Source organism: Nonomuraea aridisoli (assembly GCF_003236395.1).
GTDB lineage: Bacteria > Actinomycetota > Actinomycetes > Streptosporangiales > Streptosporangiaceae > Nonomuraea > Nonomuraea aridisoli.
Genome location: NZ_POUD01000035.1, coordinates 1 through 47,163 on the forward strand (window position 1 = coordinate 1; position 47,163 = coordinate 47,163).

The 47,163-nt window shown below is 72.7% G+C and carries 42 protein-coding genes and 1 pseudogene; 19 read left to right on the plus strand and 24 right to left on the minus strand.

Annotated elements, in window-relative coordinates:
- Positions 1 to 716, minus strand: a 716-nt coding sequence (locus C1J01_RS11340; protein WP_146615559.1) for an MFS transporter, incomplete at its 3' end; no start/stop codon positions are given.
- Between the two features lie 59 nt (positions 717 to 775).
- Here C1J01_RS11340 and C1J01_RS11345 point away from each other — a divergent pair.
- The 9 genes from C1J01_RS11345 (at position 776) to C1J01_RS11385 (ending at position 10,698) form a co-directional block, all read left to right on the plus strand.
- Positions 776 to 1,765, plus strand: a complete 990-nt coding sequence (locus tag C1J01_RS11345; RefSeq protein WP_235854380.1) for an ArsR/SmtB family transcription factor — start codon at positions 776 to 778, stop codon at positions 1,763 to 1,765.
- 82 nt (positions 1,766 to 1,847) lie between these two features.
- Positions 1,848 to 2,813 (plus strand): sugar-binding transcriptional regulator, encoded by a 966-nt coding sequence (locus C1J01_RS11350; protein WP_111178892.1) that lies wholly within the window; start codon positions 1,848 to 1,850, stop codon positions 2,811 to 2,813.
- 131 nt (positions 2,814 to 2,944) lie between these two features.
- Positions 2,945 to 4,033: an ABC transporter substrate-binding protein gene (locus C1J01_RS11355; RefSeq protein ID WP_220039854.1), complete on the plus strand. Its 1,089-nt coding sequence runs from the start codon at positions 2,945 to 2,947 to the stop codon at positions 4,031 to 4,033.
- A gap of 7 nt (positions 4,034 to 4,040) precedes the next feature.
- Positions 4,041 to 4,835: an ATP-binding cassette domain-containing protein gene (locus C1J01_RS11360; RefSeq protein WP_111178893.1), complete on the plus strand. Its 795-nt coding sequence runs from the start codon at positions 4,041 to 4,043 to the stop codon at positions 4,833 to 4,835.
- Positions 4,832 to 6,118 carry a sugar ABC transporter permease gene (locus C1J01_RS11365; RefSeq protein WP_220039855.1) on the plus strand — a complete coding sequence of 429 codons (1,287 nt, stop codon included), beginning with the start codon at positions 4,832 to 4,834 and terminating at the stop codon, positions 6,116 to 6,118. The genes C1J01_RS11360 and C1J01_RS11365 overlap by 4 nt, the downstream gene beginning before the upstream one ends.
- Positions 6,118 to 7,599, plus strand: coding sequence for an FGGY-family carbohydrate kinase (locus C1J01_RS11370; RefSeq protein WP_111178894.1), 1,482 nt, complete (start codon positions 6,118 to 6,120; stop codon positions 7,597 to 7,599). The genes C1J01_RS11365 and C1J01_RS11370 overlap by 1 nt, the downstream gene beginning before the upstream one ends.
- Positions 7,596 to 9,083, plus strand: coding sequence for an FGGY-family carbohydrate kinase (locus C1J01_RS11375; RefSeq protein ID WP_111178895.1), 1,488 nt, complete (start codon positions 7,596 to 7,598; stop codon positions 9,081 to 9,083). Before C1J01_RS11370 ends, C1J01_RS11375 begins: the two co-directional genes overlap by 4 nt.
- Positions 9,080 to 9,694 carry a histidine phosphatase family protein gene (locus C1J01_RS11380; protein ID WP_111178896.1) on the plus strand — a complete coding sequence of 205 codons (615 nt, stop codon included), beginning with the start codon at positions 9,080 to 9,082 and terminating at the stop codon, positions 9,692 to 9,694. The genes C1J01_RS11375 and C1J01_RS11380 overlap by 4 nt, the downstream gene beginning before the upstream one ends.
- Positions 9,695 to 9,705: 11 nt before the next feature.
- The gene (locus C1J01_RS11385; RefSeq protein ID WP_438943112.1) at positions 9,706 to 10,698 is read left to right on the plus strand and encodes a 2-hydroxyacid dehydrogenase; all 993 of its coding nucleotides are present in this window, start codon (positions 9,706 to 9,708) and stop codon (positions 10,696 to 10,698) included.
- Here the strand turns inward: C1J01_RS11385 and C1J01_RS11390 are convergent.
- The 4 genes from C1J01_RS11390 to C1J01_RS11405 all read right to left on the minus strand — a co-directional run bounded on the left by C1J01_RS11390 (position 10,695) and on the right by C1J01_RS11405 (position 16,045).
- A complete protein-coding gene (locus C1J01_RS11390; RefSeq protein WP_146615560.1) occupies positions 10,695 to 11,468 on the minus strand; it encodes an AMP-binding protein in 774 nt (257 codons plus the stop codon). The genes C1J01_RS11385 and C1J01_RS11390 overlap by 4 nt on opposite strands.
- Positions 11,469 to 11,782: 314 nt before the next feature.
- Positions 11,783 to 14,137, minus strand: a complete 2,355-nt coding sequence (locus C1J01_RS11395) for an ATP-binding protein (RefSeq protein ID WP_146615561.1) — start codon at positions 14,135 to 14,137, stop codon at positions 11,783 to 11,785.
- 60 nt (positions 14,138 to 14,197) lie between these two features.
- Positions 14,198 to 15,649: a penicillin-binding transpeptidase domain-containing protein gene (locus tag C1J01_RS11400; RefSeq protein WP_111178899.1), complete on the minus strand. Its 1,452-nt coding sequence runs from the start codon at positions 15,647 to 15,649 to the stop codon at positions 14,198 to 14,200.
- 36 nt (positions 15,650 to 15,685) lie between these two features.
- The gene (locus tag C1J01_RS11405; protein WP_111178900.1) at positions 15,686 to 16,045 is read right to left on the minus strand and encodes a MerR family transcriptional regulator; all 360 of its coding nucleotides are present in this window, start codon (positions 16,043 to 16,045) and stop codon (positions 15,686 to 15,688) included.
- Between the two features lie 105 nt (positions 16,046 to 16,150).
- Between C1J01_RS11405 and C1J01_RS11410 the strand changes: the two genes are divergently transcribed.
- On the plus strand, positions 16,151 to 16,312 hold the full coding sequence (locus C1J01_RS11410) for an aldo/keto reductase (RefSeq protein WP_220039858.1): 162 nt from the start codon (positions 16,151 to 16,153) through the stop codon (positions 16,310 to 16,312).
- 6 nt (positions 16,313 to 16,318) lie between these two features.
- Here the strand turns inward: C1J01_RS11410 and C1J01_RS11415 are convergent, their stop codons facing one another.
- Positions 16,319 to 16,942, minus strand: coding sequence for a TetR/AcrR family transcriptional regulator (locus tag C1J01_RS11415; protein ID WP_111178901.1), 624 nt, complete (start codon positions 16,940 to 16,942; stop codon positions 16,319 to 16,321).
- Between the two features lie 34 nt (positions 16,943 to 16,976).
- On the minus strand, positions 16,977 to 17,873 hold the full coding sequence (locus tag C1J01_RS11420) for a VldE C-terminal domain-containing protein (protein ID WP_111178902.1): 897 nt from the start codon (positions 17,871 to 17,873) through the stop codon (positions 16,977 to 16,979).
- A gap of 195 nt (positions 17,874 to 18,068) precedes the next feature.
- Between C1J01_RS11420 and C1J01_RS11425 the strand changes: the two genes are divergently transcribed.
- A complete protein-coding gene (locus C1J01_RS11425) occupies positions 18,069 to 19,502 on the plus strand; it encodes an aldehyde dehydrogenase (protein ID WP_111178903.1) in 1,434 nt (477 codons plus the stop codon).
- A gap of 241 nt (positions 19,503 to 19,743) precedes the next feature.
- Here the strand turns inward: C1J01_RS11425 and C1J01_RS11430 are convergent, their stop codons facing one another.
- From C1J01_RS11430 to C1J01_RS11445, 4 genes are read right to left on the minus strand one after another with little or no spacing between them, the layout of a single operon-like run.
- On the minus strand, positions 19,744 to 20,496 hold the full coding sequence (locus tag C1J01_RS11430) for an alpha/beta hydrolase (RefSeq protein WP_235854382.1): 753 nt from the start codon (positions 20,494 to 20,496) through the stop codon (positions 19,744 to 19,746).
- Positions 20,497 to 20,528: 32 nt separating this feature from the next.
- Positions 20,529 to 20,903 (minus strand): AMP-binding protein, encoded by a 375-nt coding sequence (locus C1J01_RS11435; RefSeq protein ID WP_220039857.1) that lies wholly within the window; start codon positions 20,901 to 20,903, stop codon positions 20,529 to 20,531.
- Between the two features lie 57 nt (positions 20,904 to 20,960).
- Complete coding sequence (locus tag C1J01_RS11440) at positions 20,961 to 23,381, minus strand: LuxR C-terminal-related transcriptional regulator (protein WP_111178905.1); 2,421 nt, start codon at positions 23,379 to 23,381, stop codon at positions 20,961 to 20,963.
- A 52-nt stretch (positions 23,382 to 23,433) separates the two neighbouring features.
- The gene (locus tag C1J01_RS11445; protein WP_111178906.1) at positions 23,434 to 24,174 is read right to left on the minus strand and encodes an AMP-binding protein; all 741 of its coding nucleotides are present in this window, start codon (positions 24,172 to 24,174) and stop codon (positions 23,434 to 23,436) included.
- Positions 24,175 to 24,363: 189 nt separating this feature from the next.
- Between C1J01_RS11445 and typA the strand changes: the two genes are divergently transcribed.
- Complete coding sequence (typA, locus tag C1J01_RS11450) at positions 24,364 to 26,214, plus strand: translational GTPase TypA (protein ID WP_111178907.1); 1,851 nt, start codon at positions 24,364 to 24,366, stop codon at positions 26,212 to 26,214.
- Between the two features lie 60 nt (positions 26,215 to 26,274).
- On the opposite strand, the gene C1J01_RS11455 is transcribed toward typA, so the two are convergent.
- The 4 genes from C1J01_RS11455 to C1J01_RS11470 all read right to left on the minus strand — a co-directional run bounded on the left by C1J01_RS11455 (position 26,275) and on the right by C1J01_RS11470 (position 28,832).
- On the minus strand, positions 26,275 to 26,925 hold the full coding sequence (locus C1J01_RS11455) for a DUF2461 domain-containing protein (RefSeq protein ID WP_111178908.1): 651 nt from the start codon (positions 26,923 to 26,925) through the stop codon (positions 26,275 to 26,277).
- A 21-nt stretch (positions 26,926 to 26,946) separates the two neighbouring features.
- Positions 26,947 to 27,684, minus strand: a complete 738-nt coding sequence (locus C1J01_RS11460) for a polysaccharide deacetylase family protein (RefSeq protein WP_111178909.1) — start codon at positions 27,682 to 27,684, stop codon at positions 26,947 to 26,949.
- 33 nt (positions 27,685 to 27,717) lie between these two features.
- Positions 27,718 to 28,023, minus strand: a complete 306-nt coding sequence (locus C1J01_RS11465) for a hypothetical protein (protein WP_111178910.1) — start codon at positions 28,021 to 28,023, stop codon at positions 27,718 to 27,720.
- A 233-nt stretch (positions 28,024 to 28,256) separates the two neighbouring features.
- On the minus strand, positions 28,257 to 28,832 hold the full coding sequence (locus C1J01_RS11470; RefSeq protein WP_111178911.1) for a helix-turn-helix domain-containing protein: 576 nt from the start codon (positions 28,830 to 28,832) through the stop codon (positions 28,257 to 28,259).
- A 95-nt stretch (positions 28,833 to 28,927) separates the two neighbouring features.
- On the opposite strand from C1J01_RS11470, the gene C1J01_RS11475 reads away from it, so the two are divergent.
- Both C1J01_RS11475 and C1J01_RS11480 read left to right on the plus strand, forming a co-directional pair.
- Positions 28,928 to 29,755 (plus strand): EamA family transporter, encoded by an 828-nt coding sequence (locus C1J01_RS11475; protein ID WP_235854384.1) that lies wholly within the window; start codon positions 28,928 to 28,930, stop codon positions 29,753 to 29,755.
- Between the two features lie 24 nt (positions 29,756 to 29,779).
- Positions 29,780 to 30,718, plus strand: coding sequence for a sensor histidine kinase (locus C1J01_RS11480; RefSeq protein WP_146615562.1), 939 nt, complete (start codon positions 29,780 to 29,782; stop codon positions 30,716 to 30,718).
- A gap of 4 nt (positions 30,719 to 30,722) precedes the next feature.
- Here the strand turns inward: C1J01_RS11480 and C1J01_RS11485 are convergent, their stop codons facing one another.
- Positions 30,723 to 31,307 carry a sigma-70 family RNA polymerase sigma factor gene (locus C1J01_RS11485; protein ID WP_111178913.1) on the minus strand — a complete coding sequence of 195 codons (585 nt, stop codon included), beginning with the start codon at positions 31,305 to 31,307 and terminating at the stop codon, positions 30,723 to 30,725.
- A 478-nt stretch (positions 31,308 to 31,785) separates the two neighbouring features.
- Complete coding sequence (locus C1J01_RS11490) at positions 31,786 to 32,238, minus strand: MarR family winged helix-turn-helix transcriptional regulator (protein WP_111178914.1); 453 nt, start codon at positions 32,236 to 32,238, stop codon at positions 31,786 to 31,788.
- Positions 32,239 to 32,378: 140 nt separating this feature from the next.
- On the opposite strand from C1J01_RS11490, the gene C1J01_RS11495 reads away from it, so the two are divergent.
- Together C1J01_RS11495 and C1J01_RS11500 are read left to right on the plus strand one after the other, a co-directional pair.
- Entirely contained in the window at positions 32,379 to 33,575 is a 1,197-nt protein-coding gene (locus tag C1J01_RS11495) for an MFS transporter (RefSeq protein WP_111178930.1), read from the plus strand.
- Between the two features lie 29 nt (positions 33,576 to 33,604).
- A complete protein-coding gene (locus C1J01_RS11500) occupies positions 33,605 to 34,429 on the plus strand; it encodes an aldo/keto reductase (protein ID WP_111178915.1) in 825 nt (274 codons plus the stop codon).
- Between the two features lie 22 nt (positions 34,430 to 34,451).
- On the opposite strand, the gene C1J01_RS11505 is transcribed toward C1J01_RS11500, so the two are convergent.
- The gene (locus tag C1J01_RS11505) at positions 34,452 to 35,429 is read right to left on the minus strand and encodes an ABC transporter substrate-binding protein (RefSeq protein ID WP_111178916.1); all 978 of its coding nucleotides are present in this window, start codon (positions 35,427 to 35,429) and stop codon (positions 34,452 to 34,454) included.
- Between the two features lie 99 nt (positions 35,430 to 35,528).
- Between C1J01_RS11505 and C1J01_RS11510 the strand changes: the two genes are divergently transcribed.
- The 3 genes from C1J01_RS11510 to C1J01_RS11520 are packed head-to-tail and all read left to right on the plus strand — an operon-like array spanning position 35,529 to position 38,400.
- On the plus strand, positions 35,529 to 36,563 hold the full coding sequence (locus C1J01_RS11510) for a FecCD family ABC transporter permease (RefSeq protein ID WP_111178917.1): 1,035 nt from the start codon (positions 35,529 to 35,531) through the stop codon (positions 36,561 to 36,563).
- On the plus strand, positions 36,560 to 37,612 hold the full coding sequence (locus C1J01_RS11515) for a FecCD family ABC transporter permease (RefSeq protein WP_235854383.1): 1,053 nt from the start codon (positions 36,560 to 36,562) through the stop codon (positions 37,610 to 37,612). Before C1J01_RS11510 ends, C1J01_RS11515 begins: the two co-directional genes overlap by 4 nt.
- A complete protein-coding gene (locus C1J01_RS11520; RefSeq protein WP_181448698.1) occupies positions 37,609 to 38,400 on the plus strand; it encodes an ABC transporter ATP-binding protein in 792 nt (263 codons plus the stop codon). Before C1J01_RS11515 ends, C1J01_RS11520 begins: the two co-directional genes overlap by 4 nt.
- Before the next feature lie 3 nt (positions 38,401 to 38,403).
- Here C1J01_RS11520 and C1J01_RS11525 read toward each other — a convergent pair whose 3' ends face one another.
- From C1J01_RS11525 to C1J01_RS49750, 6 genes and pseudogenes are all read right to left on the minus strand, one after another.
- On the minus strand, positions 38,404 to 40,080 hold the full coding sequence (locus tag C1J01_RS11525) for a tetratricopeptide repeat protein (RefSeq protein WP_111178918.1): 1,677 nt from the start codon (positions 40,078 to 40,080) through the stop codon (positions 38,404 to 38,406).
- Between the two features lie 270 nt (positions 40,081 to 40,350).
- Positions 40,351 to 41,529 carry a signal recognition particle-docking protein FtsY gene (ftsY, locus tag C1J01_RS11530; protein WP_111178919.1) on the minus strand — a complete coding sequence of 393 codons (1,179 nt, stop codon included), beginning with the start codon at positions 41,527 to 41,529 and terminating at the stop codon, positions 40,351 to 40,353.
- 53 nt (positions 41,530 to 41,582) lie between these two features.
- On the minus strand, positions 41,583 to 45,356 hold the full coding sequence (locus C1J01_RS11535) for an SMC hinge domain-related protein (protein ID WP_111178920.1): 3,774 nt from the start codon (positions 45,354 to 45,356) through the stop codon (positions 41,583 to 41,585).
- A 166-nt stretch (positions 45,357 to 45,522) separates the two neighbouring features.
- On the minus strand, positions 45,523 to 45,717 hold the full coding sequence (locus C1J01_RS11540; protein ID WP_043618321.1) for a hypothetical protein: 195 nt from the start codon (positions 45,715 to 45,717) through the stop codon (positions 45,523 to 45,525).
- A 191-nt stretch (positions 45,718 to 45,908) separates the two neighbouring features.
- Positions 45,909 to 46,196, minus strand: a complete 288-nt coding sequence (locus C1J01_RS11545) for an acylphosphatase (RefSeq protein ID WP_111178921.1) — start codon at positions 46,194 to 46,196, stop codon at positions 45,909 to 45,911.
- Positions 46,197 to 46,332: 136 nt separating this feature from the next.
- Positions 46,333 to 47,163: pseudogene (locus C1J01_RS49750) on the minus strand (hypothetical protein); the annotation flags it as partial.

Sequence of the window (47,163 nt, forward strand, 5' to 3'; positions counted from 1 at the left end):
AGATGCGTATAAGAGACAGGGCACACGCACGGCAGCCAGCAGGCCAGCAGCAGCCCGCGCACCGGCCCGTCGCTCAGCAGCCGCCGGTTGACCCGCAGCGTCTGGCGTACCGCGCCGGGCCCGGCCGTGCCGCGGGCGGGGCGGTAGGGGAGCCCCCATCGCAGCACCACGGCGGCGGCGACGGCCGTCGCCGCCGTGGCGGCCAGCGCCGAGGACGCCCCGGTGAAGGCCAGGAACGCGCCCCCGGCCGCCATGCCCGCGATCTGCGCCGCGGCCGACACCATGGTGAGCACCGAGCGGCCCAGCACGAATGCGTCCCCGGGCAGCACCTCGGGCAACATGGCGTTGCGCGCGGCGAGGAACACCGGCGAGAACAGCCCCGTGGCCACCACGAGCGCCAGCATCGCCCACACCGGCAGCCCGGCGTAGGCGAACAGCAGGCACGTGACCGCCCTGACCAGCTCCCCGGCCGCCATCAGCCCCCGCGCCGGGATCCGGTCGGCCAGCGAGAGCAGGAACAACCCGCCCAGCACGTACGGGAGCCACCCGGCCATGTAGACGGCGGCCGAGAGCCCGGGCGACCCGGTCTGGGTGTACACCAGCACCGACAGGGCCAGCATCTTGATCTGGTCGCCGCCGATCATCAGCGCGAAGCTGCCGAACAGCACGCGGAACTCCTTGACGGCGAACACCTCGCCGAACGTCGCGCTCTTCATGGAGCCGATGCTCCGGCCGGCCCCTGCCCTGGGGCGATTTATTCGGATATAACCGAAAGGTGCAGGTGACCATCGAGGTCGTCCCCCAAGATCTGGTGGCCAGCAGGTTCGCGATCTCCCCGTTGATCGAGACCATGCACGCCCAGTGGGTGCTCGCGGGGCGCTACCGGGCGGGCGCGCACCGGGAATGGGCGGCGCGGTGGCGGGAGACGTACCGGGGGCTGGTGCGGCGCTATCCCGTGCTGCGGGCCGCGGCCGCGATCAGCGGCAACAAGGGGGCGGACAACGTCGACTTCATCGCCCCTCCCCCGACGGCGGTGGACGTGCCGTTCGAGGCGGAGCTGGCCGCCATGCGGGCGACGCCGCCGGAGCAGGCGCACGCGGAGATCACCCGGGTGCTGGCCGAGCGGCCGCCGGCGGCCGGCTGGGTGCGGGACCTGCTGCTGGGGCCGGACGTGGTGGAGCTGTTCGCGCAGGCGTACGCGGCGGTCTGGACGGAGATCATCGTGCACGACTGGCCGCGTTTCCGGGCGGTCCTGCAGCGGGACGTGGCGCAGCGGGCCGGGCGGCTGGCCGCCTACGGCTGGCAGGCCGCCCTGGAGGACCTCGGCCCCGGTGTCCACTGGCGGGCCGGCGGGCGGATCGAGATCGGGGCGGCCCCGGCCGGACGGGTCCACCGGCTGGGCGGGAAGGGGCTGCTCTTCCTGCCGTCGGCGTTCATGGGGGACATCGCCGCCTACCTGGACGACGCCTGGCCGTACGCGTTGATCTACCCGGCGCGCGGCATCGCGGCGCCGCCGCCCGCGCCGGAGGGCGGGCTCGCGGCGCTGATCGGGCGCAGCCGGGCGCGCCTGCTCGCCGAGCTGGCCGAGCCCGCCACCACCACCCAGCTCGCCGCCCTGCTCGGGCGGAGCCCGGGGACGACGAGCGAACATCTGACGGCTCTGCGCCGGACGGGCCTGATCAGCGGAACCCGCGTCGGCCGTGGCGTCCTCTACACCCGGACCCCTCTGGGTGACGCCTTGGTCAACGGCTACTCTTCCGCCTGAGGACACCGAGAACCGCGTCGGACCGCCGAACCCCGCATATCATCGATTGCGCATCGGTTCAGCACAAGTGTTCAGGAGTGCCATGAATGCCGCCGACGTCGCACCAGAGACGCAGGCCCGGTTCCCCCACGAGCTGATGTACACGGCGGCGCAGCAGTACTACCTGGAAGACGCCACGCAGGGCGACATCGCCAAGCGGCTGGGCGTCAGCAGGGCCACCGTCAGCCGCCTGCTCACCGAGGCCCGCAAGCAGGGCATCGTCGAGATCAAGGTGCACAAGCCGGCCTCGCTGGAGGAGGGCCCGCTGGCCGCCGACGTGGCGCAGGCGCTCGGTCTGCGCCGGGTCCACATCGTCCCCAAGGTGAGCGGTCCCGCCCTCGGCCCGTGGCTGGCCCCGGCCGTGGCCCGCGCGCTGGCCACCACCGGCCTGCGCTCGGGCGACGTCGTCCTCGTCTCCTCCGGCACCACGGTCTACGAGTGCGCCCGCGAGGGCCTCGGCCAGTACCCGGGCGTCACGATCGCGCCCGCCGTCGGCGGCCAGGAGGAGCCGCAGCCCTGGTTCCAGACCAACGAGACCACCCGCATCCTGGCCGAACGCGTCGGCGGCGTGCCCGCCTACCTGTACGCCCCGGCGCTGCCCGGCCCCGAGCTGTTCGCCTCGCTGCAGCACGAGCCGTCCGTACGCCGGGTGATGGACCTGTGGGCACAGGCCAAGGTGGCGATCGTCGGCGTCGGCTCGGCCCCGCTGATGCGGCAGATGGTCCCCTCGCTCATGCCCCGCGACGCCGAGAGCCTGCGCCGGGCCGTGGGCGACGTGTGCATGCGGGTCTACGACCGCGACGGCGCCCCGGTGACGTACCCGGGGAGCGAGCGGCTGGTCGCCACCGAGCTGGAGGAACTGCGGCGCATCCCGCACACGATCGCGGTCGCCGTCGGCGCGGAGAAGGTGCTCTCGATCGTCGCCGGCGCCAGAGGCGGCTACTTCAACCAGCTCGTCACCGACATCCCGACCGCGGAGGGCCTGCTCGCGGCCGCGCACCAAATCTGAACACTTTTGCTGGACAAAGTTTCTCACCCCACGCTACCGTGAGCCGCACCACAGGATGTGCCTGCTTGTGAGGTATGTCCGTGTCTCGGGGGCTGCGTCATGATCCCCAGTAGCGAGTGAGGAATGAACCCGTGAACAGAGCGAAGATGCGGACCACCGCGCTGGCCGCAGTGGCAGTGCTCGCAGGCTCGGCGCTGGCGGCGTGCGGCTCCGGCTCGACCGCGGGCGGCGGCACCGGCGGTGGCGGTGGCGACCTGGAGAACGCCAAGGTCGCCTTCCTCATGCCCGACCTCGCCTCCACCCGGTACGAGCTCCAGGACAGGCCCCTGTTCGAGGCCAGGATGAAGCAGCTCTGCCCGAGCTGCCAGGTCATCTACCAGAACGCCGACTCCGACGCCGCCAAACAGCAGCAGCAGGCCAACTCCGCGCTCGCCCAGGGCGTCAAGGCCATCGTCATCGACCCGGTCGACTCCGCCGCCGCGGCCACCATCGTCAAGACGGCCCAGTCGCAGCAGGTGCCGATCATCGCCTACGACCGGCCGATCCCGGCCACGCCCGCCGACTACTACATCTCGTTCGACAACGAGAAGATCGGCCAGATGATCGCGCAGTCCCTGGTCGACCACCTCAAGGCCGAGAACGCCGAGGGCGGCATCCTCCAGGTCAACGGCTCCCCCACGGACGCCGCGGCCGGGCTGATCAAGAAGGGCATCCACAGCGCGGTGGATCCGAGCGGCTTCGAGCTGCTGGCCGAGTACGACACCCCCGACTGGCAGCCGGAGAAGGCGCAGACCTGGGTCAGCGGCCAGATCACCCAGTTCAAGGACCGGATCGTCGGCGTGGTCGCCGCCAACGACGGCACGGGCGGCGGCACGATCGCCGCGTTCAAGGCCGCGGGCGTGGACGTGCCGCCGGTGACCGGCAACGACGCGGAGGTGGCCGCCGCGCAGCGCATCATCGCGGGCGACCAGTACAACACGATCTCCAAGCCGATCAAGATCGTCGCGGAGGCCGCGGCGAACGTGGCCTGGGACTTCATGCAGGGCAAGAAGCCCGCCGGCAAGGCCACGCTCTACGACACGCCGTCCGAGTTGTTCGTCCCCACGGTCGTGACCAAGGAGAACATCAAGGAGGTGCTCTTCGACAGCGGCATCATGAAGGCCGCCGACGTGTGCACCGGCGAGTACGCCACGGGCTGCGACGAGCTCGGCATCAAGTAGGAGCGAGATGACCGTCCTGTCCCTGCGCGGCATCAGCAAGACCTTCGGCGCGGTGGCCGCGCTCACCGACATCGAGCTCGACGTCGACGCGGGCGAGGTCGTCGCCGTCGTGGGCGACAACGGCGCGGGCAAGTCGACGCTGGTCAAGATCCTGTCGGGCGTGCACCCGCCGGACTCGGGCACCATCACGTTCGAGGGGCGCGAGGTGGCGATCACGAACCCGTCCGCCGCGCAGAAGCTGGGCATCGCCACCGTCTACCAGGACCTGGCGCTCTGCGAGAACCTCAACGTCATCCAGAACCTCTTCCTCGGCCACGAGGTCCGCCCGCTGCGGCTGAACGAGGTGGCCATGGAGACGCGGTCGTGGGAGTTGCTCCGCCAGCTCTCGGCGAAGATCCCGAGCGTACGGGTGCCGGTGGCGGCGCTGTCGGGCGGCCAGCGGCAGACGGTCGCCATCGCCCGGTCGCTGCTCGGCGACCCCAAGATCATCATCCTGGACGAGCCCACCGCCGCGCTCGGCGTCGCCCAGACCGCCGAGGTGCTCAACCTGGTCGAGCGGCTGCGCGAGAACGGCCTGGGCGTGATCATGATCAGTCACAACATGGCCGACGTGAAGGCCGTGGCCGACACCGTGGCGGTGCTGCGGCTCGGCCGCAACAACGGAGTGTTCAAGGTGAACGACGTCTCCACCGAGGACATCATCGCCGCCATCACCGGCGCCACCGACAACGTGGTCTCCCGCCGCGCGGCGGCCCGCGAGGGCGCGGCGGCGCACACGCCGCAGGAAGGACGGCCGTCGTGACCACCCGCGAAGAGAACGCGAGGCATCGAGGCGACCGAGCCGCCGAACGAAGTGAGACCACGAGCACCGACCTCCAGGACGAGCGACTGCGCAGCCGGGACGGCGTGCGCGGGGTCGTCACCGACATCGTGGAGCGGGCCCGCGGCGGCGACCTCGGCGTCATCCCGGTCGTGGTCGGCCTCGTGGTGATCTGGACGGTCCTGCAGATCCTCAACCCGATCTTCCTGTCCAGCGCCAACCTGGTGAACCTCACCCTGGAGTCCGCCGCCGTCGGCGTCATCGCGCTCGGCATCGTCTGCGTGCTGCTGGTCGGCCAGATCGACCTGTCCGTCGGCTCGGTCAGCGGCCTCGCGGGCGCGGTGCTCGCGGTGCTGTTCGTGAGCGAGGGGCTGCCGGTCTGGCTGGCCATCGCGGCCGCGGTCGTCATGGGCGCGGTCATCGGATGGGTGTACGGCCAGCTGTTCAACCGGTTCGGCGTGCCCAGCTTCGTGATCACGCTGGCCGGCCTGCTCGCCTTCCTCGGCCTGCAGCTGTACGTGCTCGGCACCAAGGGCTCGATCAACCTGCCGTTCGACTCGGGGCTGGTGAACTTCGCGCAGCTGGCGTTCGTGCCGGCCTGGTTGTCGTACACGCTGGCGGTGGTCGCGGCGGTCTGGTTGTTCGTCAGCGGCCACCTGCACGCGCGCGAGCGGCGGCGGGCCGGGCTGTCGGCGCGCGGCACGTCGGTGCTCGCGGCGCGGAGCGTCGCGCTGCTGGTCGTGCTGGCCTTCGTGGTCTGGTACCTGGGGCAGACGCGCGGCGTCGGCTGGATGTTCGTCTTCTTCGTCGCGCTGGTGCTGATCATGCACTACCTGCTCTCGCGGACGAAGTGGGGCCGCGCCGTCTACGCCGTGGGCGGCAACGTGGAGGCCGCCCGCCGGGCGGGCATCAACGTCAAGGCGATCTACACCTCCGTGTTCGTGCTCTGCTCGACGTTCGCCGCGGTCGGGGGCATCCTGGCCGCCGCCCGGCTCGCCGCGGCCAACCAGAGCAGCGGCGGCGGCGACGTCAACCTCAACGCCATCGCCGCGGCCGTGATCGGCGGGACCAGCCTGTTCGGCGGGCGCGGCACCGCCTTCGGCGCACTGCTCGGCATCATCGTGATCCAGTCCATCTCCAGCGGCCTGACCCTGCTCAACCTCGACTCCTCCATCCGGTTCGTGGTCACCGGCGTCGTGCTGCTGCTCGCCGTCGTCGTCGACTCCGTGTCACGGCGCTCGCGGACCTCGCACGGCAGGGCGTGATGGCCGTCATCTGCGTGGACGCCGGGACCACGGTCATCAAGGCGGTCGGCTACGACGACTCCGGCGCGGAGGCGGCGGTCGCCCGGCGCGAGACCGTCGTGTCGAGGCCCGCGCCCGGCCACTGCGAGCAGGACATGGCCGCCGTCTGGGACGCGGTCGCCGCCACGGTGCGCGAGGTCGCGGCCCGGGTGGGCGGCGCGGACGTGGTGGCCGTCACCGCCCAGGGCGACGGCTGCTGGCTGGTGGACGCCGGCGGCGAACCGACCGGCCCCGCGATCCTCTGGAACGACGGCCGCGCGGCCGACACGGTCGACGCCTGGACCCGCGAGGGGATCGCGGCGGCGGCCTTCCGCCGCAACGGCTCCTCGGCCGCCTCCGGGCTGCCGCACGCCGTCCTGACGTGGCTGAAGGAGCACGACCCCGAGCGGCTCGCCCGGTCCCACGCCAACCTGACGTGCGGCGGCTGGATCTTCTCCCGGCTGACCGGGGAGCTGGCGGCCGACGAGTCCGACGCCTCGGCGCCGTTCATGGACCTGCGGGCGCGGGCGTACTCGCCGGAGTTGCTGGCGCTGTTCGGGCTGGAGTGGGCCGAGCGGCTGCTGCCGCCGGTGCGGCCGTGCCCGGTCGCCGGGCTGACCGCGACCGCCGCCGCCGCGCTGGGCCTGGCCGCCGGGACGCCGGTGGTCATGGCGCCGTACGACATCGCCTCGACGGCGCTCGGCGCGGGCGCGGTGGAGCCGGGGCAGGCGTGCGCCATCCTCGGCACCACGCTGAGCACCGAGGTCATCGTGGACTCCCCCGGCCTGGACGGCGAGCCGACCGGCATCACGATCGCGCTGCCCGGCGGCTATCTGCGGGCCTTCCCCACGTTCGCGGGCACGGAGGTCGTGCAGTGGACGTGCCGCCTGCTGGCGCTGGAGAGCCCGGCCGAGCTGGGCGAGCTGGCCGAGCGGAGCGAGCCGGGCGCGGGCGGCCTGGCGTTTCTGCCGTACCTGTCGCCGGCCGGTGAGCGGGCGCCGTTCTCCGACCCGGCGGCGAGGGGGTCGCTGCTGGGCATGTCGTTCGAGCATCGCCGCGAGGACGTCGCCAGGGCGGTGTTCGAGGGGCTGACCATGGTCATCCGCGACTGCCTGACGGCCACCGGGGCCGCGCCCACGGAGCTGCGGGCGTGCGGCGGCGGCGCGGCCAGCGCCTTCTGGCTGCGGCTGATCGCCGACGTGACCGGCCTGCCGGTGCGCCGCTCGGCCGACGACGAGGTGGGCGCGAGGGGGGCCTACCTCGTCGGCCTGGCCGCCACCGGGGCGGCCCCGTCCGTCGCGGCGGCGGCCGGACGGCACGTACGCCTGCGCGACGCGGTCGAGCCCGACCCCGCCCGCCGCGAACGCTACGACCGGTTGTTCGCCGACTTCCTGACCCTGCGCGACGGCGCCGCGGGCTCGTGGCCGCTGCTCGCGGAGATGCGTACGAGAGGCCGTACATGAGTGTGTGGATCGGCATCGACCTGGGCACGCAGAGCGTGCGCGCGCTGGCCGTCACCGGCGAGGGGCGGGTGCTCGGCGCCGGCAGCCGCCCGCTGACCAGCCACCGCGACGGCCCCCGCCACGAGCAGGACCCGGAGCAGTGGTGGAGCGCGCTGGCGGCCGCCACCCGCGAGGCCCTGCGTGACGTGCCGGCCGGCCGGGTCGAGGGCGTGGCGGTGGACGCGACCTCTGGAACGATCCTGCTCACCGACGCCAGGGGCGACCCGCTCACCCCGGCCCTGATGTACGACGACCGGCGCGCCGACGCGACCCGCGTCAACGAGGCGGGCGCCCACGTGTGGGAGCGGCTCGGCTACCGGCGCATGCAGCCGAACTGGGCGCTGCCGAAGCTGCTGTGGCTGCTGCCGCACGCCCCGGCGGGCGCGCGGCTGGCCCACCAGAACGACTTCGTCAACCGGCGCCTGACCGGGCACGAGGTGGCCACCGACCTGTCCAACGCGCTCAAGACCGGCGTGGACCTGATCGAGGAACGCTGGCCGGCCGAGGTGTTCGACGCGCTGGGCGTGCCCGCGGGGATGTTGCCCGACGTGGTGCGGCCCGGCGCCCGCCTCGGCGAGGTGTGCGCGGCGGCGGCCGAGGAGACCGGCATCCCGGCGGGCACCCCGGTCGTCGCCGGCACCACGGACGGCTGCGCGGCCCAGCTCGGCGCGGGCGCCCTGCTGCCCGGCAACTGGAACTCGGTGCTCGGCACCACGCTGGTGCTCAAGGGCGTCACGAAGCAGCTGATCCACGACCCGCTCGGCGTGGTCTACTCCCACCGCGCCCCCGACGGCTCCTGGCTCCCCGGCGGCGCGTCCAGCACGGGCGCCGGCGTCCTGACCCGCGACCTGCCCGGCCGCGACCTCGACCTGCTCAGCACCCAGGCCGAGGCCCGCTACGGCGGCGGCCGCTCCCTGGCCGGAGGGCTGCCCGCGCCCGTGCCGCCCCGGCGCGCGGCAGGCCCGCTGCCGCGCGCCGTCACCTACCCGCTGGTCTCGCGGGGCGAGCGCTTCCCGTTCGCGGCCCCGGACGCGGAGGGTTTCACGCTGGGCGAGCCGGCCGACGACGTCGAGCGTTACGCCGCCGTCCTGCTCGGCGCGGCCTTCGTCGAACGCCTCTGCTTCGACTACCTCGACCTGCTGGGCGCCCCCGTGGACGGGGAGATCACCCTGACCGGCGGCGCCACCAGGAGCCCGTTCTGGACGCGGCTGCGGGCCGACGTCCTGCGGCGGCCGGTCACGCTGCGGGAGAACGCCGAGCCCGCGCTGGGCATGGCCGTCCTGGCGGGCGGCGACCCGGCCCGCATGATCAGGACACGCGCCGTGGTCGACCCGTCGGGCGCCGACCTGCGGGAGCCGTACCTACGTTTCGTCGCCGAACTGGAAGAGCGCGGCTGGCTGGACGCCAGAGCCGCCGCGCACGCCCGTGAGAGGACCACCCGATGACCGACCTCGTGCTCGTCCGCCACGGCGAGACGGTGTGGCACGCCGAGAACCGCTACGCAGGCAGCAGCGAGGTCGAGCTGACCCCGCGCGGCCACGAGCAGGCCGACCAGCTGGCCTGCTGGGCGGCGGGGGCGGGCCTGGCGGCCGTGTGGGCGTCCACGCTCAGCCGGGCCACGATCACCGCCGCGGCGAGCGCCGCCAAGGCCGGCGTGGAGCTGCGGGTGGACGCCCGGCTGCGCGAGCTCGACTTCGGCCAGGGCGAGGGCCTCACCTCCGCGGAGATGAAGGCCCGCTTCCCCGAGGCCAGGGCCGCCTTCGAGGCCGACCCCGCCGCCAACCCGCTGCCGGGCGGCGAGGACCCGCACGCCGCCGCCGACCGGTTCGCCGCCGCGCTGGGCGACATCGCCGCCGCGCATCCCACGGACCGCGTGCTGGTGGTCGCGCACACGAGCGCCATCAGGCTCACCCTGTGCCGGCTGATCGGCGTGCCGCTCGGCGAGTACCGGCGGCTGTTCCCGCGTCTGGACAACTGCGCCCTGACCGAGCTGCGCGTGAGCGTCGGGCGGGTCGCGATGCTGCAGTACAACTCCCCGATTGGAGCCGTTCGTTGACCATCCGAGTCTTGGCCGCAGGCGACCACTTCGTCCAGAACAGGCTGTTCGCCGAGGCGCTCAGGCGCGAGGTCCCCGGCGAGCTGGACATCCGCGAGCTGACGCTCCCGTGGCCGCTGACGCCGTTCGGCAAGGTGGGCGAGGTGGACGAGGCCTCCGACGTGGAGGACGAGCTGATCGAGGCGCTGGACGGCGTCGAGGTCTGCGTGACGCAGATGGCGCCGCTGACCAGGCGGGTGCTGGAGGCCAGCCCGTCGCTGCGGCTGTTCTGCGTGAGCCGGGGCGGGCCGGTCAACGCCAACCTGGAGGCCGCGACCCGGGCCGGGGTGGCGGTGACGTTCGCGCCGGGCCGCAACGCCGTGGCCACCGCCGAGCACACCGTCGCCATGTTGCTGGCCGCCACCCGCCGGGTCCCGCAGACGCACGGCGACCTGGCCGGGGGCGTGTGGCGCGGCGACTACTACACCTACGACAACGTCGGCCCCGAGCTGGAGGGCAGCACCGCCGGCCTGATCGGGTACGGCGCCATCGGCCGCCGCGTGGGCCGCATGCTGGCGGGGTTCGGCGCGGAGGTCCTCGTCCACGACCCGTACGTCGACGTGCCGAACCGGGTGGACCTGCCCGAGCTGCTCGAACGCTCCCGCTTCGTCTCCCTGCACGCCCGCGCCACCCCGGAGACCGCCGGCATGATCGGCGCCGAGCAGATCGCCGCCATGCCGCGCGGCTCGGTGCTGGTCAACTGCGCCCGCGGCGCGCTGCTCGACTACGACGCCCTGTGCGACGCGCTGGAGTCGGGCCACCTGTTCGGCGCCGCGATGGACGTCTTCCCCGAGGAGCCGATCCCGCCGGGCTCGCGCCTGCTCACGGCGCCGAACCTGGTGATGACGCCGCACCTGGCCGGCGCCAGCAAGGAGACGGCGATGAAGGCGGCCTCGATCGTGGCCGCGGACGTGGCCCGCTACGTGCGCGGCGAGCCCCTCGCCCACCTGGCGAACCCCTCCTAACCGACCCGCTCCAGCGCCCCGCCGGGGCCGGTCACCACGGTGACGCTGAAGTCGTACGCGGTGCCGGGCAGGTCGGCGTCGTGGGCCGCGACCACCAGCGCCCCCTTGGAGACGCCGAGGCCGACCAGGGCGATGAGGTCGAAGCCGGCGTCGGGCAACCACGTGGTCAGCACCACGTCGGACTCGGCCAGGCGTACGGGGACGTCGATCTCCGCCATCCGGCCGACCAGGTCGGCGTGGGACAGGCGGCGGCCCTCGGCGAGCAGCAGGGCGTCCTGGCGGCGGGCGTCGAGCGTGGGCAGCGCGGTCGGCTCCAGCGTCAGCAGGCCGCGGAAGTCGATCGTGTCGAGGGCCGGTCCGAGCGAGACGACCTGGCGCACCCGGGACTCCTCGGCGGCCAGCACCGCCGTGCGGGCGAGGTCGGGGGTGGTGATCAGGGTGCGGGCGTCGCACGCGCGCAGCAGCCCGGCGATCTCGTCGCTGCCGAGCCCCGGATCGATCGGCGCGGCCACCCCGCCGGCCGCCACCACCGTGTGGACCGCCAGCGTCTGCGCGCCCACGGTGGAGACGTGCACCCCCACCACCTGGTCGCGCCGGGCGCCCCTGCGGACGAGCCCGGAGGCGGCCCTCGTCACCTCGGTGACCAGCCGCCGGTAGCCGTAGACGTGGCCACCGCGCAGGTCGATGAGGGCCGGACGGTCGCCGCGCTCGTAGGCCCGGCGGAACACCTCATGGATCACGGTGCCGGTGGACGAGGCGGTGGGTTTCATGCCCGCCAACGTACGACCGCACGGGCGGCCCCAGCATCCACCGATGTATGTAGGAGGTTGTGCATTCGCCCCGGCTCTGGGCGGGCCCGAGCCCTGCGCGACTCGAGCCCGCTGTCACGCGCCCGGAGCCGGACCCCCACCCCTCCGAGGAGGCCCAGCCCCACAGGGACGCGTGACGTCCCCGGTGGATCATCCGCCCCGTGCGGCGCGGCCGATCGCCGCAAGAAACGCTAGACGTGCACGGCCCTCCCCCGCATGCGCTGACATGGCCATTCGACGATGTACGCGGCCATCCCCCGCCATGTGTAGAGAGGTCACCGTCCGCCGATGACCCATGCGGCGATCTGTGTACGTGTGGAGAAGCCGAGCTTGGCCAGGATGTTGGCCACGTGGCGGGCCGCGGTCGCGGGGCTGATGACGAGTTCGTCGGCGATGGCCCGGTTGCTCAGGCCGCGGGCGACCAGCTCGGCGATCTCACGTTCCCTGGCCGTGAGCCTGCTCTGCTGGCCGACCGGCACGACGGGCTCGGGCGGCGGCTCGGGCAGGTCGCCGTCGAGGGCGCAGGCCACCGCCTGGTCCACGGTGAGCGCGCTGCCCTCGGCCCACAGCAGGCCCGTCACGGCCTCGCCCAGCGCCGCCCTGGCCGGGCGCAGCACCTCCTCGGTGCGGGCGTCCGGCTGCCGCCCGCCGAGCGTCACCGAGGCCGCCGCCAGCAGGACCGCCCTGCGGTGGTCGCCCTCGGCCGCGACCAGGCTCGCCCACGCCTCCAGCCGCCGGGCGATGCTCGCGCGCAGCCCCGCGTCGCGGCTGAGCACCAGCGCCTCGGTCAGCCGGGCCCTGGCCTGCGCGAGGTCGCCCTCGTCGAGCGCCACCCGGCCGAGCCCGGCCAGGCAGCTCACGGTGTGCTGGCGGGCGTCGACGCGCCGCAGCAGGCGCAGCGCCGCCTCGTAGTGGCGCCGGGCGGTGCCCGGGTCGCCGCAGCGCCGGGCCACCTGCGCCAGGCCGATGCGGCAGGAGGCCTGCCCGTAGTGGTTGTCGAGCTCCTCGTCGATCGACAGGGCCTCCTCGAACGCCCGCCGCGCCTCGTGCAGCCGGCCCTGGTGCAGGGCGGCGCGTGCCCTCGCGCCCTGGGCGAGCGACTCCAGGATGAGGTCGCCGCACTGCCTGGCCGCCTCCAGCGCGCGCTCCACCACCTGCTGCTCGCCGGTGAGCCGGGCCAGCACGACCGTGCCGGCGGCCTCGCCGTACGCTTCTCCGGCGGCGGCGCACAGGTCGAGCCCGGCGCGTACGTTCCGCAGCGCGGGCTCCAGGTCGCCGGCCGCCAGCGCCAGCTCGCCGCGCAGGATCAGCGCCTGCCCGTGCAGCGCCCGCGGCACCCGCGGCGAGTCGAGGGCGAGCAGCCGGTCGAGCCGCTCGACCATGTCGAGCTTGCGCCCGCTGCCGATCAGCACGAACCGTACGTCGACCAGCAGGCCGAGCGCGGTCTCCGGCAGCCCGGCGGCGAGCGACCAGTCGCAGGCGGCGCCCATCTCGGCCTTGAGCCCGTCGATGAGGTTGATGTGCCGCTCCACCACCGGCCACGGCGTGCGCGCACCCGGCGCCAGCGTCTCCCGGAACCGGCCGGCCAGCCCGGCCATCGCCAGCAGGTGGCGGCGCCGCACGTCGGCCTCCTCGCCGGACTCGGCGAGCTGCTCCAGCGCGTATTCGCGGACGGTCTCCAGCAGCCGGTAGCGTGCCTGCCCGGCGATCTCACCGTCGAGGACGACCAGCGACTTGTCCATGAGGTCGCACAGCCTGGGGAGCACCTCCGGCTCGGCGATGCCGGGGCCCGAGCAGACCGCCTCGGCCAGGTCGAGCGTCCACGCCGAACGGAAGGCGGCCGTACGGCGCAGCAGCAGGCGTTCCTGCGGGGTGAGCAGGCGGTAGCTCCAGTCGACGGCGGCCCAGAGCGTGCGGTGGCGCGGCGGAGCCGTACGGGGGCCGCCCCGCAGCAGCCTGAGACGGTCGTCGAACCGCTCGACGAGCTGCCCCACCGACAGGAACCGCACCATTGCGGCGGCCAGCTCGATCGCCAGCGGCAGCCCGTCGAGCGCCCGGCAGAGCTCCACGACCAGCGGCACGGTCTCGCCGGTCAGCTCGAAGCCGGGCCGCGCGGCCACGGCCCTGGCCACGAAGAGCCGCACGGCCTCGCTGCCGGCGCCGTCGACGGACAGCGGCGGCACCCGCCAGACCGTCTCGCCCGGCACCCGCAGCGGCTCGCGGCTGGTGGCCAGCACGCTCACCGCCGGGCAGGCGCTCAGCAGGTCGCGGCAGAGCTCGGCGCACTCGGCCACGACGGGCTCGCAGTTGTCGAGCACGAGCAGCACCCGCCGGTCGCCGATCGTCTCGGCCAGCTCGCCGGCGATGCCGAGCGCGGCGGCGACGTGCCGTCTGACCTCGCCGTGCTCCACGTCGGCCAGCTCGATCAGCCAGACGCCGCCGGGGTGCTCGGGGGCGATGCGGGCGGCCAGGCGCAGGGCCAGCCGGGTCTTGCCGATGCCGCCGGCGCCGCACAGGGTCACCACGCGCGAGACGCGCATCAGATGGGCGAGCTCGTCGACGTCGGACTCGCGGCCCACGAACGCGTTCGGCTCGGCCGGCAGGTTGCTGAATTCGGCGGATCGCAGCATCACTGTGAGTGTGGCATCAACTACGCCACGCGCCCAGACGTCAATCGTGAAGAACTCTCCTCAGGAGAGCGCCGCCTCGATGATCGCGCGGGCGACGGGCCCGACCGCGGGGGCGCGCTCGCCGGCGTCCTCCAGGACGACGCCGACCGCGACCTCCGGAGCGTCCGCGGGCGCGAAGGCGGTGACCAGCGCGTTCCGTTCCGTCCCCGGCGACTCCCGCGTGACGGCGGTCCGCGCGGCGACCCGCACGCCGGGGACGGCGACCTGCGTGCCCCCGCCGCGCTTCACCGTCGTCATCATCAGCGCCAGGTACTTCGCCAGTGTCGGAGGCACCGCCGTCCGGTACGGCGTCGGGTTGGCCCGGTTGATGACCGATCCGTCCGGCAGCCGGACCTCCTGCACCAGGTACGGCCGCATCAGCACCCCGTTGTTGGCCACCGCGGCCGACATCATGGCGACCATCAGCGGCGTCACCCGGCTCTCGTGGCGGCCGATGGCGGTCAGGGCCGTCTGCGCCCGGTCCATCGCGACCGGGTAGCGGCTCGGCGTCGCGGGCAGCGGGATCGTCAGGTCGCGGGCGTTGAAGCCGAACGCCTCCGCCTGGTCCCTGAGCAGGTCCTGCCCGAGCTGGAGCCCGATGCCGGCGAACGCCGTGTCGCACGCCTGCTGGAACGCGTACAGCAGGGTCGGCCGGCCGTTCCCGCACGGGCGGTCTCCGGCGTTGCGGACGTACGTGGACGTGCCCGGCAGCCGCAGGCGGGCCGGCGCCTCCACGGTCGCCGTGGGCGTGTACTCGCGCGAGGCCAGTGCCGCCGCGGTCGTGATCAGCTTGAACGTGGACCCCGGCGGATAGAGCCGGTCGAGAGCGCGGTTGACCAGCGGCCGCCCCGGGTCCGCGCGCAGCCGCCCGATCACCCCGGCCAGCCGCTCCCGGTCGAACGTGGCCAGCGTGCCGGGGTCGTACGTCGGGTAGGTGGCCAGCGCGAGGACCGCCCCGGTCGCCGGATCGACGGCCACCGCCGCCCCCGGCACCCCCGTCGCCTTGAGGCTCTGGTAGGCCGCCCACTGCACCCGTTCGCTGATCGTCAGCCGGACGTCGGCCCCCTCGACGGCGCCGTCCCTGACCAGCGACCGGACCTTGACCCTGGCGTCCTGGCCGGACAGCACGCCGTCCTCCGCCTGCTCGATGCCCGTGGCGCGGTTCAGCGAGAGGTGGCCGGTGACGGCCGCGTACAGCTCGCCGTGCCGGTAGACGCGGCGGTAGCGGTAGGGGCCGCCGCGGTCGAGCCGGCTGGTCGCGACGGGGGTGCCGTCGTAGGTGAGGATGTCGCCGCGCGGGTGGTCGTAGCGGGCGATCAGCGGGCGTTCGTTCCTGGGGTCGGAGTTGAGCGCGCGCGAGCCGAACGCCTGGATCACCGTGACGTGCCCGAGCAGGACGAACAGCATCACCGCGCACACCCTGGCGACGTGGCGCAGCGGCACGTTGATCCGCCTCGCCCTCGATCCAGCCATGCACCTCGGTCTAACAACCGCGGCGCAAAGACTCTGCTAGAGGACGCTGCGGTAGTAGGAGATCTTGTTCCGGATGTAGCCGCGCCGCGCGGCGAGGTTGTCGATCTGCGCCTGAACGTGCTGCTCGTGCTCCTCCAGGAGCTTGATGCGGTCGGGGATGGTGTGGTCGCCGGCGCGGCTCAGCTCGGCGAAGCGCAACATCTGCGCGATCGGCATGCCGGTGTCGCGCAGGCAGCGGACCATGCCGAGCCAGCTGAGGTGCTCCTCACTGAACCTGCGCTGCCCGGACGAGTTGCGCTCGACGGGCTCCAGCAGGCCGATCTTCTCGTAGTAACGCAGGGTGTCGAGGGTGAAACCGGTCTCCTCGACGACCTCCGCCGGGGTGTACACGCTCATGTGACCAAGAATCCCACCTGGAGCGGACTCCAGGTCAACCCGGATACGCGGGGCTTGGCATGGAGCGGACTGCGGCTCTCAGCATCCGGCGCATGACCGGCCGAGCTGGGCGCCACCCCGAACCAGGTGGTGCTGGCCTGGCTGATGGCCGGCGGGGTCGTCCCCATCGTGGGCGTCTCCACGCTGGAGCAGCTGGAGGAGGCCGTCGGCGCGACCGAGCTCACGCTGGAGGACGAGCTGCGCGCCCGCATGGACGCTCCCTGCTGAGCGGCGTCAGGGCAGGTGGTCGGCGAGGTAGCGGCGGACGAGCTGCTTGCACTCGGCGACGAGCTCCGGGTCGCCCCCGGGGGCGACCCGGAAGGCCAGTTGGAGCACGGCGTCCGCGGCCTCGACGGCGACCAGGAGCGCCCGGTCGAGCCCCGGGCCCGCGGGGGCGCCCAGGAGCTCGCGCGTCAGGGCGCGCAGACGCTCGGCGACGACGACGTTGTTCTCCTGCGTGTCGTCGAGCGTCCACCGGGCGCCCTCGAGGCCGGTGAGCACCTCGCCGAAGTCGACCGCCCCGAACCCGGGCATGGTGCGCTTCATGGCGACGAACTCGTCGACGGCCAGGTCGACCAGGCCGGTCCAGTGGCCGAGGCCGGCCGACGGGATGCGCTCGGTGATCCGCTGGAGGAACGCCTCCAGGTTGCGCCAGGCCAGCGCGCGGACCAACCCCTGCTTGTCGGGGAAGAACTGGTAGAAGGTGCCGATCGGCACCCCGGCCCGGCGGGCGACCTCTTTGGTGGTCAGCGCGTCGTAGCCGACCTCGTCGAGCAGGAGCGCGCACTCGTCGAGCATGCGCTCCACCCGTTCGGCGCTCCGGCGCTGGGCGGGGCGGCGGCGCAGGGTCTGAGTCATGACGTCCATCCTGGCCCATGCCCGGCCGCCAGGGTCAGAAGACCGACACGTGCACGTGGTCGTAGTGGTTGGCGGTCACGCCGCCGCGGTCGGACATCGGGTCCCAGCCGCCGCCCGACCGGATGTCGTAGTAGCGCTGCTTCCAGATGATGTACATGACGCCGAGCCTGGGGCCGTTCTTGATCAGCCAGGCGGCCAGCGCGTCGCCGGTCGCGGCGTCGTTGCCGGTGGCCATCCGGCCGCCGCTGGACATCATGAAGTCGCAGGCCCGGCCCTTGCCGTGTTCGCCGGGGTCGCCGGGGCGCAGGCAGCCGACGCCGTACCTCATGGGGAAGTTCTGCATGATCTCGGCGCGTACGGCGACCATGCGCTGCGTCAGGCCCTCCGAGCCGCCGGGCTGCTGGAAGCCGTACTTGGCGAGCAGGCGCTCGATCTCCTTGCGCCTGCTCTGCAGGCTCTTGATCTCCTGGCGCAGCTTCTCGATCTTCTCGTTGGCGTTGAGCTTCGCTTCTTTGGAGTCGTCGATGAGCTTCTGGATGTTGCTGACCCGCTGCGAGCGCTCCTGGGCCATGTAGTTCATGTTGGCGGCCTGCCCCAGCACCTGGTAGGGGTCGGCGCCGGGGGCGATGATCTGCAGGCCGTCGATGGGGCCGACCATGTAGGCGGTCTGGGCGATGCGGGCGACCTCCGCCTCGGCCGCCCTGAGCCTGGCCTCCAGGTCGCCGGAGGTGTCGGTGGCCTTCTTGGCCTGGACCCTGATCTCCTCCAGGCTCTGGATCTGCCCGCGGTAGCGCTCGTTGAGCTGGGCCGCCTGTTTGGTGAGTTTGCGCAGCTCGGTGATGGTGGGGTCGGCTGCCGCCGGACGAGGGGACGACAGTCCGAGCAGCCCGGCGAGGACGGCGACAAGAACGGCGAAGCGCCCGATCCTCACGCCCGCCCCCTCCCCTCATAGACGGACCGAAACTATAGAAGATGATCTTGATTTCTGTCACCCGAACCCGGGAAGTCCCGCACCATTGGCGAAGTTCGCCCGTTTTCGCGGGGGCCGCGATCCTCTTGCGCCTGTGGACAGAACATGGTTCGGTCGCCTTGACAGCAAGCATTCGGCCAGCAGGAGGCTCACGACATGCGCCAGCACGACAAGCTGTTCATCGGGGGCGAATGGGTGAACCCAGCGGGTACCGGCACGGTGGACGTCATCTCCCCCCACACCGAGGAGGTCGTCGGCCGCGTGCCTGACGGCACCGCCGAGGACATGGATCGCGCGGTCGCCGCCGCGCGGGAGGCGTTCGACCACGGGCCGTGGCCGCGGATGACGTTCGCCGAGCGGGCCGAGGTGATCGCCCGCCTGGCCGCGATCTACAACGAGCGCCAGAGCGAGATGGCGCAGCTCATCACCGAGGAGATGGGCTCGCCGATCACCTTCTCCAACCTCGCGCAGGCGCCCCAGCCGCTCGGCATGCTGCAGTTCTACGCCGAGCTCGGCAGGACGTTCGAGCAGGAGGAGCAGCGGCCGGGCGTGTTCGGGCCGATCACCGTGCGGCGCGAGCCGGTGGGCGTGGTGGCCGCCGTGGTGCCGTGGAACGTGCCGCAGTTCGTGACCATGACGAAGGTGGCGCCCGCCCTGCTGGCCGGGTGCACGATCGTGCTCAAGCCGGCGCCCGAGACGCCGCTGGACGCGTACCTGCTGGCCGAGTGGGCGGCCGAGGCGGGCGTCCCGGCGGGCGTGTTCAACGTCGTGGTGGCCGGGCGCGAGGTCGGCGAGCACCTGGTCTCGCACCCCGGCGTGGACAAGGTGGCCTTCACCGGCTCGACGGCCGCCGGCCGGCGCATCGCGGCCATCTGCGGCGAGCAGCTCAAGCGGGTCAGCCTGGAGCTCGGCGGCAAGTCGGCCGCGATCGTCCTGGATGACGCCGACCTGGCCTCCAGCATGGGCTTCCTGTCCATGGCCTCCCTCATGAACAACGGTCAGGCGTGCGTCGCCCAGACCCGCATCCTCGCCTCCCGCAACCGCTACGACGAGGTCGTGGACGCGGTCGCCGGCATGGTCAAGGCGCAGACCGTCGGCGACCCCGCCGACCCGGCGACCGGCATCGGCCCGCTGGTGGCCAGGCGCCAGCAGGAGCGCGTGGAGGGCTACATCAAGATCGGCATGGACGAGGGCGCCAAGGTCGTCGTCGGCGGCCTCGACCGGCCGTACGACAAGGGCTGGTACGTCGCCCCCACGGTCTTCGCCGGCGTCTCCAACGACATGCGCATCGCCCGCGAGGAGATCTTCGGCCCGGTCCTGGCCGTCATCCCGTACGAGGACGAGGCCGACGCGATCCGCATCGCCAACGACAGCGACTACGGCCTGGCCGGCACCGTCTGGACCGCCGACCCCGAGCACGGCATGGACGTCGCCCGCCAGGTCCGCACCGGCACGTACGGCGTCAACTGCTTCATGCTGGAGACCAACGCGCCCTTCGGCGGCTACAAGGCCAGCGGCGTCGGCCGCGAGCTCGGCCCCGAAGGACTGAACGGCTACCTGGAGTACAAGACGATCTCGCGTCTCGGCTGAGCCTCCGCCGCGCCGAGGGCCCCGGGCCGCGGGGCCCTCGCGCGGCCGGGACGCACCCAGCGCGCCCCCGCGACGCTGGATGCGGAACCCCTCGGCCGCCCGCGCCACCCCCCATGAGCACGCTCGGCGACCGCCCGACTACCAGAAGTATGTCCCAAAGCCCCGGCAAGGGCAGTTTTCTTCCGGAGGGACTTTTCTCCCGGTGGTTTCCTTCCTTACGTCCTAGATAGACGTGGATTACTCAGGAAAGGTTGGCGGCAATCCATTTGCCGATCCGGTTGACGAGTTCGGGGGTGGCGGCGGTCTCCGCGTGCCCGTATCCGGGCTCGATCCACAACTCCTTGGGATCGCGCGCGCCCGCGTAGAGCTGATCGGCGTGATCCAGCGGGAAGAACGTGTCGGCGTCCCCGTGGACGATCAGCAACGGCGCCGGCGTGACCAGCGCGGCGGCCTCGTGGGGCGGCATCGGGATCGGGTCCCACGGGCCGCGGGCGATCCTGGTGCGCTTGGCGATCCGCGCCGCCCACCGCCCGACCGGCCGCTCGATGGCCCAGTGGACCTGCCGCATCGGCCGGGTGCCCCGGTAGTACCAGCGGGCCGGGCCGCTCACCGACACCACCGCGTCGACCCCGCCGCGCAGCGCGGCATGGCGTACGGCCACCGCCGCCCCCATCGAGAAGCCCACGACCGCGATCCTGGAGTAGCCCACCACGCGGGCGTGCCTGACCACGGCCTCGACGTCGAGGACCTCCAGGTCGCCGACCGTGGTCAGGCCGCCCGAGCGGCCGTGGCCGCGGAAGTCGAAGGCGAGCACGCCGCCGTAGCCGCTCAGCACGTGGACGATGCGGCGCGCGGTACGGTCGCGCCAGGAGCCGGTGAAACCGTGCGCCACCACGATGCCCACGTCCGTGCGGCGGGACGGGGTGTGCGCGGCGTCGATGCGGACCCCGTCCTCGGTGCGCAGCATGACGGGGAAATGGGACGCGAAGGGCATGAACCCGAGCTTAGGCTCGCCCCCCGCCGAGCTCAGACCGGGTACGGCCGTGGCGCGCACAGGTCGTCGACGCCCACGACGACGCGGACGCGCGACTCGTCGGCCGCGTCGACGGCCGGCCCGACGTTGGAGATCATCACCCGCGCGCGGCTCCCCCGGACGAGCTCGCGCAGCGTGCCCGCGTCGAGGTCGGCGGGCAACGACCAGATCACGCCGCCCGCGGCCGTCACCGCCACGAACGCCACCAGCAGGTCGGGCCCGGCGGGCAGGCACACGAGCACGCCGTCGCCGTCGCGCACCCCCCTGCGCCGCAGCTGAACGGTCGCCGTCGCGGACCTCTCGTCCAGCTGCTCCTCGGTGAGCGTCAGGCCGGTGACCGAGTCCACCATCACGATGCGCTCGTCCATACCGCCCCACGTTAGGGAGGGCATCTCCCGGACACATGGGGCGGAATATGCAGATCCCTATGCAGAAGCTCTCGGAGGCGCCTGCTGGTGTTCGGCGGCCCAGACCGCGATCTGGGCGCGCGAGGTGTAACCGAGCTTCTCCATGATGTTGGCGATATGCCGGGCGACCGTCGCCGGGCTGATGACCAGCTCCGCCGCGATGGCCCGGTTGGACAGCCCCCGCGTGAGCAGGCCCGCGATCTCGTGCTCGCGCGCGGTCAGCAACGACGGGCGCACGGGCTCGGCCGGCACCGGCGCGCGCGGCGGCACCCGCTCCCCCTCCAGCACGTGGCGGGCGGCGTCGTCGGGGCTCATTGCCCGGCCGCGCGACCACAACGCGGCGGCGCGACCGTCGCCCAGCTTGGTGCGGGCCCGGCCGAGCAGCTCCTCGATGCGGATCGTGGCGGAGTGCTGGCCGATCGACTCGCGCAGCGCCGCCGCCGCCGCGGCCGCCAGCACCGCGCCCTCCAGGTCGCCTTCGTACTCGGCCAGCACCGACAGCCCCACCAGGCAGCGGGCCACGCCCTGACGCTGGCCGGTCTCCCGGCCCAGCGCGAGGCTGGCGGCCAGGCGCTCGCGCGCGGCGGTGAACTCGTGCAACATCGCCGCCACCCGCCCGATCCTGGCCAGGCAGCGGGCCAGGTCGAGGTCGCCGCCGACCTCGCGCAGCCACGGCTCGGCCATCTCGTACTGGGCCTTGGCGGTCACCAGGTCGCCGCGGGCCTCGGCCACCGCGCCGAGCTGCCCGGCCGTCCTGGCCATGATCCAGCGGTGGCCGTGCTCGCGCGCCCTGGCCAGCGCCTCCTCGCCGTGACGCTGCGCCTCGCGCAGGCGGCCGCGGGTCAGCGCCACCGCCGACAGCCCGGCCAGGCCCGAGGCCTGGTTCCAGATGTCGCCGGAACGCTCGGCGATCGCCAGGCCCTGCTCGGCGTGGCACAGCGCCTCGTCGGCGCGGCCCATGCGCAGCAGCAGCACGACCATGAGGCTGTGCACGACGCCGCGCGGGAACAGGCTGCCTGGCGCGAGTCCGGCCAGCGCCTCCCGCGCCAGCTCCAGCGCGCGGCCCAGCTCGTCGCGCGTCTCCAGCCCGTACGCCAGGCACGCCTTGGTGTAGGCGATCTCGTCCTCCGTCAGGCCGGACACGTCGAGCGCGAGCAGCCGCTCCAGCCAGCCGACGATCTCCGCCAGGTTGCCCCCGATGGGGTAGAGCCCCGTGCTGGCCCGGCACAGCCGCAGCCCCAGCCCCACCTCGCCGGAGGCGGCGGCCCAGTCGAGCGCCGCCCGCTGGTCGGGCAGGAGCGTCCTGGTCGCGGTCAGGGCCTGCAGCCGGCACGGCCACGGCACGCGCGGTTCGACCATCTCGGTCTGGAAATAGCGCTCCTGCAGCTCGCAGAGCACGTCGAGGTGGCGCTGGCGCAGCTGCTCCTGCTCGCCGGCCTGCCGCAGCCGCTCGACGGCGAAGCACCGGATGGTCTCCAGCAGGCGGTAGCGGCTCTCGTCGCACAACACGAGCGACTTGTCGACCAGGCCGCCGAGCAGGTCGACGATCTCGCCGGCGGCGATGGGCGGCCTGGCGCAGACCCGCTCGGCCAGGTCGAGGTCGAAGTCGCCGGCGAACACCGACAGCCGGCGCAGCAGCACCTGCTCCTTGTCCGCCAGCAGGTCGTAGCTCCACTCGACGGCGGCCAGCAGCGTGCGCTGCCGGGCCGGGGCCGTGCGCCCGCCCGTGGTGAGCAGCGAGAAGCGGTCGTCGATGCGGTCGGCGATCTGCCCGGGGCTGAGCAGGCGCGTACGGGCCGCCGCCAGCTCCAGCGCCAGCGGCAGCCCGTCGAGCGCCCGGCACAGCCGCACGACGTCGGGCAGGCTCTCGGGGCCCGGCCGCGTGCCGGCCGCCGCCGCGCGGTCGAGGAAGAGCTGCACGGACTCGACGTCGGCGGTGACGTCGTCGGGCAGGTCGAGCGGCGGCACCCGCCAGATCAGCTCGCTGGCGATGCGCAGCGGCTCTCTGCTCGTGGCCAGCACGCGCACCGGCGGGCAGGCCGCGACCAGCGCCTCGACCACCTCGGCGCACCGGTCGACCAGGTGCTCGCAGTTGTCGAGCAGCAGCAGGCAGCGCTGGTCGCGCAGCCGGTCGGTGACGGTGTCGAGCAGCGGCCGGCCTGCCTCCTCGCGTACGCCGAGCACCCGGGCGATCTCCTGGTCGACCAGCTCGGGGCGGCGCAGCCCGGCCAGCTCGACGAGCCAGACCCCGTCGGGATGGGCGGCCGTCAGCCCGGCGGCCACCTGAAGGGCCAGCCGCGTCTTGCCGATGCCGCCGACACCACAGAGCGTGACCACGCGCGTCTCGGCGAACAGGCCGCGCAGATCATGCAGATCGCGCTCGCGGCCCACGAAACGGTTGGGATCGGCCGGAAGGTTGTGCCGGGGGGAGTCTGGCATGTGGTCACCCTGCGTCGCGGAAGGATCACACTCTCCCACAGTGTCGCACTTTTCACAGGCCAAGCGAGCTGACGACGGCCCTTTCGTCGACGACGCGCAGGACGGGGTCGCCGAGCAGCCGCCTGGCCAGGTCGTACGGGGCGACCACGACGGTGGCCCGGCGCTCGGCGGCCAGCACCCGGCAGCCGATCAGGGTCGGCTCGTGGGGCACCACGACGTGGGCGCCCGCCGTCATCGCCAGGTCGATCACCCGCAGGCCGCGGAACGGCTCGCTGACCGCGTTGATCACCACGTCGTCCTTGCCGATGACCAGGCGGGTGGCGAGCCTGCGCAGGTCGGTCGCCAGCTCGTCGTTGTCGAGCAGCCGCTCGCCGTCGAGGGACAGGGCGGGCCCCGCGAGCGGCCCGAACTCGACCGTGCCGCCGGCCAGCAGCTCGGCGAACGGGGTGGCGCCCGGCGCGGGCCGCAGGGTGAAGACGTGCTCGACCTCGGCCGCCGGGGGGACGTCGTGCTGGGTGATCAGCATGCGGGCGGGACCGGACGGCGCGAGCACCGCGATCCCGCCGGCCCAGGCGACGGCGTGCACCGCCACGGGCAGCGCCGCGCCGAGCGGGAGGTCGACCAGGACGCGGTCGCCGTAGCGCAACCCGTGATCGCGCAGCCCCCCGGCCGCGCGGCCGACCCGTCTGGCGAAGGCGGCGTACGACAGCACCTCGCCGGTCCGGACGTCGCTGACCGCCGGCTGGTCGCCCTGCATCGGTGCCGCCGCCATCACCAGCTCTGTCCAGGTCATGCCGACAATCTAGGGACCCCCGCCCGGCTTGCCATGCGCACAATTGTGCAACCCGCTATGTAGGTGCGCTTAACCTGCGCGTACGCCCGCCGCCATGTCGTCCCGCTCCTTCCATCAGGGGGGATCAACTAGACTTATGCAGTCGCGACTTCGCGCGGCGAGCCCCACGACACAGAGCGAGACGTCATCATGCCTTTGAACAGCCGCGACGACCTGCGGAACATCGCGATCATCGCGCACGTCGACCATGGCAAGACCACGCTGGTCGACGCCATGCTCTGGCAGTCCGGGGCATTCCGCGCCAACCAGGATGTCGACGACCGCGTCATGGACTCCAACGACCTGGAGCGCGAGAAGGGCATCACCATTCTCGCGAAGAACACCGCCGTCCAGCACGGCGGCATGACCATCAACATCATCGACACACCCGGCCACGCCGACTTCGGCGGCGAGGTCGAGCGGGGCCTGTCCATGGTCGACGGCGTCGTGCTGCTGGTCGACGCCTCCGAGGGCCCGCTGCCGCAGACCCGGTTCGTGCTGCGCAAGGCGCTGGCCGCCAAGATGCCGGTCATCCTGTGCATCAACAAGGTCGACCGCCCCGACGCCCGCATCAAGGAGGTCGTCGACGAGGTCTACGAGCTCTTCATGGACCTCGACGCCACCGAGGAGCAGATCGACTTCCCGATCGTCTACGCCTCGGCGAAGGCCGGCCGGGCCTCGATGGAGCGCCCCGAGGACGGCGGCATGCCCGACTCCCCCGACCTCGAGCCGCTGTTCGACATCATCAAGTCGACGATCCCGGCGCCCACGTACGACCCGAGCGCGCCGCTGCAGGCCCACGTCACCAACCTCGACGCCTCCTCCTACCTCGGCCGCATCGCCCTGTGCCGCATCCACCAGGGCCGGCTGCACAAGGGCCAGCAGGTGGCCTGGTGCCGCACCGACGGCTCGATCCAGCGCGTCAAGATCACCGAGCTGCTCATGACCGAGGCGCTCGAGCGCAAGCCGGCCGAGGAGGCCGGCCCCGGCGACATCATCGCCATCGCCGGCATCCCCGACATCATGATCGGCGAGACGCTGGCCGACCCCGACGACCCGCGCCCGCTGCCGCTGATCCAGGTCGACGAGCCCGCCATCTCGATGACCATCGGCACCAACACCTCGCCCCTGGTGGGCAAGGTCAAGGGCGCCAAGGTCACCGCCCGCATGGTGAAGGACCGCCTCGAGAAGGAGCTGGTCGGCAACGTCTCGCTGCGGGTGCTGCCCACCGACCGCCCCGACGCGTGGGAGGTGCAGGGCCGCGGCGAGCTGGCGCTGGCCATCCTGGTCGAGCAGATGCGCCGCGAGGGCTACGAGCTGACCGTCGGCAAGCCGCAGGTCGTCACCAAGGTCATCGACGGCAAGGTGCACGAGCCGGTCGAGCGCCTGACGGTCGACTGCCCGGAGGAATACCTCGGCGCCGTCACCCAGCTCCTCGCCGTCCGCAAGGGCCGCATGGAACACATGACCAACCACGGCACCGGCTGGATCCGCATGGAGTTCGTGGTGCCGGCGCGCGGCCTGATCGGCTTCCGCACCGAGTTCCTCACCGAGACCCGCGGCACCGGCCTGGTCCACCACGTGTTCGACTCCTACGAGCCGTGGTTCGGCGAGCTGCGCACCCGCAACAACGGCTCCCTGGTGGCCGACCGGTCCGGCCCGGTGACCGCGTTCGCGATGCTCAACCTCCAGGAGCGCGGCACCCTGTTCGTCTCGCCGACGACCGAGGTCTACGAGGGCATGATCGTGGGCGAGAACTCCCGGTCCGACGACATGGACGTCAACATCACCAAGGAGAAGAAGCTCACCAACATGCGCTCCTCCACCAGCGAGGAGACCGAGAAGGTGATCCCGCCGCGCATCCTGTCGCTGGAGCAGGCCCTCGAGTTCATCCGCGAGGACGAGTGCGTGGAGATCACGCCCGACGCGGTGCGCATCCGCAAGGTGGTCCTCGACGCCGCGACCCGCGGCCGCGCCGCCGCCCGCGCCAAGCGCGCGTGACGTCGCTCGCCCACCGCCCGGTCTCCCCCTAGGGAGGCCGGGCGGTGGTCTTCCGGGGCGTCAGCGGCGGGGCAGTTCGCTGCCGCGCACGTGCGCGCACAGCCAGTCGACCAGCGGCTCGACGTCGCGCCACGTGCGCGCCACCCGGTCGCGCGCCTCGGCCGTGTGCACCCACTCCGCCGGCTCGAAGCGCTTGCCGGCGAAGATCGAGCGGTGCCGCAGCAGCTCGATGCGCGGGTGGTCCTCGCCGAACCCGCGCGGCCTGGTCTTCAGGCGTTCGCCGTACAGCGTGTGGCCGGCCGCCGTCAGCGCGCCCGTGATGGCGGCCAGCGGCTTGCCCGACACGTCCTCGTCCACGGCCGCGCGGTAGCGGGCCACCTGGTCGGACGCCTGCGTGTAGCAGCCGCCCGCCGCGAAGAGCCCCTCCGCGCTGATCTCGACGTAGAGCCCGATCCCGGGCATGCGCTCGACGAAGGCCCCTTGATGCGTCTTGTACGGCGACTTGTCCTTGGCGAACCGTACGTCGCGGTACGGCCGGAACAGGTGGGCCTCCCCGAACTCCGGCCCGAGCTCCTCGGTGAGCGCCCGCATGGGAGCCCGCACGGCCTGCTCGTAGAGATGCTTGTGCGCACCGAAGTAGATCTTGGAATTGTCCGCCTCGAGGCCCTCGTAGAAGAGGAACGCCTCGTCGGGGAAGCCGGTGAAACCCATGCCGACAAGCGTGCCACGCGCTCAGCGCGCCCCGTACGTGCGCCCCGGCACCGGGCCGTCGCCGTACAGCTCCGAGACCGTGACGAACGTGAAGCCCTTCGCGGCGAGCCGGTCGAGCACGGCGGGGACGGCCTCGACGGTGCTGCGGTGGATGTCGTGCATGAGGACGATCGAGCCTCGTCGCGCGTGCGCCGCACGGGCGGCCACCTTCGCGGGCCTGTGGTCGCGCCAGTCGAACGTGTCGACGTTCCACAGGATCTGGGCCAGGCCCTCGCGGCGCGTCTCGGCGGCGACCCGCGCGTCCGTCGAACCGTACGGCGGCCGCATGACGCGCATCCGCACCCCGGTCAGCCGCCGCACGAGGTGGCCGGTGTGGGTGAGCTGGCGTTCGACCGCGTGCCGCGGAAGGCCGGTCAGCGCCAGGTGGCTCCAGGAGTGGTTGCCGAGCTCGTGGCCGTCGGCGGCGATGCGGCGCACGGTCTCACCGTGCCGGTCGACCATCTCGCCGACGACGAAGAACGTCGCCCGCACGGCCCGCTGCCTGAGCAGATCGAGCAGCCGCGCGGTGTACGGGCCGGGGCCGTCGTCGAAGGTCAGCGCCACACACTTGAGCCGAGCGCAGTCGACGTCACGGCCGGCCGGGCCGGGCGGCGGCAGGACGGCCGCGAGGACCGGGTGGCCGGGCTCGTCGAGCGGCGTCGCGTGGCTGACGCAGCCTGCGAGCGCGAGCAGGGCCACGGGCAGGGCCCATACGCGCATGTTTCCCCCCGCAACATGGCATGCGGGAGCCTGTCATGGATAGTCCTGGACCGGTGCCCCCCGCAGCTCTCTGGCCAGGTCGTCCCACCAGAGTGGGATATCGGCCTGGAGCTCCCTGTAGCGGCGCGCCACGCGCATGGCACATCCAGCCGGATCCGTACCCAGATGCCGACGTTTCACCGGGCCTTCCTGCCAACGGTAAAAAGCATCCCTGTAGTGCACGACCAGCCCGATCCACACCGAGATCGTGGCCCCGTCGCCCACCTCGTACGCGCCGGTGACGCCCAGACCGTGCAGCTCCGCCTCGAGCTTCTCCGTCGCCGCCCGAGCCTCACTCACCGCGACCGCCCGCGCACGGACGCTCCGGGTGGCCGGGGCGGACGAACCGCGAACCTCAACCTGACCTCCTGTCGGCGTAGGAACGGGGGGGATATGCCCCGCCTTCACTTCGGGCAGGGACGGTTGTTAGGCGTTCTGGCCCGCAACCAGGGATGTACCCAGCCACGGACGTCAGCCGCGAGGACTTGAGGTCATGATGAAACCCCGCCGGAGGACGCGGGGGTCGTTCGACGTTATTGGTCCTGCGTCTCGCGCGGCTCGGCGACGACCATCACGAACCTGAGGCCGGCCGGACCCGCGTTCGCGTAGCGGTGCGGCCGGTCGGCGGTGAAGAGCACGGCGTCGCCCTGCCCGATCACGTGGCTCCTGCCGTGGACGGTGAGCGTGAGCTCGCCGTCGAGCACCGTGAGCATCTCGCGGGTGCCGGGCGTGTGGGCGTCGCCGTCGTGGTGCTCGCCGGGGGGCAGTCGCCACTCCCACAGCTCCATGATCACGGGCATGTCGGCGCCGACCAGCAGTTTCGCCTCCCCACCTCCCTGGCGGAACGTCACCACGTCGGCCTTGTCGACCACGCGCACCATGGGCACGTCGGAGACCTCCACCAGCCGGGCCACGGTGACGCCGAGCGCGGAGGCGATGCGGGTGAGCGTCGAGACGCTCGGGTTGGTGCGTCCCTGCTCGACCTGGACGAGCATGCCTCGGCTCACCCCCGAGCGGGCGGCGAGCGCGTCGAGGGTGAGCCCGCGGTGCGCCCGCTGGGCGCGGACGTTGTTGGCGATGGCCTGCGTGATGAGCTCTGGGTCTTCCACAGAAGTGCAGTGTAGTGAATCCGTTTGGCACTGGAGTGAACGCAATGTACTGTACCGTCAGTGCAACACAGTGAACTGGAGGCGGATCGTTGACGGTGCTCCTGGCGACGGCCTGCGCGATCGTGATGGGCGCGGGAGACTTCTTCGGCGGGATGGCGACGAAGCGTTCCCAAGTGTTGTCGGTCGTCGTGGTCTCGCAGATCGCCGGGCTGGCGCTGGTGAGCTGCCTGCTGCCGCTGCTGCCCGGCGTGTTCGACGCCCGCGCGCTGTCCTGGGGCGTGGCCGCCGGGCTGTCGGGGGCGGCCGGGCTGGTGCTGTTCTACCGGGCGCTGGCCACGGGCGTCATGTCCGTGGTGGCCCCGACGACCGCGGTGACCTCGGCCGCGCTGCCGGTGGTGTTCGGGCTGGCGACCGGCGACCGGCCGGGTCCGTGGGCGCTGGCGGGGGTGGCGCTGGCGCTGGGCTCGGTGGTCCTGGTCAGCCAGGACACCTCGGGCTCCGGCCGGGTGAACGCGTCGTCGATCCTGATCTCGCTGGCGGCCGGCGCCGGGTTCGGCGGGTTCTTCATCCTGCTGTCCATGGCCCCGCACGAGGCCGGCCTGTGGCCGCTGGTCGGCGCCCGGCTGTCGTCGGTCTCGACGGTCGCCCTGCTCGCCGTGGCCACGCGGCGCACCCTGCGGCCCGGCCCGCGTTCACTGCACGCCATCGTGGCGGCCGGCGTGCTCGACATGGTGGCCAACGTGCTCTACCTGCTGGCCCAGCAGGACGGCCTGCTCAGCCTCGTCGCCGTGCTGGTCTCGCTCTACCCGGCGAGCACGCTGCTGCTGGCCCGCCACGTGCTCGGGGAGCGGCTGCGGGGCGTGCAGGTCGCCGGGGTGGGCTGCGCGCTCGTCGCAGTGGCCCTCATAGCCGTTGCACAGTAACTCCTGCCTTGCTACGTTTCGCCCGTGCGCCCCGACCGGGCACGTGCAGACGGTGAGTCGTTCCAGCACGTCGCGGTGCCGTACGACTCCGACGCGTCCTTGCTCGGCCTCGTCGCCCCGCGCGTGCGGGCCGCGCTGGGCGAGGGCCGCCACGTGCTGGTGATCACGTCGAGGCTCCCGCAACTGGCCGAGGCGCTGGGACCGGACGCCGATCGGGTCGAGACACGCCCGCCCGCCTCCTGGTACGCCCACCCGTTCCGCATGCTGGCCGCCTGCCACGACTACACCCGCGGCCGCCGCACCCTCGTCGTCGGCGAGCCCGTCTGGCAGGGCAGGTCAGCACGCGAGATCGGGGAGCTCATCCGCTGCGAGTCCGTGCTCAACGCCGCCCTCCGCCCGGCCACGGCGACGCTGCTCTGCCTCTACGACGTCCGCGCCACCCCCCGCGACGTCGCCGACTCCTGCCCGGTCAACCACCCCGTGCTGCTCGGCCCGGACGGCGAGGTCCCCAGCGCCCGCTACGTCGAGCCGTACGAGCTGGTCCTGCCCCACGACCGCGCCCCGCTCCCCCCGCCGCCGGCCGACGCCGTGACGATCGGCTTCGCCGGCCCCGGGCTGCGGCGGGCGCGCCAGGCCGTCGCCGCCTACGCCAGGGTCCTGGGGATGGACGCCGACCGGGTCACCTCGCTGGTGATCAGCGTCTCGGAGATCGCCGCCAACAGCATCGAGCACGGCGCCGGCCACGGCGTGATCACTCTGTGGCGCGCCGGCGGCGAGCTGGTGTGCGAGATCACCGAGCCCGGCGGCGCGCTCGACGATCCCTTACCGGGCTGCATACCACCAGAGCCCGCATCCCTTCGCGGATACGGGCTCTGGATCAGCAGGCAACTGTGCGACCTGGTGGAGCTACGTTCAGGAGGCGGCGCCCTACGCGTCCGCCTCCGTCTGTCTCTGGGGCCGTAGGGGTCTACGCGGCGCTCTGGGCGGGAAGGCGTACGGCGCCTTCCTCACGGGCGTACTCCTCCAGCATGCCGCGCAGCTGGCGGCGGCCACGGTGCAGCCGCGACATGACCGTCCCGATCGGGGTGCCCATGCGCTCGGCGATCTCCTTGTACGCGAAGCCCTCCACGTCGGCCAGGTAGACCGCCACGCGGAAGTCCTCGGGGAGGGAGCGCAGCGCGTCCATCACGACGCTGTCGGGCAGCCGGTCGAGCGCCTCGGTCTCGGCCGACCGCAGGCCGGTCGAGGTGTGCGACTCGGCGGCGTGCAGCTGCCAGTCCTCGATGTCCTCGGCGGCCGACAACTTCGGCGAACGCTGCTTCTTGCGGTAGTCGTTGATGAAGTTGTTGGTCAGGATGCGATGCAGCCACGCCTTGAGGTTGGTGCCCTCGCGGAACTGGTGGTACGACGTGTACGCCTTGGCCACGGTCTCCTGCACCAGGTCTTCCGCGTCGGCGGCGTTACGGGTCAGACGCATGGCGGAAGCGAACAGCTGCGACGTCACGGGCACGACATCGCGCTCGAACCAGTCCTGACGCTGCTCATCGGTCATCGAGATCAATTCATTCCCCCTTGCGCTCTCCCCCGTATCGGCACAAGCCGCCTGATAGCGGTCCCATCATCGCAAGCCCTCAGTAAGGGGCGCGTTAGAGCGGTTCCGCAACGTTCAGAAGGGGTCTCGGTCCATGTGCTCGCGGCGTGCGTCGTCACGTCCACGGCCGGACAAGTCTCGCTATCATAACACTACCCACCCAAATTTGCATGAATAGTGGCTAGAGTCACATCGGATAGCGTATGTGGACGAACTTCGTGGACCAGCACGGCATGGGCCGCACGCCATCGACCGGTGCCGGTCCCGCGAACGGGCGAACCCGTCGCCGACCGCTGGTGTGACACTCATGCGCACGTCTTTTCGCCTGCCCATGCACTGGGGAGTAAACCTCACCCTGGTAGACGCGCCGTTGCCCCCGGCCGGTTCACGACAACACCAATCGATCCCCACCTATTCCCCATGGGTCTGCACCGCGGGATCAGCCCGGCACTGATTCCAGGGCTCGCACCAGGGGTGCGAGCTGCGGGTCCTGGGCGGCCTCACCCAGGACCTCCCGCAGGGCGGCGTCGTGGACGGGACGGGCCTGGCGCAGGAGGTCGAGCCCGGCCTCGGTGACGTCGGTGTAGATGCCGCGCCGATCGGTGGGGCACAGATAGCGCGACAACAGGCCGCGGTTCTCCAGGCGGGTCACCAGCCGCGTGGTGGCGCTCTGGCTGAGCACCACCGCGTCGGCGACCTGCTTCATCTGCAGATGCCCGCCCTCGCCGTCGTGCTGCCGGCTGAGGACGTCGAGCAGCGAGTACTCGCGCGCGCTCAGGCCGTGGCGGCTCTGCAGGACGCGCTCGAGGTGCGACTCGATCCGGCCGTGGAGCAGCGAGAGAGCGCACCAGCCCGCGGCGAGGGCGGTGAGCGAGGGATCGGTCGCGGTCACGACGGCCTCCTTGGTTCTCCGTCAATCCTTGCACACGACGGCAGACGTCGTGGGAATTAGCGGGCGTTTGCAATAGACAGCGTATGCAACTATTGTCCACGCTTGCAATCTCCTGACGCAATCACTTGGACGGCTTCTCCATGCCTCTCGCCCTCCTCGCCCTGGCCATCGGGGCCTTCGGGATCGGCACCACCGAATTCGTGATCATGGGCGTGCTGCCCCAGGTCGCCGCCGACTTCGGCGTCTCCATCCCCGCCGCCGGCTGGCTGGTGACCGGCTACGCGCTCGGGGTCGTGCTCGGGGCCCCGTTGCTGACCGTGCTCGGCACCAAGGTGTCCCGCAAGAAGATGCTGATGTTCCTGATGGCGCTGTTCGTCGCGGGCAACGCGATCTCGGCCGTGGCTCCGGTCTTCGGGGTGATGCTGATCGGCCGGGTCGTGGCCTCCCTCGCGCACGGCGCGTTCTTCGGGATCGGCTCCGTCGTCGCCGCCGACCTGGTCGCCCCGCACAAGAGGGCCTCCGCCATCTCGCTGATGTTCACGGGCCTGACGGTGGCGAACATCGTCGGCGTCCCGGGCGGCACCTACCTCGGGCAGGCCGCCGGCTGGCGGATCACGTTCGCCGCCGTGGCCGTGCTCGGCGTCGTGGGCCTGCTCGGCGTGGCCGGGCTGGTCCCGGAGGCGGGCCGGCCCAAGGCCGCCGACGTGCGCACCGAGCTCTCGGCGTTCCGCAACGCCCAGGTCTGGCTGGCCATGGCGATGACCGTGCTCGGCTACGGCGGGGTCTTCGCCGCGATCACCTACATCACCCCGATGATGACCGAGGTGACCGGCTACGCCGAGGCCGCGGTCACCTGGCTGCTGGTACTGTTCGGCATCGGCATGTTCCTCGGCAACCTCGTCGGCGGCAGGTTCGCCGACCGGGCCCTGATGCCGATGTTGTTCACCGCGCTGGGCGCGCTGTCGCTGACGCTGCTGCTGTTCACCGCGACCGCCCACGACAAGGTGCTCGCCGCCGTCACGCTCACGCTGATCGGCGCCCTGGGGTTCGCCACCGTGCCGCCGTTGCAGAAGTGGATCCTCGACCAGGCCGCCGCCGCTCCCACGCTGGCCTCGGCGGCCAACATCGGGGCCTTCAACCTCGGCAACGCGCTCGCGGCCTGGCTCGGCGGGCTCGTCATCTCCGCCGGGCTCGGATACACCGCCCCGAACGGCGTCGGCGCGCTCCTGGCCGGCGTCGCGCTGCTGCTGTCCTTCCTCGCCGCCCACCTCGATCGCCGCGCCCGCACAGCGGGCAGGGTCATGACGGACACGGGGCGACCCGCCCTCGAACACTGACCGCGACACACATCCGGAAGGAACGCGCCATGACGTCCATCCCGAAGGTCACCCTCAACAACGGCGTCGAGATTCCGCAGCTCGGCTTCGGCGTCTTCCAGGTCCCCGACAGGGAGACCGCCGCGGCCGTGACCGCCGCCCTGCGGGCCGGTTACCGCTCCATCGACACGGCCGCGATCTACGGCAACGAGGCCGGCGTCGGCAGGGCGCTGGCCGAGACGGGGCTGCCCCGCGAGGAGCTGTTCGTCACCACCAAGGTGTGGAACACCGACCAGGGCTACGACTCCACCCTCAAGGCCTTCGACGCCTCCCTGGCCAAGCTGGGCCTCGACCACGTCGACCTGTACCTGATCCACTGGCCGGCCCCGCGCCGCGGCCTCTACCTGGACACCTGGCGGGCCATCGAGCGGCTGGTCGCCGACGGCCGCGTCCGCGCCGCCGGCGTCTCCAACTTCCAGCCCGCGCACCTGCGCCGCCTGCTGGAGCACGGCTCGCTCGTCCCCGCCGTCAACCAGATCGAGCTGCACCCCGGCCTGCAGCAGGCCGAGCTGCGCGCCCTGCACGCGGAGCTCGGCATCGCCACCGAGGCGTGGAGCCCCCTGGCGCAGGGCGCGGTCCTGGGTGACGACGCGATCGTGTCCATCGCCCGGCGGCACGGCAGGTCGCCCGCCCAGGTCGTCCTGCGGTGGCATCTGCAGCTGGGCACCATCGTGATCCCGAAGTCGGTCACCCCGGCCCGCATCCAGGAGAACATCGACGTCTTCGACTTCACCCTGGCGGACGACGAGCTGGCCGCCATCGCCGCCCTCGACCGCGGCCTGCGCACCGGCCCCGACCCCGACGCCCTGAACTGACGCCGTGGGCGGGGACGCGGGGTCAGGAGGCCGGCCTGGCGGGGTCGACCGCGAAGAGCTCCGCCAGGTCGTCGAGGATGGCGTGGGCGCCCTGGATGCCCACCGCGCTCATCCACGTCAGGTCGCTGACTTCGTGCTTGTCGCCCTTGAGCCTGCCCCACAACGGGTTGCCGACGAACTTCTCCTTGGGCTCGTCGGTCGCCGGGTCCGGATAGGTCGCGACGAAGATGTGGTCGGCGTCCAGCTCGCCGATGCGCTCCTGGCTCACGTCCACCGCGATCGCGTCGTCCACGGTGGGCTGGTCCTCGGGGCGCGGGAAGCCGACGTCCTTCATGACGACGCCGGAGTAGGAGTTCTCCACGTACAGCCGGACGGTCGGCTCGCCCGCGAAGCGCACGATCGAGACCGTCGGCAGCTCGCCCTCCTTCTCCTTGATCGAGGCGCCGATCGCGGCGGCGCGCTCCTCGAACTCCTTGATCCGGGTGTCCGCGAGCTGCTCCTTGCCGAGGGCCTGGCCCATGAGGCGCAGGTTGTCCTTCCAGATCGCCCCGGTGGTCTCGCTGAACACGGTCGGCGCGATCTTGGAGAGCTGGTCGTAGAGCGCCTCGTGCCGCACCTTCGCCGAGACGATGAGGTCGGGCTTGAGCGAGATGATCTTCTCCAGGCTCGGCTGCTCCAGCGTGCCGACCGGGGTGGCCTCCTTGCCGTACTGCCCGGCGACCGGGCCGAGATAGTCTGGCAGCTCGGTCTCGATCGAGCGGTACGTCGTGTAGCCCACCACCGGGGTCTCCAGGGTCAGCACCGCGTCCACGAAGCTCTGGTCGAGGGCCACGACCCGCTTCGGCTGCGCCGGGATGACCGTCTCGCCCATGGCGTGCTTGACGGTACGGAACGGAGCCGCGCTCGACGACGGCGGGGTCTCCGCCGTGTCCGACGAGGAGCCGCAGGCGGCGAGCCCCACCAGGAGGAGAGCGCCGGCCAGCACCCGCAACGGTCTCATGAGAAGCCTTTCGCGAGAAGTAAGGCAACCCTAAATTAGGTTAGCCCTGCCTAAGCTGGCATACTCCGTGAGATCGGGCAAATGTGGAGGTGAACACGGGTGAGCGCTACGGCCGTCGCCCCGCGGCTCCATGGCATCCGCCATCGCCGGCTCACCGTGCTCGTCGTCCTGCTCGGCGCCCTGGCCGTGACCGTGGTGCTGAGCATCACGATCGGCTCCAAGTCCGTGCCGCTGGCCGACGCCTGGCACGCGCTGACGGCGCCGACCGGCACCGAGAACGACCTCGTGATCCGCTCGCTGCGGGTGCCGAGGACCGTCTTAGGGGTGCTCGCCGGGCTCGCGCTCGGCGTGGCGGGCGCGCTCATGCAGGGCCACACCCGCAACTCGCTCGCCGACCCCGGCCTGCTCGGCGTCACGCAGGGCGCCGCGTTCGCGATGGTGGCCTCGATCATCCTGCTCGGCGTCGACAGCCTGCTCGTCTACATCTGGTTCGGCCTGGCCGGAGCGCTGGTGGCGAGCGTGGCGGTGTTCGCGCTCGGCATGGTCGGCGGCAGGGGCGGCCCGACGCCGGTCACGCTGGCCCTGGCCGGCACCGCCGTCAGCGCCTTCCTCGCCGCCCTGACCTCGGCCGTCGTCCTGCTGGACGAGCAGGCGATGGACGTCTTCCGCTTCTGGCAGGCCGGCTCGATCTCCGCCAGGGGCGCCGACGTGGTCTGGCAGGTGCTGCCGTTCATCCTGGCGGGGCTCGTGCTGGCGATGATCAACGCACCCGGCCTGAACGCCCTGTCGCTCGGCGAGGACGTCGCCCGCAGCCTCGGCCAGAACATCGCCCTGACCCGCACCATCGGCGTCGCCGCCGTCACCCTGCTGTCGGGCGCGGCCGTCGCCGCCTGCGGCTCGCTCGCCTTCGTCGGGCTCATCGTGCCCCACCTCGCCCGTCCGCTGTCGGGCACCGACCACCGGTGGCTGCTGCCGTACTCGGGGCTGATCGGCGCGGCGCTGCTGCTGTTCGCCGACGTGATCGGCCGCGTGGTCGCCCCGCCGGGCGAGCTGGAGGTCGGCGTGGTGCTCGCCCTGATCGGCGCCCCGTTCTTCGTCTTCCTGGTACGCCGCAGGAAGCCGGTGCGCCTGTGACCACGCTCACCGCCCGCTCCGTGCGCGTCGGCCGCCTGTCCTGGCAGCTCCGGCCGCGCAGCGTCACGGTCGCCCTGACCGGCCTCGTGCTGCTCGCCCTGCTGATGGCCCTGAACATGCGCATCGGCGACATCGACATGTCGCTGGCCGAGGTCGTCGCGGGCACGTTCGACGTCAACAGCCCGGCCCACTTCGTCATCATGGAGCTGCGCCTGCCGCGCGCGCTCACCGGCGCCCTGGTCGGCGCGGCGCTCGCGTTGTCGGGCGCGATCATCCAGTCGATCGCGCGCAACCCCCTCGCCAGCCCCGAGATCCTCGGCGTCACCACCGGCGCCTCGGTCACCGTGGTGGCCGGCGTGGTCGCCGGCGGCAGCGTGAACAGCGGCGTCAGCGGCCTGCTGGCCACGCTCGGCATCCCCGCGCTCGCCCTGCTCGGCGGCCTGCTCGGGGCCGCGGTCGTCTACGGCCTGGCCTGGCGGCGCGGCCTCGACGGCTACCGCCTGGTCCTGGTCGGCATCGGCGTGGCCGCGGTGTTCACCAACGTCAAGTTCTGGCTGCTGACCATCGGCGACGTGAACGACACCGGCCGCGCCATGGTCTGGATCAGCGGCTCGCTGAACGGCCGCGGCTGGGAGCACGTCACCCCCACGGCGCTGGCCCTGGCCGTGCTGGTGCCGGTGACCCTGCTCGGCACACGTTCCCTCGACGCCCTGCGCTTCGGCGACGACACGGTCACCGCGCTCGGCGTGCGCATGAACCTGGCCCGCGCCCTGATGATCCTCGCGGCCGTGCTGCTGGCCGCCGTGGCCACCGCGTCGGCGGGCCCGATCGCGTTCGTGGCCCTGGCCGCGCCGCAGATCGCGCTGCGCCTCGCCCGCTCCGGGCAACCTCCGCTGCTGTGCTCAGCGATCATCGGCGCCGTGCTCACCACGGGCGCCGACCTGATCGCGCGGACCGCGTTCTCACCGATCGAGCTGCCCGTCGGTATCGTCACCGCCGTACTGGGCGCTCCGTACCTGATCCACCTGATCTGGAGGTCGCGAAAGTGAGACTGCAGGCCGCCGGCGTCAAGCTGGGTTATGGCGACCGCCTCATCGTGGACGGCCTCGACCTCGGCATCGAGGCCGGCACCGTGACCACCATCATCGGCCCGAACGGCTGCGGCAAGTCCACCCTGCTGCGCGCCCTGGGCCGGCTGCTCAAGCCGCAGGGCGGCGAGGTGCTGCTGGACGGCAAGCGCATCGACAAGATCCCCACCCGCGAGGTCGCCAAGATTCTCGGCATGCTGCCGCAGGCGCCCACCGCGCCCGAGGGGCTGACCGTGGCCGACCTGGTGGCGCGGGGCCGCCACCCGCACCAGACGTGGTATCGCCAGTGGTCCTCCGACGACGAGGGCGCGGTCGCCGCCGCGCTCGACATGACCGGCCTGGCCGACCTGGCCGAGCGGCCCCTCGACGAGCTGTCGGGCGGGCAGCGGCAGCGGGCGTGGATCTCCATGGCCCTGGCCCAGGGCACCGACCTGCTGCTGCTCGACGAGCCGACGACGTTCCTCGACCTGGCGCACCAGGTGGAGGTGCTGGAGCTCGTACGCCACCTGCACCAGGAGGCCGGGCGCACGGTCGTCATGGTCCTGCACGACCTCAACCTCGCCGCCCGCTACGCCGACCGGCTGGTCGCCATGCGCGCCGGCAAGGTCATCTCCTCCGGCGCCCCGCACGAGGTGCTGACCGAGGACCTGCTGCGCGAGGTCTTCGAGCTGGACGCCAAGGTCATCGCCGACCCGGTGGTCGGCACGCCGCTGGTGGTGCCGATCGCCCCGCTGTCGGCGCGGTCGTAGGGGTCAGAGCTCCGACAGCGCCGCCGCGACGTCGGGGTCGCCGGGAGCCAGCTCCGCGGCCCGCAGGAGGTCACGGCGGGCCTCGGCCGCCCGCCCGGCGGCCCGGTGCACCATCGAGCGGTTGAACAGCAGCTCCGGCGTCTCCTCCAGCTTCAGCGCCCGGTCGAAGGCGGCCAGCGCCCCCTCGTGGTCGCCCCGCTCGTACGCCAGCTCGCCCCGCCCCGCCCAGGCCGCCGCCAGGTCGGGGGCGAGCTCCAGCGCCCGTTCGAAGGCGGCCAGCGCCTCGGCGTGACGGTGCTCGGCCAGTTCGACCTGCCCGAGCACGCACAGCAGATGGGGATCGGCGGGCGTCAGCGCGAGCCCCAGCTCGACGTCCCGCCGGGCCGCCGCGTGGTCGCCCGCGGCCACGCGCAGCCCGGACCTGTTCACGTACGCGCGCGCGAACTCGGGGTCGAGCTCCAGCGTGTGGTCGAGGTCGGCGCGGGCCCCCTCCAGGTCGCCCGCGGCGTAACGGAGCTCGGACCGGTTGTAGTACGCCTCCGGGAACGGCGGGCTGAGCCGCATGACCGCCTCGTAGTCGGCCAGCGCCTCGTCCGTCCGCCCCAGCTCCTGCAGCAGGTTGCCGCGGTCGAGGTAGTAGTCGGGGTAGCCGGGGTCGGCCTCGATGGCCCGCGTGTAGTCGGCCAGCGCCTCCTCCTTCCGCCCCGCCATGGCGAGCAGCTGCCCGCGGTTGGCGTACAGGACGAGGCGGTGGATCGGGTGCTCGCCGGCCAGGTCGGTCTCGGCCAGCTCGATGGCCTGCCGCACCAGCTCCATGGCGGCCTCCGGGCGGCCCCTGCGCACCTCGACCAGGGCCTTGCCGTTGAGGTCGAACCCGAGGTGGAAGGCCCGCTCCCGGCGGTCGGGCATCAGCGACGTGATCGTGACGGCCTCGTTGATCCAGGCCAGCGCCTCTTCGGGGTCGCGCCGCGCGTGGTCGTGGTGGCGTACGAGGATCATGGCGGTGGCGTACGCGGCGGTGGCGCGATACCGCGGATGCGTGCTCCTGCGCCGGGCCCGGTCGTAGAGCTCCCGGGCCTCCTCCTCGCGCTCGATGGCCTCCAGGGACGCGGCGACCCGCAGCAGCAGCCGCTGCCACCCTTCGGGATCGTCCTCGTACGCCCGGCCGCGCAGCGCCTCCAGCCCCGCCTCCGCCAGCGCGTGGTGGAAGCCCTCGTCGCGGTATCGGTCGAAGTCGGTCTGCAAGGGCCCCCGGCCGGGAGCCGACGGCCCCTCCTCGATGACCAGCAGGCCGGGGTCGATCCGGCGCCGCAGCACCGTCACCAGCTCGGCGTCGGTCGGGTCGGCCTCGCCGAGGCCGGCCACGGTGACGGTGAGCGGCGCCGTACGGCTCAGATGGTCTCGGACGAACTCCGCGATGCCGTTGGCCAGCCTGAGGGTGCGGCGCGCGCCCGGCACGAGCACGCGCTGCTCCCTGGGCAGGGAGTCGGCCAGCGAGCGGCGGCGGGCCGGCACGGCGTCGTGCAGGCCGGGCGCCGCGGCGCGGATCTCGATGTCGTGGGCGGTGACCAGGTCGGGCCAGCGCTCCAGCGCCGGCGGGACGAGATGCGCGAGCAGCCCCGCGCCCAGTGTGTAAGGGCCGCCGATCCGGCGGTCCGCGTCAAGGAAGATCGTGTCCACGTGAGGCCCTTCCCGTGATCCGGGGCGGCCGGCGCCCGCGCAGTGGGCGCCGGCCTTCAGTGGATCAGCCGCAGTGTCGCGGCGCGGCCGCGGCGGTGGGCTTCACGGTTCCGGGCCGGTGAATAACGATCTTCTTCATGTGCGCCCTCTCGCGTTCATGCGGGATCGAACGATCATTGATGACGATATATGTGACCACAGACAAAAGCCGCACATCAACATTTATCTGGTAAGGGCTACTCCGGTGTGAATTATGGACCCGACCGTAACCTAATCGCCCAAAATGGCGTCGACGAAGACCTCCGGATCGAACGGCGCGAGGTCGTCGGGCCCTTCGCCGAGCCCCACGAGCTTCACCGGAACCCCGAGCTCCCGCTGCACGGAGATCACGATGCCGCCCTTTGCGGTGCCGTCGAGCTTGGTCAGCGCGATGCCGGTGATGTTGACCGCCTCGCCGAAGACCTGGGCCTGGCGCATGCCGTTCTGGCCGGTGGTGGCGTCGAGGACGAGCAGCACCTCGTCGACGGTGGCCTTCTTCTCGATGACCCGCTTGACCTTGCCCAGCTCGTCCATCAGGCCGGTCTTGGTGTGCAGGCGGCCGGCGGTGTCGACGATGACGACGTCGACCTTCTCCTCGATGCCCCGGGCGACCGCGTCGAACGCCACGGAGGCCGGGTCGCCGCCCTCGGGGCCGCGCACGGTGTCGGCCCCGACCCGCTCGCCCCAGGTCTGGAGCTGGTCGGCCGCCGCGGCGCGGAAGGTGTCGGCCGCGCCGAGCACGACCTTCTTGCCGTCACCGATGAGCGAACGCGCGAGCTTGCCGGTGGTGGTGGTCTTGCCGGTGCCGTTGACGCCGACGACCAGGACGACCGCCGGCCGCTCGCCGGGCGCCACCACGTTGAGGGTGCGGTCGAGGTCGGGGTTGATCTGGGCGAGCAGCTGCTCGCGCAGCAGGCCGCGGACCTCGTCGTGGGTGCGGCTGCCGAGCACCTTCACCCGGGTGCGCAGCTCCTCGACGATGGCCTGCGTGGGCGCCACGCCCACGTCGGCGGTGATGAGGCTCTCCTCGATCTCGTCCCAGACCTCGTCGTCGAGCCGGTCGCGCGAGAGCAGCTCCAGCAGCCCGCGCCCGAGCGCGTTCTGCGAGCGGGCCAGGCGCGAGCGCAACCGCACCATCCGGCCCGCCGACGGCGGCGGCACCTCGATCTCGGGCACCACGACGGCCGGCTCGGCCGGCTTGACCGGCGGCGGCAGCGTGGTGGTCGCGCCTTCCGCCTCCTCGCCCGCCGCGGCGGGCCGCTTCTCCTCTTCCTCGGGAAGCGTCGGGGCCTCGGGCGGCAGGACCGGCGGGGGCGCCTTGCGGCCCGGCCGGAAGAGCAGGAAGAGGCCGCCGGCCGCCAGCAGGGCGACGACGGCCACGATCACGATGACGGCGAGGTAACCTTCCACAACACGTCAGTTTTCCAGATCATCTGGCGTGGTCAGGCCCAAGGCCACACCGATCAGGCCGATTCGCGCTCCCTGAGCCGCTGGCTGACCACCTGCGTCACACCGTCACCGCGCATCGACACGCCGTAGAGCGCGTCGGCGATCTCCATCGTGCGCTTGTTGTGGGTGATCACGATCAGCTGCGAGCTCTGCCGCAACTCCTCGAAGAGCGTCAGCAGCCGCTGCGTGTTGGTGTCGTCGAGCGCGGCCTCGACCTCGTCCATCACGTAGAACGGCGACGGCCGCGCCTTGAAGATCGAGATCAGGAACGCCACCGCCGTCAGCGAACGCTCGCCGCCCGACAGCAGCGACAGCCGCTTGACCTTCTTGCCCGGCGGCCGCGCCTCGACCTCGATTCCGGTGGTCAGCATGTCGGACGGATCGGTCAGCACCAGCCGGCCGTCGCCGCCCGGGAAGACCCGGGTGAAGATCTGCTCGAACTCCCTGGCGACGTCCTCGTACGCCGAGGCGAACATCTGCTCCACCCGCTCGTCGACCTCCTTGACCACGGTCAGCAGGTCGCGCCGCGTCTTCTTCAGGTCTTCGAGCTGGGAGTTGAGGAACGCGTGCCGCTCCTCCAGCGCCGCGAACTCCTCCAGCGCGAGCGGGTTGACCTTGCCGAGCTGGTTCATCTGCTTCTCGGCGATCCTGGCCCGCTTCTCCTGCTCCTCCCGCACGTACGGCACCGGCGGGTCGCCGGGGACCGGCGCGTCGGGGCCGTACTCGGAGATCAGGGCCTCGACCTCGACGCCGAACTCCTCCAGCGCCCGCTGCTCCATCTGCTCCAGGCGCAGCCGCTGCTCGGTGCGGGCCACTTCGTTGCCGTGCACCCGGTTGACCAGTTTGTCCAGCTCCTGGCCGAGCTCGCGGACGCGGAGGCGCACCTGCTTGAGCTCGGCGTCGACGGCCACCCGGGCGAGGTCGGCCTCGTCACGCTCCCTGGAGGCCAGCCGGACGGACTCCGCCAACGCGGCGATCACCCGCTTGGCGCCCCTGCTGACGGCCTCGGCCAGCGCGGCCTGCCGCCGGCGCCGGGCGCGCTGGGCGGCCGCCTGGGCGCGCTCCTCGCGCTCGCGCCGCGCGGCGCGCAGCAGCCCGTCGGCGCGGCCCTCGATGCCCTTGACCCGCTCCTCGGCGGTACGGACCTGCAGGCGGGTGTCCATCTCGCGCTGGCGGGCGGCCTCGCAGGCGCTCGCCAGCTCGTCGCGCAGGTCGGTGGTGGGCTCGGACTCCAGCTCCTGGGCGTATTCGGCCTCGGCCAGCCGGACCTCCAGCTCGGCCAGCTCCTCCAGCCCCTCGGCGCGGGCCGCCTCCGCCCTGGCCACGCTCGCGGTCAGGCGCTCGGCCTCCTCTCGGGCGGCGTTCGCCGCCGCCTCCAGCTGGGCCAGCCGCTTGGCCGCGGCGGCGGTGCGCTGGTCGGCCTCCCGCTGGCGGCTGCGCACCTGGTCGAGGGCGCCCTGCGCGGCGCTCACCCCGGCCTGGGCGGTGGTGACGGCGTGCTGGGCCTCGCTCACGCGGGCCTGTGCGGTCTCCAGCGCGCTCTGAGCGGCCTGCTCGGCCGCGACGGCCTCGTCCAGGGCCCGCGCTGTCTCCTCGGCCCTGGCCTCCGCCTCCTCCAGGTCCCGGACGGCCTCGTCGAACGCGGCCCGCACCTGCAGCACGGACGTACCGCCGTCGGCCCCGCCGCTGGCCACCCGCTCACCGACCAGGTCGCCCGCCTTGGTGACGGCCCGCAGCCGCGGATGCCGCTCGACCACCGCCCGCGCGGCGTCGAGGTCGTCGACGACCACCACACCGCCCAGCACGCCGTCGAGAGCCGGCCGCAAGTGCTCGGGAACCGTCACCAGCTCGACGACCCACCGGCTCCCCTCAGGCGCACTCCCATGCCCGATCTCCCGCGACCCACCGCCCGCGCCGTCACCGACGACTCGCCGCGGTCCGTCGCTCCCGCCCTGCGCGGGCGACGCGTCGGGCCGCGCGTCGGTCGTACCGTCTCCTCCTGGGAGAGCCACGAGGAGCGTCGCCCGGCCTTCGCCGCGTTCGCGCAGCAGGCCGAGGGCCTCGACGGCGGCGTCCACGCTCTTGACGGTGATCGCCTCGGCGACCGGCCCCAGCACGGCGGCGACGGCGAGCTCGGCGCCCGGCGTCACCTGCATCGAGGCCGCCAGCGGCCCGAGCACCCCGGCGAGGTCGGCCTCCAGCAGCGCGGCGCCGCCGTCGCCCTTGGCCAGCCCCAGCTCCAGGGCGTCGCGGCGCGCCGCCAGAGCGGCCACCGCCCGCTGGGCCTCCTGGTCGGCGGCCCGCGCGGTGCTCACCCCAGCCTTGGCCTCCCGCACCGCGGCACGCGGCGCGTCGAGAGCCGACGTCGCCTCCTCCAGCCCGGCCCGCGCCTCGTCGGCCACGGCCTTGGCCTCCTCGACCATGGCCTGCGCGGTGGCGAGCTCCTCGGCCAGCGCCGGATCGACGGCCGGCTCCTCCAGCCGCTGGGCCTCCAGGTCTTCCATGGCCCGTCGCTCGCGCTCGCCCGCGCCGGCCACCGCCTGCCGCAGCCGTCCGATCTCCTCCTCGGCGGCCCTGGCCCGGCTGCGTACGGAATCGACCTGGCCGCGCAGCTTGGCGAGGCCCTCGCGGCGGTCGGCGGCGGCCCGCGCGGCCATGGCGAGCCGCTGCTCCTCGCCGCTCAGCTCGGCCTCGGCCGCGGCGCGCGCCTGTACGGCCTCCTCCAGCAGCTCGCGCGCCTGGTCGAGCTCCGCCTTGAGGATGAGCTCCCGCTCGCGCGCCTCGGCGGCCTCGCGTTCGAGCTCCTCGGGGTCGCGGCCGCGGCGCTCGATGGCGGCGGCGTCGAGGGCGTGCCGGTGGCGCTCGGCGGCCAGCTGCTCCAGGCCGCCGATGCGCTCACGCAGCGACGACAGCCGAAAGTACGTCTCCTGCGCCGCCGCGAGCCTCGGCTGGGTCTCGGCCTCCGCGGCCTCCAGCGCGGCCTCACGCTGCTGCCCCTCGGCCAGCTCGGCCTCGACCTGCCGGCGCCGCTCCGTGATCGCGGCCTCGTCGGCGGCCTCGCGCTCCAGCGTCGTCCGCAGCGTGCACACGTCGTCGGCGAGCAGTCGCAGCCGCGCGTCGCGCAGGTCCGCCTGGATGACGGCGGCCTTGCGGGCGATCTCGGCCTGGCGCCCCAACGGCTTGAGCTGGCGGCGCAGCTCGGTGGCGAGGTCCTGCACCCGGGTGAGGTTGGCCTGCATCGCGTCGAGCTTGCGCAGCGCCTTCTCCTTGCGCTTGCGATGCTTCAGGACGCCCGCGGCCTCTTCGATGAACGCCCGGCGGTCCTCCGGCCCGGCGTGCAGCACGGCGTCGAGCTGGCCCTGGCCGACGATGACGTGCATCTCGCGGCCGATCCCGGAGTCGGACAGCAGCTCCTGGATGTCGAGCAGGCGGCAGGTGTCGCCGTTGATCGCGTATTCGCTCTGCCCCGACCGGAACATCAGCCGGCTGATCGTGACCTCGGTGTAGTCGATCGGCAGCGCGCCGTCGGAGTTGTCGATGGTCAGCGTCACCTCGGCGCGGCCGAGCGGCGGCCGGGACGAGGTGCCGGCGAAGATCACGTCTTCCATCTTGCCGCCGCGCAGCGACTTGGCGCTGTGCTCGCCCATCACCCAGGCGAGGGCGTCGACGACGTTGGACTTGCCGGAGCCGTTGGGCCCCACGACACACGTGATGCCCGGCTCGAACCGCAGGGCGGTCGCGGAGGCGAAGGACTTGAAGCCGCGCAGGGTCAGGGTCTTCAGATACACGGCACGCCCCCTCTCCCTGTACGGACAAGGGAAAAGACTACTGGTCCCGGCTAGCCCACGCGGGCATCCGCGCCCGCGTGGCAGCTTGACCAGGTTTTTCCCGAAGAGGGCAAATAACAAGGGACGCCTCTCCGAGACGTCCCTGAATCTTGCGCTCCGATCACTCTCAGGTGAGTGCCGGCTCGCGCTCTTGCACGCGGCTTAGCGCCTCGTCGCGGGTTTGCGCCGCAAGAGCGTCATTGGTGGCCTGAAGTCGGATGAGTTCTGCCTCCAGATCCCGGATACGCTGCTGCAGGCGGCGCATCTCCGAGACCATTCGAGGGTCAGGACCGCCGACGTGGCCGAGTAGAGCCTTCGCCATGGTAAAGGGTCCTCCACGCTGAGTGACCAGACTGGTTCGCGCACTTCTGTTCCGCGGGAGGGGTGCGCGTGGTACCTAACAAGAGTCGCACCGGCAGTGTGGGCGGTCAAGTCGATCGAACCGCTGAGCCCCTACTGATGGGCACTCCCGACATACAACTATACCCTATTTGGGCGGTTTAACGAAAGCGGCTACCGCTCTACAAAACCGGCCAAACTACCTCGGGCTTCGCTCCAACGTTCCACTACTCCATCCACCCTGCCCGGCGTGTCGCAACCTCGGAGCGCCTCCAGCAGCTTGACGCAGGCCTGCCTCGGCCCTTCGGCCACCACCTCGACCCGGCCGTCGTCGGTGTTGCGCGCCCAGCCCGCGAGGCCCAGCTCCAGCGCCCGCGCCCGTGTCCACCACCGGAAGCCCACGCCCTGGACCCGGCCCCGCACCCAGGCGGTCAGCCGGACGTCCCCGCTCTCGTCAGGCATCTCGAACTCCTTCGGACGTCACGCCGCCCGCCGTCTCCTCGATCTCGATCCCGGAAGAGGCCCCCGGCCCCCTGGGTCGTGGCCACCTTACCGGCCCGGGAATCGGCCGTCCGGAAGGCGTCACGGAGGGTGCGGGTCATTCCCCGGCGACGGCGCGGGCGCGCGCCAGGCAGGCGGCCGCCCAGTCGTTCTCGCCGGCCGTCTCGGCCGCGGCGGCCAGGTGGCGGTCCGCGTCGGGCAGGCCGGCCACCACGGCCAGCTCGGCCGCGGCGGCGCGCGCGTAGGCGGCGGACCAGGCCGTGGGCGAGCCGGCGAAGGCCCGGGCGACCAGGGCCGGCGCGTCCTCGGCGGCCCCTGTGACAGCGGCCAGGCGAGCGTCCACGAAGGCGGCGAAGATCATGGCGTCGGAGGCCGGGGCGGGGCCGCCCCGGCCGAGGGCGCGTTCGGCGCGGGCTCGCCAGAGCCGGTAGGCCGCCCGGTCGCCGCGCAGGCCGCAGGCGAGCGCGACCGCCGAGGCGGCGGGCGAGAGCCAGGCTGCGATCGGCATGCCGGACCGCCGCCATGCCCGCCACATGGGCTCGGCGTGCTCGATCGCTTCGTCGAGGCGTCCGAGGAGCACCAGCGGCGGGATCAGCTTGCCGGCCACCCGATAGGGGTGCGTGCCCAGCAGCTCGTCGCCCACGATCCGCTCGGCGGTGGACATCGCCGCGCACAGGTCGCCGGCGGCGAACGCGCAGAGCCACGCGTTGTGGAAGGCGTCGAGGATCTCCGCCGCGGCGGCCGGGTGGCGCCGATCCATCCGCTCCACCAGGCCCAGCCGCTCCCGTGCGACGTCGTGCGCCTCCCGGAACCGGCCCGCGCGCAGCGCCAGCGTGCCGGGGGCGTCCAGGGCGGCGCTGATCAGGAGGGGGTCGCCGCAGGCACGAGCCGCCGCCACGGCGGCCCGCGCGAGCGACGGGTCGGGGGC

What these genes read in the sequence shown, in the direction of transcription:
- C1J01_RS11350 (WP_111178892.1), top strand. Translation starts at nt 1,848, where the DNA reads ATGAATGCCGCCGACGTCGCACCAGAGACGCAGGCCCGGTTCCCCCAC.
- C1J01_RS11360 (WP_111178893.1), top strand. Translation starts at nt 4,041, where the DNA reads ATGACCGTCCTGTCCCTGCGCGGCATCAGCAAGACCTTCGGCGCGGTG.
- C1J01_RS11370 (WP_111178894.1), top strand. Translation starts at nt 6,118, where the DNA reads ATGGCCGTCATCTGCGTGGACGCCGGGACCACGGTCATCAAGGCGGTC.
- C1J01_RS11375 (WP_111178895.1), top strand. Translation starts at nt 7,596, where the DNA reads ATGAGTGTGTGGATCGGCATCGACCTGGGCACGCAGAGCGTGCGCGCG.
- C1J01_RS11380 (WP_111178896.1), top strand. Translation starts at nt 9,080, where the DNA reads ATGACCGACCTCGTGCTCGTCCGCCACGGCGAGACGGTGTGGCACGCC.
- C1J01_RS11390 (WP_146615560.1), bottom strand. Translation starts at nt 11,468, where the DNA reads ATGAAACCCACCGCCTCGTCCACCGGCACCGTGATCCATGAGGTGTTC.
- C1J01_RS11395 (WP_146615561.1), bottom strand. Translation starts at nt 14,137, where the DNA reads ATGCTGCGATCCGCCGAATTCAGCAACCTGCCGGCCGAGCCGAACGCG.
- C1J01_RS11400 (WP_111178899.1), bottom strand. Translation starts at nt 15,649, where the DNA reads ATGGCTGGATCGAGGGCGAGGCGGATCAACGTGCCGCTGCGCCACGTC.
- C1J01_RS11405 (WP_111178900.1), bottom strand. Translation starts at nt 16,045, where the DNA reads ATGAGCGTGTACACCCCGGCGGAGGTCGTCGAGGAGACCGGTTTCACC.
- C1J01_RS11415 (WP_111178901.1), bottom strand. Translation starts at nt 16,942, where the DNA reads ATGACTCAGACCCTGCGCCGCCGCCCCGCCCAGCGCCGGAGCGCCGAA.
- C1J01_RS11425 (WP_111178903.1), top strand. Translation starts at nt 18,069, where the DNA reads ATGCGCCAGCACGACAAGCTGTTCATCGGGGGCGAATGGGTGAACCCA.
- C1J01_RS11430 (WP_235854382.1), bottom strand. Translation starts at nt 20,496, where the DNA reads ATGCCCTTCGCGTCCCATTTCCCCGTCATGCTGCGCACCGAGGACGGG.
- C1J01_RS11435 (WP_220039857.1), bottom strand. Translation starts at nt 20,903, where the DNA reads ATGGACGAGCGCATCGTGATGGTGGACTCGGTCACCGGCCTGACGCTC.
- C1J01_RS11440 (WP_111178905.1), bottom strand. Translation starts at nt 23,381, where the DNA reads ATGCCAGACTCCCCCCGGCACAACCTTCCGGCCGATCCCAACCGTTTC.
- C1J01_RS11445 (WP_111178906.1), bottom strand. Translation starts at nt 24,174, where the DNA reads ATGACCTGGACAGAGCTGGTGATGGCGGCGGCACCGATGCAGGGCGAC.
- typA (WP_111178907.1), top strand. Translation starts at nt 24,364, where the DNA reads ATGCCTTTGAACAGCCGCGACGACCTGCGGAACATCGCGATCATCGCG.
- C1J01_RS11455 (WP_111178908.1), bottom strand. Translation starts at nt 26,925, where the DNA reads ATGGGTTTCACCGGCTTCCCCGACGAGGCGTTCCTCTTCTACGAGGGC.
- C1J01_RS11460 (WP_111178909.1), bottom strand. Translation starts at nt 27,684, where the DNA reads ATGCGCGTATGGGCCCTGCCCGTGGCCCTGCTCGCGCTCGCAGGCTGC.
- C1J01_RS11485 (WP_111178913.1), bottom strand. Translation starts at nt 31,307, where the DNA reads ATGACCGATGAGCAGCGTCAGGACTGGTTCGAGCGCGATGTCGTGCCC.
- C1J01_RS11495 (WP_111178930.1), top strand. Translation starts at nt 32,379, where the DNA reads ATGCCTCTCGCCCTCCTCGCCCTGGCCATCGGGGCCTTCGGGATCGGC.
- C1J01_RS11500 (WP_111178915.1), top strand. Translation starts at nt 33,605, where the DNA reads ATGACGTCCATCCCGAAGGTCACCCTCAACAACGGCGTCGAGATTCCG.
- C1J01_RS11505 (WP_111178916.1), bottom strand. Translation starts at nt 35,429, where the DNA reads ATGAGACCGTTGCGGGTGCTGGCCGGCGCTCTCCTCCTGGTGGGGCTC.
- C1J01_RS11540 (WP_043618321.1), bottom strand. Translation starts at nt 45,717, where the DNA reads ATGGCGAAGGCTCTACTCGGCCACGTCGGCGGTCCTGACCCTCGAATG.
- C1J01_RS11545 (WP_111178921.1), bottom strand. Translation starts at nt 46,196, where the DNA reads ATGCCTGACGAGAGCGGGGACGTCCGGCTGACCGCCTGGGTGCGGGGC.